The sequence below is a fragment of the Dubosiella muris genome (genome assembly GCF_004793885.1).
Classification (GTDB): domain Bacteria; phylum Bacillota_I; class Bacilli_A; order Erysipelotrichales; family Erysipelotrichaceae; genus Dubosiella; species Dubosiella muris.
In genome coordinates, this window is sequence record NZ_SRYG01000007.1 from 1 (window position 1) to 56,543 (window position 56,543).

At 51.4% G+C, this 56,543-nt stretch carries 58 protein-coding genes and 2 tRNA genes (1 of these 60 running past the window's edge); 14 read left to right on the forward strand and 46 right to left on the reverse strand.

Going from position 1 to position 56,543, the window contains the following annotated elements:
- Window positions 1-32: 32 nt before the first annotated feature.
- The 14 genes from E5336_RS04360 to E5336_RS04425 all read right to left on the reverse strand — a co-directional run bounded on the left by E5336_RS04360 (window position 33) and on the right by E5336_RS04425 (window position 13,304).
- A complete protein-coding gene (locus E5336_RS04360; protein WP_135979857.1) occupies window positions 33-986 on the reverse strand; it encodes a sugar phosphate nucleotidyltransferase in 954 nt (317 codons plus the stop codon).
- A gap of 4 nt (window positions 987-990) precedes the next feature.
- Entirely contained in the window at window positions 991-1,986 is a 996-nt protein-coding gene (locus tag E5336_RS04365; protein ID WP_168353550.1) for a pyruvate kinase, read from the reverse strand.
- Window positions 1,986-3,716: an aspartate--tRNA ligase gene (gene aspS, locus E5336_RS04370; RefSeq protein ID WP_135979859.1), complete on the reverse strand. Its 1,731-nt coding sequence runs from the start codon at window positions 3,714-3,716 to the stop codon at window positions 1,986-1,988. Before aspS ends, E5336_RS04365 begins: the two co-directional genes overlap by 1 nt.
- A 3-nt stretch (window positions 3,717-3,719) precedes the next feature.
- Window positions 3,720-5,042 carry a histidine--tRNA ligase gene (gene hisS, locus E5336_RS04375; RefSeq protein ID WP_135979860.1) on the reverse strand — a complete coding sequence of 441 codons (1,323 nt, stop codon included), beginning with the start codon at window positions 5,040-5,042 and terminating at the stop codon, window positions 3,720-3,722.
- A gap of 236 nt (window positions 5,043-5,278) precedes the next feature.
- On the reverse strand, window positions 5,279-6,007 hold the full coding sequence (locus E5336_RS04380) for a YebC/PmpR family DNA-binding transcriptional regulator (RefSeq protein WP_135979861.1): 729 nt from the start codon (window positions 6,005-6,007) through the stop codon (window positions 5,279-5,281).
- Window positions 6,008-6,056: 49 nt separating this feature from the next.
- Complete coding sequence (locus tag E5336_RS04385; RefSeq protein ID WP_135979955.1) at window positions 6,057-6,959, reverse strand: PhoH family protein; 903 nt, start codon at window positions 6,957-6,959, stop codon at window positions 6,057-6,059.
- Window positions 6,960-7,052: 93 nt separating this feature from the next.
- On the reverse strand, window positions 7,053-7,232 hold the full coding sequence (gene rpsU / locus E5336_RS04390; RefSeq protein WP_016318853.1) for a 30S ribosomal protein S21: 180 nt from the start codon (window positions 7,230-7,232) through the stop codon (window positions 7,053-7,055).
- Between the two features lie 84 nt (window positions 7,233-7,316).
- Window positions 7,317-7,823, reverse strand: coding sequence for a GNAT family N-acetyltransferase (locus E5336_RS04395; RefSeq protein ID WP_135979862.1), 507 nt, complete (start codon window positions 7,821-7,823; stop codon window positions 7,317-7,319).
- Between the two features lie 2 nt (window positions 7,824-7,825).
- The gene (locus E5336_RS04400; protein ID WP_135979863.1) at window positions 7,826-9,271 is read right to left on the reverse strand and encodes a UDP-N-acetylmuramoyl-L-alanyl-D-glutamate--2,6-diaminopimelate ligase; all 1,446 of its coding nucleotides are present in this window, start codon (window positions 9,269-9,271) and stop codon (window positions 7,826-7,828) included.
- Window positions 9,258-10,553: a tRNA (N(6)-L-threonylcarbamoyladenosine(37)-C(2))-methylthiotransferase MtaB gene (gene mtaB / locus E5336_RS04405; protein ID WP_277820779.1), complete on the reverse strand. Its 1,296-nt coding sequence runs from the start codon at window positions 10,551-10,553 to the stop codon at window positions 9,258-9,260. The genes E5336_RS04400 and mtaB overlap by 14 nt, the downstream gene beginning before the upstream one ends.
- On the reverse strand, window positions 10,550-11,281 hold the full coding sequence (locus E5336_RS04410; protein WP_135979865.1) for an RsmE family RNA methyltransferase: 732 nt from the start codon (window positions 11,279-11,281) through the stop codon (window positions 10,550-10,552). Before E5336_RS04410 ends, mtaB begins: the two co-directional genes overlap by 4 nt.
- A complete protein-coding gene (locus E5336_RS04415; protein WP_135979866.1) occupies window positions 11,278-12,012 on the reverse strand; it encodes a pseudouridine synthase in 735 nt (244 codons plus the stop codon). Before E5336_RS04415 ends, E5336_RS04410 begins: the two co-directional genes overlap by 4 nt.
- Complete coding sequence (gene scpB / locus E5336_RS04420) at window positions 12,013-12,567, reverse strand: SMC-Scp complex subunit ScpB (protein WP_135979867.1); 555 nt, start codon at window positions 12,565-12,567, stop codon at window positions 12,013-12,015.
- Window positions 12,564-13,304 (reverse strand): segregation and condensation protein A, encoded by a 741-nt coding sequence (locus tag E5336_RS04425; RefSeq protein ID WP_135979868.1) that lies wholly within the window; start codon window positions 13,302-13,304, stop codon window positions 12,564-12,566. Before E5336_RS04425 ends, scpB begins: the two co-directional genes overlap by 4 nt.
- Window positions 13,305-13,420: 116 nt before the next feature.
- On the opposite strand from E5336_RS04425, the gene E5336_RS04430 reads away from it, so the two are divergent.
- From E5336_RS04430 to E5336_RS04450, 5 genes are all read left to right on the forward strand, one after another.
- Window positions 13,421-14,140: an N-acetylmuramoyl-L-alanine amidase gene (locus E5336_RS04430; protein ID WP_135979869.1), complete on the forward strand. Its 720-nt coding sequence runs from the start codon at window positions 13,421-13,423 to the stop codon at window positions 14,138-14,140.
- Between the two features lie 96 nt (window positions 14,141-14,236).
- Window positions 14,237-14,764: an NUDIX hydrolase gene (locus E5336_RS04435; RefSeq protein ID WP_135979870.1), complete on the forward strand. Its 528-nt coding sequence runs from the start codon at window positions 14,237-14,239 to the stop codon at window positions 14,762-14,764.
- Window positions 14,765-14,766: 2 nt separating this feature from the next.
- Window positions 14,767-15,960 (forward strand): ATP-grasp domain-containing protein, encoded by a 1,194-nt coding sequence (locus E5336_RS04440; protein ID WP_135979871.1) that lies wholly within the window; start codon window positions 14,767-14,769, stop codon window positions 15,958-15,960.
- Between the two features lie 26 nt (window positions 15,961-15,986).
- Window positions 15,987-16,721, forward strand: a complete 735-nt coding sequence (locus E5336_RS04445) for an alpha/beta hydrolase (RefSeq protein ID WP_277820780.1) — start codon at window positions 15,987-15,989, stop codon at window positions 16,719-16,721.
- Window positions 16,718-17,806 carry a metallophosphoesterase gene (locus E5336_RS04450; protein ID WP_135979873.1) on the forward strand — a complete coding sequence of 363 codons (1,089 nt, stop codon included), beginning with the start codon at window positions 16,718-16,720 and terminating at the stop codon, window positions 17,804-17,806. Before E5336_RS04445 ends, E5336_RS04450 begins: the two co-directional genes overlap by 4 nt.
- On the opposite strand, the gene E5336_RS04455 is transcribed toward E5336_RS04450, so the two are convergent.
- The 7 genes from E5336_RS04455 to E5336_RS04485 all read right to left on the reverse strand — a co-directional run bounded on the left by E5336_RS04455 (window position 17,807) and on the right by E5336_RS04485 (window position 25,229).
- Complete coding sequence (locus E5336_RS04455; protein ID WP_135979874.1) at window positions 17,807-18,847, reverse strand: threonine aldolase family protein; 1,041 nt, start codon at window positions 18,845-18,847, stop codon at window positions 17,807-17,809.
- A 121-nt stretch (window positions 18,848-18,968) separates the two neighbouring features.
- The gene (locus tag E5336_RS04460) at window positions 18,969-20,519 is read right to left on the reverse strand and encodes an acyl CoA:acetate/3-ketoacid CoA transferase (protein ID WP_135979875.1); all 1,551 of its coding nucleotides are present in this window, start codon (window positions 20,517-20,519) and stop codon (window positions 18,969-18,971) included.
- A 22-nt stretch (window positions 20,520-20,541) separates the two neighbouring features.
- A complete protein-coding gene (locus tag E5336_RS04465; protein WP_135979876.1) occupies window positions 20,542-21,321 on the reverse strand; it encodes an enoyl-CoA hydratase-related protein in 780 nt (259 codons plus the stop codon).
- 50 nt (window positions 21,322-21,371) lie between these two features.
- Entirely contained in the window at window positions 21,372-22,211 is an 840-nt protein-coding gene (locus tag E5336_RS04470; RefSeq protein WP_135979877.1) for a 3-hydroxyacyl-CoA dehydrogenase family protein, read from the reverse strand.
- A 13-nt stretch (window positions 22,212-22,224) separates the two neighbouring features.
- Entirely contained in the window at window positions 22,225-23,253 is a 1,029-nt protein-coding gene (locus E5336_RS04475) for an electron transfer flavoprotein subunit alpha/FixB family protein (RefSeq protein ID WP_135979878.1), read from the reverse strand.
- An 18-nt stretch (window positions 23,254-23,271) separates the two neighbouring features.
- Entirely contained in the window at window positions 23,272-24,069 is a 798-nt protein-coding gene (locus E5336_RS04480; RefSeq protein ID WP_135979879.1) for an electron transfer flavoprotein subunit beta/FixA family protein, read from the reverse strand.
- Window positions 24,070-24,089: 20 nt separating this feature from the next.
- Entirely contained in the window at window positions 24,090-25,229 is a 1,140-nt protein-coding gene (locus E5336_RS04485; protein ID WP_135979880.1) for an acyl-CoA dehydrogenase, read from the reverse strand.
- A gap of 182 nt (window positions 25,230-25,411) precedes the next feature.
- Between E5336_RS04485 and E5336_RS04490 the strand changes: the two genes are divergently transcribed.
- Window positions 25,412-26,536, forward strand: a complete 1,125-nt coding sequence (locus E5336_RS04490; protein WP_135979881.1) for an amidohydrolase — start codon at window positions 25,412-25,414, stop codon at window positions 26,534-26,536.
- A gap of 103 nt (window positions 26,537-26,639) precedes the next feature.
- Window positions 26,640-27,848, forward strand: a complete 1,209-nt coding sequence (locus E5336_RS04495; RefSeq protein WP_135979882.1) for an acetyl-CoA C-acetyltransferase — start codon at window positions 26,640-26,642, stop codon at window positions 27,846-27,848.
- A 70-nt stretch (window positions 27,849-27,918) separates the two neighbouring features.
- Here E5336_RS04495 and E5336_RS04500 read toward each other — a convergent pair whose 3' ends face one another.
- From E5336_RS04500 to gmk, 9 genes are all read right to left on the reverse strand, one after another.
- Entirely contained in the window at window positions 27,919-28,476 is a 558-nt protein-coding gene (locus E5336_RS04500; protein WP_135979883.1) for an ATP/GTP-binding protein, read from the reverse strand.
- Entirely contained in the window at window positions 28,473-29,423 is a 951-nt protein-coding gene (locus E5336_RS04505) for a zinc-dependent peptidase (protein WP_135979884.1), read from the reverse strand. The genes E5336_RS04500 and E5336_RS04505 overlap by 4 nt, the downstream gene beginning before the upstream one ends.
- Window positions 29,424-29,481: 58 nt before the next feature.
- The gene (rbfA, locus tag E5336_RS04510) at window positions 29,482-29,850 is read right to left on the reverse strand and encodes a 30S ribosome-binding factor RbfA (protein WP_135979885.1); all 369 of its coding nucleotides are present in this window, start codon (window positions 29,848-29,850) and stop codon (window positions 29,482-29,484) included.
- A complete protein-coding gene (gene infB / locus E5336_RS04515) occupies window positions 29,850-31,709 on the reverse strand; it encodes a translation initiation factor IF-2 (protein WP_277820787.1) in 1,860 nt (619 codons plus the stop codon). The genes rbfA and infB overlap by 1 nt, the downstream gene beginning before the upstream one ends.
- Window positions 31,710-31,717: 8 nt before the next feature.
- Window positions 31,718-32,011, reverse strand: a complete 294-nt coding sequence (locus E5336_RS04520; protein ID WP_135979887.1) for a L7Ae/L30e/S12e/Gadd45 family ribosomal protein — start codon at window positions 32,009-32,011, stop codon at window positions 31,718-31,720.
- Window positions 32,004-32,261 carry an RNase P modulator RnpM gene (gene rnpM, locus E5336_RS04525; RefSeq protein WP_135979888.1) on the reverse strand — a complete coding sequence of 86 codons (258 nt, stop codon included), beginning with the start codon at window positions 32,259-32,261 and terminating at the stop codon, window positions 32,004-32,006. The genes E5336_RS04520 and rnpM overlap by 8 nt, the downstream gene beginning before the upstream one ends.
- 12 nt (window positions 32,262-32,273) lie before the next feature.
- Window positions 32,274-33,929, reverse strand: coding sequence for a transcription termination factor NusA (gene nusA, locus E5336_RS04530; RefSeq protein WP_277820782.1), 1,656 nt, complete (start codon window positions 33,927-33,929; stop codon window positions 32,274-32,276).
- A gap of 13 nt (window positions 33,930-33,942) precedes the next feature.
- A complete protein-coding gene (locus tag E5336_RS04535) occupies window positions 33,943-34,401 on the reverse strand; it encodes a ribosome maturation factor RimP (protein WP_135979889.1) in 459 nt (152 codons plus the stop codon).
- Between the two features lie 107 nt (window positions 34,402-34,508).
- The gene (gene gmk, locus E5336_RS04540; protein WP_135979890.1) at window positions 34,509-35,087 is read right to left on the reverse strand and encodes a guanylate kinase; all 579 of its coding nucleotides are present in this window, start codon (window positions 35,085-35,087) and stop codon (window positions 34,509-34,511) included.
- 205 nt (window positions 35,088-35,292) lie between these two features.
- Here gmk and E5336_RS04545 point away from each other — a divergent pair.
- Window positions 35,293-35,366, forward strand: a tRNA-Trp gene (locus tag E5336_RS04545).
- Between the two features lie 89 nt (window positions 35,367-35,455).
- Here the strand turns inward: E5336_RS04545 and E5336_RS04550 are convergent.
- The 8 genes from E5336_RS04550 to E5336_RS04585 form a co-directional block, all read right to left on the reverse strand.
- A complete protein-coding gene (locus tag E5336_RS04550) occupies window positions 35,456-36,085 on the reverse strand; it encodes a TVP38/TMEM64 family protein (RefSeq protein WP_277820783.1) in 630 nt (209 codons plus the stop codon).
- A gap of 84 nt (window positions 36,086-36,169) precedes the next feature.
- Window positions 36,170-36,565: a large-conductance mechanosensitive channel protein MscL gene (gene mscL / locus E5336_RS04555; RefSeq protein ID WP_135979891.1), complete on the reverse strand. Its 396-nt coding sequence runs from the start codon at window positions 36,563-36,565 to the stop codon at window positions 36,170-36,172.
- 17 nt (window positions 36,566-36,582) lie between these two features.
- On the reverse strand, window positions 36,583-37,602 hold the full coding sequence (gene galE / locus E5336_RS04560) for a UDP-glucose 4-epimerase GalE (protein WP_135979892.1): 1,020 nt from the start codon (window positions 37,600-37,602) through the stop codon (window positions 36,583-36,585).
- A gap of 2 nt (window positions 37,603-37,604) precedes the next feature.
- Window positions 37,605-38,072, reverse strand: a complete 468-nt coding sequence (locus E5336_RS04565; protein WP_135979893.1) for a CpXC domain-containing protein — start codon at window positions 38,070-38,072, stop codon at window positions 37,605-37,607.
- Window positions 38,069-39,859: an aminopeptidase P family protein gene (locus tag E5336_RS04570; RefSeq protein ID WP_135979894.1), complete on the reverse strand. Its 1,791-nt coding sequence runs from the start codon at window positions 39,857-39,859 to the stop codon at window positions 38,069-38,071. Before E5336_RS04570 ends, E5336_RS04565 begins: the two co-directional genes overlap by 4 nt.
- Window positions 39,860-39,929: 70 nt before the next feature.
- The gene (locus tag E5336_RS04575) at window positions 39,930-40,634 is read right to left on the reverse strand and encodes a hypothetical protein (protein WP_135979895.1); all 705 of its coding nucleotides are present in this window, start codon (window positions 40,632-40,634) and stop codon (window positions 39,930-39,932) included.
- 10 nt (window positions 40,635-40,644) lie between these two features.
- A complete protein-coding gene (locus E5336_RS04580) occupies window positions 40,645-41,274 on the reverse strand; it encodes a hypothetical protein (RefSeq protein ID WP_135979896.1) in 630 nt (209 codons plus the stop codon).
- 76 nt (window positions 41,275-41,350) lie between these two features.
- Window positions 41,351-41,426, reverse strand: a tRNA-Gln gene (locus tag E5336_RS04585).
- 117 nt (window positions 41,427-41,543) lie between these two features.
- Between E5336_RS04585 and gltX the strand changes: the two genes are divergently transcribed.
- Together gltX and E5336_RS04595 are read left to right on the forward strand one after the other, a co-directional pair.
- A complete protein-coding gene (gene gltX / locus E5336_RS04590; RefSeq protein WP_135979897.1) occupies window positions 41,544-43,013 on the forward strand; it encodes a glutamate--tRNA ligase in 1,470 nt (489 codons plus the stop codon).
- Window positions 43,014-43,051: 38 nt separating this feature from the next.
- Window positions 43,052-43,849: a mechanosensitive ion channel family protein gene (locus tag E5336_RS04595; RefSeq protein WP_277820784.1), complete on the forward strand. Its 798-nt coding sequence runs from the start codon at window positions 43,052-43,054 to the stop codon at window positions 43,847-43,849.
- Here E5336_RS04595 and E5336_RS04600 read toward each other — a convergent pair.
- The 3 genes from E5336_RS04600 to E5336_RS04610 all read right to left on the reverse strand — a co-directional run bounded on the left by E5336_RS04600 (window position 43,818) and on the right by E5336_RS04610 (window position 47,628).
- Window positions 43,818-44,657 carry an HAD family hydrolase gene (locus E5336_RS04600; protein WP_135979899.1) on the reverse strand — a complete coding sequence of 280 codons (840 nt, stop codon included), beginning with the start codon at window positions 44,655-44,657 and terminating at the stop codon, window positions 43,818-43,820. The two genes, E5336_RS04595 and E5336_RS04600, sit on opposite strands and share 32 nt — an antisense overlap.
- Window positions 44,658-44,753: 96 nt before the next feature.
- A complete protein-coding gene (locus E5336_RS04605) occupies window positions 44,754-46,196 on the reverse strand; it encodes a sialate O-acetylesterase (protein ID WP_135979900.1) in 1,443 nt (480 codons plus the stop codon).
- Window positions 46,197-46,212: 16 nt separating this feature from the next.
- Window positions 46,213-47,628, reverse strand: a complete 1,416-nt coding sequence (locus E5336_RS04610) for a glycoside hydrolase family 1 protein (protein ID WP_135979901.1) — start codon at window positions 47,626-47,628, stop codon at window positions 46,213-46,215.
- Between the two features lie 144 nt (window positions 47,629-47,772).
- On the opposite strand from E5336_RS04610, the gene E5336_RS04615 reads away from it, so the two are divergent.
- Genes E5336_RS04615 through E5336_RS04625 form a run of 3 tightly spaced genes read left to right on the forward strand, consistent with a single transcriptional unit; the run spans window position 47,773 to window position 49,443 of the window.
- Complete coding sequence (locus E5336_RS04615) at window positions 47,773-48,486, forward strand: GntR family transcriptional regulator (RefSeq protein WP_135979902.1); 714 nt, start codon at window positions 47,773-47,775, stop codon at window positions 48,484-48,486.
- A 60-nt stretch (window positions 48,487-48,546) separates the two neighbouring features.
- Entirely contained in the window at window positions 48,547-49,170 is a 624-nt protein-coding gene (gene lepB / locus E5336_RS04620; RefSeq protein WP_277820785.1) for a signal peptidase I, read from the forward strand.
- A gap of 3 nt (window positions 49,171-49,173) precedes the next feature.
- Window positions 49,174-49,443 (forward strand): GIY-YIG nuclease family protein, encoded by a 270-nt coding sequence (locus E5336_RS04625; protein WP_135979903.1) that lies wholly within the window; start codon window positions 49,174-49,176, stop codon window positions 49,441-49,443.
- Between the two features lie 31 nt (window positions 49,444-49,474).
- On the opposite strand, the gene E5336_RS04630 is transcribed toward E5336_RS04625, so the two are convergent.
- The 4 genes from E5336_RS04630 to E5336_RS04645 form a co-directional block, all read right to left on the reverse strand.
- Window positions 49,475-51,043 (reverse strand): NAD(P)H-dependent oxidoreductase, encoded by a 1,569-nt coding sequence (locus tag E5336_RS04630; protein ID WP_135979904.1) that lies wholly within the window; start codon window positions 51,041-51,043, stop codon window positions 49,475-49,477.
- Window positions 51,044-51,143: 100 nt separating this feature from the next.
- Window positions 51,144-51,419 (reverse strand): hypothetical protein, encoded by a 276-nt coding sequence (locus tag E5336_RS04635; RefSeq protein ID WP_135979905.1) that lies wholly within the window; start codon window positions 51,417-51,419, stop codon window positions 51,144-51,146.
- Between the two features lie 87 nt (window positions 51,420-51,506).
- A complete protein-coding gene (locus E5336_RS04640) occupies window positions 51,507-53,390 on the reverse strand; it encodes an ABC-F family ATP-binding cassette domain-containing protein (RefSeq protein ID WP_135979906.1) in 1,884 nt (627 codons plus the stop codon).
- Entirely contained in the window at window positions 53,362-54,726 is a 1,365-nt protein-coding gene (locus tag E5336_RS04645) for an N-acetylmuramoyl-L-alanine amidase (RefSeq protein WP_135979907.1), read from the reverse strand. Before E5336_RS04645 ends, E5336_RS04640 begins: the two co-directional genes overlap by 29 nt.
- A 138-nt stretch (window positions 54,727-54,864) precedes the next feature.
- On the opposite strand from E5336_RS04645, the gene E5336_RS04650 reads away from it, so the two are divergent.
- Entirely contained in the window at window positions 54,865-55,986 is a 1,122-nt protein-coding gene (locus E5336_RS04650) for a polysaccharide deacetylase family protein (RefSeq protein WP_135979908.1), read from the forward strand.
- A 32-nt stretch (window positions 55,987-56,018) separates the two neighbouring features.
- Here the strand turns inward: E5336_RS04650 and E5336_RS04655 are convergent, their stop codons facing one another.
- Window positions 56,019-56,543, reverse strand: partial view of a glycoside hydrolase family 1 protein gene (locus E5336_RS04655; protein ID WP_135979909.1) — the end only. It continues 876 nt past the right edge of the window; the window shows 525 of its 1,401 coding nt (coding positions 877-1,401); the start codon falls outside the window, past its right edge; its stop codon occupies window positions 56,019-56,021.

Below are 56,543 nucleotides of genomic sequence, written 5' to 3' on the forward strand. Positions count from 1 at the left end.
TCCTTTTTTTATTTCGGGAGCCGGATATTTTTTTACTTACCCGTTACAGCCCCTTCCTGCTCCTTGTTTAAATCCGAAAACAAGTCGTTTCGATACACGCCATCCTCGATGAGTTTTTCAAACGAGGCGACGACTTGCGGCTTGTCCTCCTTGAACGTCACGCCAAACCATTTGTCGTTGGTTTGCAGCACTTTCACGTCAAACTCCCCTTTTGGCAATTCCTGCCCGATAAAGATCGGCAGCAAAAACTCCGCGCTGTTCTCGTTGCCTTTGTTTTGCTCGAAAAAGTCGACAAATCCTTTGGAAAGCCGGTCGACAAATTCCGGTGTCAAGCCCCACATGTTCATCGAAACGAACGAATCGAGATCCAGCGGCTTGCCATCCGCCTCGGCGCCGTCCTTCGTTTTGACGATGTTCTTCGTTTCCTGGACATCAACCAGTTCCATGTTGTCGTTCACCTTGCAAATGCCGCGGGTCACGCCGCCAAAATCCGACAACGTGTTTTTTAACAAAAATCCCGCCATGCAGTAATGATCCGGATGCTTCGGATCGTAGTGCTGCAGGAAATTTTGGATCGCGACGAACGCCTCCTTGCCATAGTAGTCGTCCGCGTTGATGACGACAAACGGCTCCTGAATCAATTCGCGGCACGCCAAAACCGCTTGTCCGGTTCCCCATGGCTTTTTCCGCTCCCCAACCGGCTGGATTCCATCCGGCAGATCCGTCAGGGACTGGTACGCGTATTGGACTTCTACCCCGTGCTGCGCACACATTTTTTCGATTCGGTCGCCAATGACCTCCATAAAGTCCGGTTCGATGTCCTTTCGAATAATAAAGATGATTTTATTGAAACCGGCTTCGATCGCGTCGTGGATCGAATAATCCATGATGATTTCGCCGTTTGGTCCCACGCCTTCCAGCTGCTTGATCCCGCCGCCATAGCGCGACCCCAGACCGGCAGCCATAATGACTAACGCTGTTTTCATGTTCTCATTTCTCCTTCCTCGTATATTGTACCGTATTTTTTACGATATCGGTAAAAATTTTCATCGCCCGCTGCGCGTTTTTACTATTGGCGACTTCTCCCGTCAACATGATCGAGGAGGCGCCATCGTACACCGCGTGAAAGACATCGTTGACTTCTGCGCGTGTCGGAACCGGCCGCTCGATCATCGAGTCAAGCATTTGCGTCACGACCATATACGGTTTGCCGGCCGCCTTGCAGCGGCGCTCGATGTCGTGCTGGACGATTGGAATCCAGTCCAAGCCGACCGCGTTGGCCAAATCGCCCCGGGCGATGACGATTTCATCGCAAACCGGAAAAAGAGATTCCAGATTTTTCCATCCGCTTTCGCTTTCGATTTTGGCATACACTTTCACATTCGCCCCGAATCGGTCCAGCGTTTCCCTGACCTTGACCAAATCGCTGGCGTCCCGCACAAACGGCTGCATGACGCTATCGACGCCAAACGCCTTGATTTGCCGGATGTTTTCGAGATCCTCGGCGCAAAGCGGCGGCTGGCAAAGCTCCTTGTGCTCGATCGCGACGCTTTTGTTCGATGTCAGCTTGCCGCCCAAAATGATCTCACCATCGAAAAAGCCTTCCCCGACCCGTTTGACCTCGGCTAAAATCTTGCCGTCATCCAGCAGCACGCGGTCGCCTTTTTCAGCGGCGGACAGCACGACAGGCGGCACCGGAATGCGCTCGCCAAAACGCACAATGTCTCCACACAGCAAATGGATCCCGTTTTCGATGCGGCCGACCCGAAGCTCCGGCCCTTTCATGTCAATCAAGAGCTCGACTTTTTTTCCGGTTTTTTGCTCCGCGAGCCGCAGCGCCTCGATCCATTCACGGCTTTGTTCCAGGGAGGAATGGGAAAGATTGAGCCGGATGCCCGTCATTCCAAGACGGATCATCGCCTCGATTTGCCCGCACGTGTGAAGCGTCGGGCCAAATGTCCCGAAAACCCGCACTTCGTTTGCCATTATTCTTTTTCCGTCACGGCGATGTGGAGCTCGTCCAGCTGCTTTGGATCCACCGGCGTCGGCGCTTTGGACATCGGGCATTTCGCGGCCGCGTTTTTCGGGAAGGCGATCACGTCGCGAATCGAATCCGTTTCCGCCAAAATCATGGCGACCCGGTCAAACCCGAGCGCCAGTCCTCCATGCGGAGGCGTTCCGTACTGGAAGGCGTCCACGAAGAAACCGAACTTGTTTTGAATGTCCTCGTCGCTCAAGCCAAGAATCTTGAAAATCTTCTTTTGCAAGTCGTTGTCGTAAATCCGCATGCTGCCTCCGCCCAACTCGTATCCGTTCAGGATGATGTCGTAGGCGTTGGTCTTCACTTTGGAAGGATCCGTGTCAAGCAGCGGCAAGTCTTCTGTTTTCGGCATCGTGAACGGATGGTGCTCGCTCACGTAGCGACCTTCCTCCTCGCTCCATTCGAACATCGGGAAATCCACGACCCAAAGAAACGAGAACTCGTCGTTTTTCTTCAACCCTTTTTGCCGGGCGATTTCGCTGCGCAGTGCGCCAAGCGCCGTGCAGGCCTTTCGCCATGTGTCCGCCACGATAAAGATCGTGTCGCCGTCTTTTGCGCCCATAGTTGCAATGAGCGCCTTTTCGTCGTCGTCGCTAAAAAACTTGCGGGCCGGTCCCGACAGGACGCCATCCTGCATTTTGAAAACGACCAGTCCCTTGCCGCCGTTTTTCTTCACAAGGTCGGTTAGCTTTTTCACTTCCTTGTTGGAAGCGTGGAAGTCGTCCGCCAAAAAGCCTTTGATCGTTTCCGCCGACTGGAAGACTGGAAACTCGATTCCTTTGCATTGCTCGGTCAAGTCTTCAAACACCATGCCAAACCGGTTGTCCGGCTTGTCGGATCCGTATTTGTTCATGGCCTCGTCCCAGGTCAGCTTCAAAAACGGACGTTCGACTTCGATGCCTTTGACTTCCCGCATCGTCTTGCACAGCATTTCCTCGGTGAAATCCATGATTTCCTGCTCGCTTAAAAACGACGTTTCAATATCGACCTGGGTAAAGTCCGTCTGGCGGTCCGCCCGCAAATCCTCGTCGCGGAAGCAGCGCGCGAACTGATAGTACTTGTCGAGTCCCGCGATCATGAGCAGCTGCTTGTACAGCTGCGGCGACTGCGGCAAAGCGTAAAACGATCCGGGATGGACGCGGCTAGGCACCAAGTAGTCGCGCGCGCCTTCCGGCGTCGATTTGCCAAGCATTGGCGTTTCCACTTCCAAAAAACCGTGGTTGTCTAAATAGTCGCGCAAGGAGCGGCTGACCGCGTGGCGGGTTTTCAGCCGCTGCTGCATGATCGGACGACGAAGATCCAGATAGCGGTATTCCATCCGCGTGTCCTCAAGCGCGTCGGTTTCATCCGCGATGATGAGCGGTGTCGTCTTGGCGGTGTTGATGATATTCACCTTGTCAACGAGAACTTCGATCGCTCCGGTTGGCATGGCGGGATTGGGATCCTTTCGCTTTTCCACGACGCCTTCGACTTGAATGACGTACTCGTTTCGCACGTCTTTGACTTCCGGCGCGATTTGCTCGTCAAACACAAGCTGGCAAATGCCCGTCGTGTCCCGTAGGTCGATAAAGCAAAGCTGCCCGAAATTTCTTTTTTTGGAAACCCAGCCGACAAGCTGCACCCGCTCGCCGACGTTGGCTTCCCGCAATGTTCCATTGTATTTCGTTCTGTACATCGTTTATTCCTCCTCGTGTTCGTGATGGTGATGATGGTGTTCTTCTTCCTCTTCCACCAGCTGCCGGTCCAGGAAAGCGACCATGTCCGCCACCGGAATGTTAACTTGTTCCCGTTTTTCAAGCAGTTTGATTGTCACGCTTTGTTCTTCCATTTCCTTGCTGCCAATCAAAAAGGCGGTTTTGGCGTGCTTGCGGTCGACCGTTTTGAACTGGCCTTTGAACGAGCGCCCGATCAAGTCCATTTCGCTGCGATAGCCATACGCGCGCAGCTCCGTCAGCACTTCAAACGCGTACCCGCGCGCTTCTTTGTCCAGAACCATGACATAGGCGTCCAGACCGTTGTCTTCTTCCAAATTGATGCCTTCGGCTTCCAAAGCGATCAGCAGCCGTTCCATTCCAAGCGCCCAGCCGATGCCGCTCATGCCTTCCGGTCCGCCAAAATACGGGATCAAGCCATCGTAGCGACCGCCGGCAAGCACAGTGGACTGCGCGCCCATTTCCTTGTTCAGCGACACGATTTCAAACACGGTATGCGTATAGTAGTCCAGGCCGCGGACGAGCTTGCTGTCGATCTCGTATGGAATGTCCAGCTGTTCCAGCGCCTGGCAAACCGTGTCAAAATAACGCCGGCTTTCCTCGTTGAGATAGTCGGCCATGCGCGGCGCGTCTTTCATGCATTCCTTGTCGTGGTCGATTTTGCAGTCCAGAAGCCGGAGTGGATTTTGTTCGTAGCGACGTTTGCAGTCCGCGCAAAGATCACCGACATACGGCGCAAAGTATTCCCGCAGCGCGTTGCGGTACGCGGCCCGGCTCTCGTCGTCGCCCAAGGTGTTCAGCAGCACTTTGATGTCGTTAAGACCGAGCGCTTTCAAAATCGAATACGCCAGGACGATGACTTCGACATCCGCGTATGGATCTTTAACACCAAGCGACTCGACGCCAAACTGGTTGAAGAGCCGCAGCCGTCCTTTTTGCGGCCGCTCGTGCCGTGCCATCGGCCCCATATAGTACATTTTGATTGGCAAATCGGGATCGGCGTACATTTTGTTTTCGACAAAGCTGCGCACAACGCCCGCCGTTCCTTCCGGGCGCAGCGTCAGCGACGTGCTCGAGTTGGCGAGCTGGAACGTGTACATTTCCTTGTTGACCATGTCGCTGGAGTCGTTGTCCCGCTTGAACACGTTCGTGTGTTCAAAAAACGGGGTGCGAATTTCGTTGAATCCATACAAATAGCAGAAATGACGAAGCGTCTGCTCCAGCGCCTGCCATTTGGATGAGGAGGCGGGCAGGATATCCTGCGTGCCTCGAGGGATCTGGTAGCTCATTTTTTATTTTCCTCCTATAAAAAAAAGCGCCCGAAAACGATATAAGGACGCGGTTGCGCGGTGCCACCTTATTTCTTACGTTTTGTAAGCGCTCTAGTCTTAACGCGACGAACGATCAGGCATTTCCTCCTGATTCCTCCAAAGTGTCCCGTTTCCATTTGTGTTGAAATGTCTCAGCGTCCCATTTCTCTCTGTGAACACGCCTGGATCCGTCTCTTTTTCATTGGATCGTATTTTTAGTCATCTAAGTTGCTGACGTTGTGGTAAACGTTTTGCACGTCGTCCACGTCGTCGAGAAGAGTGACAAGACGTTTGAACAAGTCTTTGTCTTCCCCTTCGAGTTCCACGGTTTCGTTTGGAACCATTTTATCTTCAAGTACGAGGAATTTCACATCCGGAATCAGCTCTTCCACGACGGTTTTCGCGTCGTCGAGCTGGTTAGGATCCACGGTGATCGTCATGTATCCGTCTTCGATTTCGACATCGTTCAAGTCGATGTCGTGTTCGATCATGGCGTCCATCATCGCCTCCTCGTCGGCGTATTCGATGACGATGACGCCAAGATGCTCGTAGCCAAAGGAAACCGAGCCGCCCACACCGAGTTTGGCGTGGCTCTTGTTGAAGCAGGCGCGCAGGTTCGCGATCGTCCGATTGGCGTTGTCGGTCAGACAGTCGATAATGATCGTGCTTCCGCCACCGGAACCAAATCCTTCGTACCGGGCGGAGGAGAAGTTTTCATCCGCGCTCGATTTCGCCTTGTCAATCGCCCGCTTGATAACGTCCGCCGGCACGTTGTTGGCCTTGGCGCGCTCAATGGCTTTTTTCAAAGTCTGGTTCATGTCCGGATTCGGATCCCCGTTTTTGGCGGCGACCAGGATCTCTTTCGAATATCTAGAATATACTTTTGCTTTTTGATTGGCCGTTTTCTGCATCGCGGCAGCACGGACCTCAAAGTGTCTTCCCATACTATCTCACCTTTCACTAATTTTTTTCAGTATACCAGTTGAATCGACTTTATTCAACTTTCGCATAGCGCTCAATGATCTTTTGAACGAGTGGATTGCGGACGACGTCGCTGTCATGCAGGTGGACGATCTCGATTCCTTCGATTCCTTCCAAAATCTCGCACGCCTGCGTCAGGCCGGAGTCCTTTTTTCGAATCAGGTCGATTTGGGTGATATCGCCGGTCACGATCATTTTCGCGTTGCGCCCCATTCGCGTCAAAAACATTTTCATTTGCGCTTTCGTCGTGTTTTGCGCCTCATCCAGGATAACGATCGCATCGTTAAGCGTCCGTCCGCGCATAAACGCGAGCGGCGCGATTTCGATGATTTCCTTTTCCAAATACTTTTCGACGATTTCCGCGCCAAGCATTTCGTTGAGGGCGTCATACAGCGGCCGAAGATACGGATCGACTTTTTCCTTCATGTCGCCGGGCAAAAAGCCAAGCGACTCCCCGGCCTCGACGGCGGGTCTGGTCAATATGATCTTCTCCACTTTTTCTTTTTTCAGTTCCGAAACGGCATAGGCTACCGCAAGATACGTCTTTCCTGTTCCCGCCACACCGGTCGAAAAGACGATGTTGTTGTTTTCCAATGCGCTGCAAAGGATCGTCTGGCCGATCGTTTTCGGATAAATCAATTTCCCGCTCTTCGTTTTGACAACCGGTGCGTCGCGCTTGATCGAGAATGTCTTCAATTCTCCCTTTTTCGCCAAATCGCATAAATACAGCACGTCGCTTTCCGATAACCGGCCGCGATCCTGAATGCGTTCCAGGCACTTTTCGATCACGAGTTCGATTGCGGGCGCGAGCGCCTCTTCCACTTTGATTTTCTGCGCGCGGACGACGACTTCCGTATCGAAAGCCTTCTCGATAGCGCGGATATGGCAATCATGAGAGCCGATCAGCGTCTGCATGTCGTCAAAAGAATACCCGGAATAGTCCAATGTTTGATAAGACAAGAAATACCTCCATTTGTGCAACAGAAAAAAAATCTGCAGAACTGCAGATTATTTACCTCTACGAGCTTTGCGTGCAGCTTCAGATTTTAATTTTCTGCGCACGCCAGGTTTAACGTAAAATTCTCTTTTGCGGGCCTCAGCAAGGGTGCCGTTGCGAGATACTTGACGTTTAAATCTTCTTAAAGCGTCATCTAATTGTTCGTTTTCTTTAAGAACAACTTTTGGCATGAACAAAACCTCCCTTCCCGAGTTGTACATTAAGATTATATCAAGATTTTCCAAGAAAGCAAGTCCTGTTTCAAGGAAATTGATTTATTTTTTCAAGAGGCATTCGTAGCCGGTTTCTCTTAAGATCCGCTCCCCCGTATCAAGAGAGTGTACGCCCGCCACCAGATGAAAGCCGCACCGTTCATAGGCGTGCATGGCGCGTCTATTCCAGTCGACGACAAGAAGCCGCAACGCGACATACCCTTGTTTGGCGGCTTGCGCTTTCGCGCTCTGAAGCAAACGCTGGCCATCGCCTCGATTCCAGCGCGACGGATGCACACCCATACGCGCCAGCGTGCCACTCTGCTCGCCAGCGTGTTCCCAGGCAAGATCCGTCTTTTCGCTAGCCGTCAAAACATACACGCCAACGATCTCCTCCCCGGCTTCAAGCACGAAGACGCGCTGGTGGGCGATGTCCTCGTCCACCATACACATCGGATACACGTCGTCCCAAATCGCCTCGCCTGTCGTTTTCATCGCTTCGTGAATGGCGCCATAAAGAGCGCGGATGGCGTCGGAGTCGGCCGGTTTCGCCTGTCGGATGACTTCCATTTTTACTGTCCCCGGTATTTGTGGATGCACTCTCGCACCGCCATATGGTCACCCACCCATGGCGCGCGTCCGTTTTCCCGGTAAATGAACACTTCGTCGCCTTTTCCCAGCAGCAAAATCGTATCGCCGGTTTTCGCGCTTTCCACCGCCTGCCGGATGGCTTCGTACCGGTCTTCGATAAAGATGTTCGTCGTTTCCTGAATACCTTCCTTGATTTGCGCGGCGATTTCTTTTGGATCCTCGTCCCGGGGATCGTCTTCTGTCAAAATGATAAAATCGCAATACTTGTCCGCCAGCTCGCCAAACACCTTTCGCTTGGCGACATCGCGCTTGCCGGCCGACCCAAACACGGCGATCAAATTGCCGTCTTCCTTCGTGATGGAACGTCCGAATTCCATCACTTTTTGCAAGCCGTCCGGCGTGTGGGCGAAATCGACGATCACGTTGAAATCCTGCCCTTCCTTGATTTGCTCCAGACGTCCTTGCACTTGCGGGATCTGGCAGCACGCCGCGATGATTTTTTCCAGCTCGATTCCGGTTTCATGCAGCGCCGCGATGGCCGCCAGCAAATTGTAAATGTTGTACGTCGCCACCAAATTGGTCATTACCGGATACGACTTGCCCTGGTAAACCAAATCGAAATGGGAAGCCTCGTTGTTCATCTGGATATGGATTGCGCGGTAGTCCGCCTCGTTTTCAATGCCGTATGTCACGACGCGGGCGGCGCAAAGAGCGGCCAGCTCGGCGTATTTTGGATCGTCCTTGTTCAGGATGCACACGCCGTCGCTTCGGACGCGGTCTTTGAACAAAATGCTTTTGGCGTCAAAGTAGTTTTCCAGCGTCCCGTGAAAATCGAGGTGGTCGTACGTGAAGTTGGTGAAGATCGCCACGTTGAAATTGATGCCGTTGACACGCCCCTGGGAAAGACCGTGGGAGCTGACTTCCAGCGCGCACGCCTTCATTCCGGCGTTGACCATGTCCGAGAGCTTCGACTGCAAAAACAGCGCGTCGGGCGTCGTCAAATCCGGCATCAGCTTCACGTCGCCATATTCGATCGCGATCGTTCCGATGTAGCCGCATGGCTCGATCGGATCCAAAATCGAACGAATGATGTTGGCAACTGTGCTTTTTCCATTCGTGCCGGTAATGCCGTACATTGTCATCTTATCCGAAGGCTTGCCGTAAAAAATCCGGGCGCACTGGTTCATCGCCTCGTTGACATCGTGAACGCGGATATAAATAACACCGTCTTTTTTGTGCTGGATTTCTTTGGAGTGCACGACGCAAATCGCCCCGTTTTCAATGGCGGAGTCAATAAAATCGTGACCGTCAAAAGTCAGGCCAGGCAAACAGAAATACACATTGTCTTTCTTGACTTTTCGAGAATCGAAACACAGCCCGCTCACATTGACTGTCGGCGCGTTTTTAAATAGCTTACTTAATCGCATTTTCATCTTCCTTTTTTACTTTGACTTGATAATGATCGTCTTCAATCGAATCGAACGTCACATGCAGACGTCCGGACAAAGGGATCTCGCTTTCGATTCGAACCGGATGGTACTGGTTCGTGTAGCCTGTCCATTCGTCCCCCTCTTGCTGCTCAATGAGCACATCCCCTTCCTTGAAACGGGCCATATCCTTGGCACGCAGCTGTCTGGATTGCTCCAAAAGCCGCTCGACGCGTTCCTTAACCACGGCTCCATGGACGGTTCCCGGCATTTTTTCCGCCGCCGTCCCCTTTCGAATGGAGTACGGAAAAACATGCAGAAACGAAAAGCCGATTGCCGTTAAATTTTCCATTGTCTGTTCGAACTCCTCGTCGCTCTCCTGTTTGAATCCGGCGATGACATCCGTGGAAATGGAAACATCCGGAATCGAATGGCGAATCACTTCTACTCGATCTTGAAATTCCTGGATCGTGTACGGACGGTTCATTCGTTTTAAGGTCGCGTCGCATCCCGACTGAACCGGGATATGAAGATGGTGGAGAATTCGCGGCTCGCGCGCCATCAGCGCGATAAACCGGTCGCTGATTTCCGTGATCTCGATGCTGGAAAGCCGGTATGTGACCTTTTCGCTTGTATTGGCGAGAAGCGCCTCCAGCAAGTCGACGAGATCGTGTTCGCCATCGTCGTAGCGGCCGGTGTGGATCCCGGTTAGCACGATTTCCAAATGGCCTTTTTGTTCCAGTTTTTTGGCGATGGAAACAACTTCGTCCAGCGCCAGGGAGCGCTCCCTTCCGCGGGCGTAGGGAATGATGCAGTAAGAGCAAAACTGGTTGCATCCGTCCTGCACCTTCAAAAAGGCCCGGTGCTTTGTTTCGAATTGCTCGATGGGCATCGCCTCAAAATCAAAGCGCTCGCCCACCGGCTGAATGTCTTCGAACCGCTCTCTTGTTTTTATGTGGCTTTCAATCAAATCGGCCACTTTCTTTTTATCTTTAGATCCAATCAGCAAATCGGCGCCGATTTTTTCTTTTTCTTCCGGCGTGGCCACTTGCGCGTAGCAGCCAATCACGACCGCGTAGGCGTCTGGATTTTTCTTTTTGGCGCGATGAAGCATTTGTCTCGATTTGGCGGCGGCGGTGTTGGTCACCGCGCACGTGTTCACAACGATGACGTCGAAATTCTCGTCGTCCTCCGTCCATCCCTTTTCCTTGAGCGCCTTGCCGTAAAATTGCGATTCATACGCGTTGACTTTGCAGCCAAGCGTCACGATGGAAAACCTCATGATTCAACCTCCCAGTTTTGACAGTGCGTTTGGTACTCGATGCAGCTGAGCACATAGCATACCGCCGTTTCCGCCCGCAAAATATCGTTGCCTAGCGAACAGCTCGCGAACCCTTGTTCGTTGAGCCGCTCGATTTCCGCCGGCGTGAATCCGCCTTCCGGTCCGACGCAAAACGTGACCGAGCTTGGATTTTTTTGCAGGAAATTGGCCAGATGGCGGCTTGGCTCGTCTTCTTTTTCATAGGCGACCAAATTGCATCGGCTTTTGTATTCCGCCAGGTTGTCGATCGTCGTCACCGGAAGCAGCTCCACTTTGTCGCTTCGATTGCACTGGCGGCAGGCGGCCATCAAAATCGAGTTCCAGCGTTCCATTTTTTTCAGCGCCTTTTTATCGTCGAGCTGGATGATGGAATAACGGGAAACGAACGGGACGATTCGGCTGACGCCCAGCTCGCACGCTTTTTGCAGCATCCATTCAAAACGGTCGGATTTGATGAGCGCCGCGCACAAAGTCACGTCGACAAGCCTTGGTTCCGTTTCTTCCTTTCCGAAAACGTACAAATACGGTTTTTTCGCCGGATGGGCCAGGAACACCTCGTCATCGCAAATGACGCGGATCGTTTCGTTTTCCCTCGTTCGCAAAACGTCGAAAATATGATGAGCTTGTTTTTCATCGAGGCAAAATTCGTTGTTTAGCGCGCATTTCGCATCGGTAAAGACTTGCTTCATTTTTTGTCGTCTCCCTCGTTATCGCTCATCGCCGTCAACTGTTTGATTTCATACGGTTTGAGCCGCCGGTATTCTCCCGGACGCAGTCCTTCGTCGCTGATCGTTCCGAATCTGGACCGGTGAAGCCGCCGGACCTGGTGGCCGAGGGCTTCCATCATATTTTTGACTTGATGGTTTTTTCCTTCGTGGATCGTCAGTTCCACGATCATCCGGTCGCGCGTGTAATCCTTTTGTTTAATGGACACTTTGGCTGGCGCGTATTTTTCCGTTTTTGTCTTTAATCCGGATTTCAGGCGGAAAATATCCTCGCCGCTGAGCATCCCTTGCAAGTTGACAATGTATGTTTTTGGCAAATGGTATTTGGGATGGATCATGCGGTTCGTGAATTTTCCGTCGTTCGTGACAAGCAGCACGCCGCTCGTGTCGTAGTCCAGCCGTCCAACCGGATAAATCCGGATGCCTTTTGGCAAATAGTCAAGCACGGTTTGCCGGTCTTTTTCATCCCGAACGGAACAAATCGTCCCTTTCGGTTTGTTGATGACGTAATACACCTTTTCCTCTTTTGTCAGCGGACGGCCATTGACGACCACCTCGTCGCCGCCGCTCACTTTGACGCCAAGCGTTTTGACGATGACGCCATTGACTTTCACCTTTCCCGCTTGAATGAGCTCCTCGGCTTTTCGGCGCGAGCAAATCCCCGCTTGCGCGATTACTTTTTGAAGACGTTCCATTTATTGTTCCTCCTTGTTTTGAACAAACAATTCCTCCTGCACTTCCTTGGTTTCGAGTTCGGGGAGTTCGGCGAGCGTTTCGAGTTCGAACGCGTCCAAAAATTCCCCGGTCACTTGATAGAGCAGCGGTTTGCCGACCACATCGAGCCGGTCTTTGGCCTCGATCAAGCCGCGCAGCTGCAATTTTTTGAGCATCACGTCGCAGCTTACTCCGCGGATCTCCTCGATCTCGACGCGGGTGATCGGCTGGCGATACGCGATAATCGCCAATGTTTCCATCGCCGCTTGCGACAACGTCGCTTTTTTGAATTGCTCAAACAGCTTTTCCCCGTAGGGGTACACAAATTCTTTTGTGACAAATTTATATCGGGAGGCGTACTCCACGAGCTCGATTCCTTTGGCGTCGTGGCTGTATTCCTCTTTGATGGTTTCCAGCAGCGCCAGCAGTTCTGTCCGGCTTACTTCCTGGAGCAGCGACTGGAGCTGAAGCAAAGACAAGCCTTCTTCTCCGGCCATGAAGATCAAACCTTCCACAATGGCTTTGCGGCTGTTCATGCGATGGCTCCTTTCTGCACATAAATCGTATCATCCTCGCCCAGATGAAACGTCAACTTTCGATCGTGGATCATGTCCAGGATCCCTAAAAAAGTTACGATAACCATATGAAGGCTGACGCAGTCCTGGCAAAGCTCCTGAAACGAGAACACGCGACTTGAATCAAAGCGGCGCATCTGCGCTTCGATTTGCTCGACGCGCTCCTCGACGGAAATTTCCTTGATGCTGACTTTGGTTTCGTAGGGCTCCAGCAAGGCGAGCCGGTGCAAGACGCGCTCAAACGCCTTGGACAGCTCGTATACGCTTTGATTGCGCAAGACGCCGTCTTCCTTCGGCTTGGCCCAGGCGTCGATCAGCGACGAGGCCGGTCTGGCGAAATGGCGCTGGCGGTCTTCGTAGCGGGCTTTGAGCTGTCCGCTGACGTCTTTGTATTTCTGGTATTCGATCAAGCGGGAAACGAGTTTTTCCCGCTGGTCTTCCTCGTATTCTTCTTCGATCGCCACTTCGCTGCGCGGCAAAAGCTTTCGGCTTTTGTATTCGATCAAACTGGCCAGCTCGCTTAAATACTCGCTCGCGATTTCAAGCTGGAGCTGTTTCATTTGCGCGATATACGCGATGTATTGCGTCGCCAGCGTGTTCATGTCCAGATCCATCAAATCAAGCTTATTCGTTTTGATCAAATGAAGCATGAGATCGAGTGGTCCTTCGAACTGGTCGATCGAGATTTGAAATTCCATTATATCACCTTCATGGATTATACCAAATTTGTCGCCCGCATACAAAGTTTGTTCGTCCACTCCATAGCCAAATGGAATGGTTCGTGTTAATATGGACAAGATAAGGAGGATATACTGTGAAACGTGCACTGTTGTTTTTGTGTGTGGGTTTGTTTATCGCGCTGGTCCTCCAGCCTAATATCGCCAATTCTTCCAACGAAAAAGACATCCGGGTTCCCCAGATCGGGGAAAGCGCCCCGGTGACGAACGAGGATATTACGCAATCGTCTTCCCAATCGAAGATTCGCATCGGCATCGACGCCAGCCATGGCGGCGCCGATCTGGGCTATGTCGGAAACAATGAAATTCCGGAAAAGGAAATCAATCTCGAACTGGCGCTTCGAGTCGGCCGGAAGCTTCAGGCCGCGGGATATGAAGTCGTGTACACGCGACAAGATGACAACGTGGACGCCAGCGGCGAGGATCTCGTGAACGCGCAGCGTCTAAGCGACATGCAGGCGCAGGACGTCGATTTCCTGCTCAGCTTCCAATCCGGAAACACGACGGATCCTCTGATGAAGGGATTCACCATCTTCACAAGACCGGATGAGCAAAACGTGGCTTTGGCCAATGAAATCGGCCAGGAGCTCGTGGCGATCAACTTTTCAAATTACGAAGGAATCGACACAGATCACTATTCCAATTTTTCGATTCTTTCCAACCGAAACATTCCGACGATTTTGATTGAGCTTGGCTATTTATCCAATCCGGAAGACTACACCCGCCTGACGGATCCGGATTACCAGGAAAAAATCGGCCAGGCGATTACCAACGCGTTTTTAAATGAAATCCAGTAACGATCCGGCCGGCGCGCCGGATTTTTTTCATGAACGTCAATTTTTTTCTTTCTCCAAATAGCGAGTGTGATATAATGCACGCAAAGGAATGATTTTATGAAGGAAAAAAACTTGTATAAAGGCATGATTTTCGACCTGGTTGAAAAAGAGGTCGAAATCCATGGAAAACCTTATCGACGGGAAATCATCCGCCATCCTGGCGGGGTCGGCGTCTTGTGTGTGAAAGACGAGCGCGTGCTGCTCGTTCGTCAATACCGCCACGCGATTGAAAAAGAAACGCTTGAAATTCCGGCCGGCAAGCTGGAATACGGCGAGGATCCGATGACGTGCGGAATGCGGGAACTCAACGAGGAAGCGCGCCTGGAGGCGGATTCTCTGGAGTTGATCGAAACGATCGTGTCCACACCGGGTTTTTGCGACGAGAGGATCTATATTTATAAGGCGTGCAATCCGCGAAAAGCGGTTCATGAACTCGCCCAGGACGAAGACGAGGACCTGGATTCCTTTTGGCTTCCGCTTGACGAAGCGTATGAAAAAGTACGGAATCGCGAAATCGAAGACGCAAAGACGGTGGTCGCGATCCAATATGCAGTAATAGAAAAAGAGAGAGAAAGAGGAAACTGATCGTGAATTTTATTTTTATCAGCCCGAACTATCCGGAAAACTACTGGATGTTCTGCCGTGGACTGAAAAAATACGGTGCCAAAGTGCTGGCGATTGTCGACGCGCCGTATGACAGTTTACGTCCGGAACTTAAACAAAATGTGGATGAATGCTATGTGGTGCAAAGCTTCCACAACTATGACGAAATGCTGAAAGCCGTCGCCTATTTTACATTTAAATATGGCAAAATCGACTGGATCGAATCCAACAACGAAGCGTGGCTGGCACTAGACGCCCGTCTGCGCGACGACTTTAATGTGCGCAGCGGTTTCTCGCTGGAAAAAATCAACGAGTTCCAGTCCAAAGCCGCGATGAAGAAATACTATGAAAAAGCCGGCGTCCCTGTGGCCCGCTATTGTCTACCCCGCTCTTTGGAAGAAGCGAAGGCGTTCGCCGAACAAATCGGCTTCCCTCTTGTGCTCAAGCCGGATCATGGCGTGGGCGCGAGCTTTACCTACAGTTTGTATTCCATGGAAGACTTGGAAAAATACTACGAGAACACGAAGGATTTGTGCATGATCCTGGAAGAGTACGTAAAAGGCGATGTCATCACGTTGGATGGGATTTGCGACGCCCAAGGAAAGATCCGCTTTTTGGGAAGCATGGAATATGTGGGCAACTGCATGGAATCGGTTTTGAACCAGGACTCGATTGGCTGCTTCTACACGTTCAACATCAGCGAGGAATATCGACAAATCGCTCAAAACGTGATTGACGCGTTTGAATTGAAAAACCGTTTTTTCCATGGCGAGTATTTCCGTTTGACCGAGGACATCGAAGGCCTTGGAAAGAAAGGAACGCTCATCGGCCTGGAAGTGAACTTCCGTCCGCCTGGAGGATTCGCGCCGGATTTGATGAACTATTCCAACGATATCGACGTTTACGAGTTGTGGGCGGAAGTCCTGTTGCGTCAGAGCGCTTCCTACTCGAAACTTCGAAAATTCTCCGCTGGATTCGCGGGACGGCGCGACTGCATTCCGTATCGCTACAACACGCAGGAAATTGAAACCATGTTCAACGACGAGCATTTAGGAACGGAGCTTTTGCCGCCTGCGTACGCAGCCACGATGGGCAACGTGACAATTAAGGCCCGCTTCACGTCCAACGAGCGACGGGAGGAGTTTTTTAAAACCGCATTGGAAAGACTAGGTGATTAAGTTTGATCTTAAAGTTCGACGTATATATGCGTTCACTGGATGTGTATCGGAAGATCCACATGTATCTCCCGGATGACTATCTGGTCCAAAACAAAAAATATCCAGTTTTATATATGTTTGACGGACACAACCTTTTCTACGATGAAGACGCGACGTTTGGCCGCTCCTGGCGATTGGCGGAAGCGATTGAACGATTTGGCAAAGAACTGATTGTGGTAGGTCAGGAATGTTCGCATGAAGGCAATGAGCGCCTGGATGAATATTCCCCCTACCCTTTTTATGATTGTGCTTTTGGCGCGTTTCATGGCAAAGGAAACTTGACGATGGAATTTTTTGTGAACGATTTGAAGCCGTATATCGACGCCCATTTTCCGACGTCGCCAAAACGCGAGCATACGTGGATTGGCGGGTCGAGTTGCGGCGGGTTGATGGCGCTGTATGCCGTTTTCAAATATTCGCACATTTACTCCAAGGGGCTTGTGCTTTCTCCCTATTTGGTGCCGACATGCAATTTGCTTATGGCGGATATCGCGTCCACCTACATACGGCCTGGAACGGCTGTGTACATGTCCTGGGGCGCCCAGGAGGGAAACGACATGCATGAGTTTGTGATGGAAACGAAATGCTGTACCGATATCGCCAATTTGCTTCTGAAAAAAGGCACCCGGCTTCAGTTCAACGTCAAGCCGCTTGGACGGCACTGCGAGGAAGACTGGGATAAGGAAAGCGAGACATTTTTGCGCTTTCTGGAGTCGGCATGAACCGGCAAGTCGTCGTGAAGCGCCTTCCGGCGTTGAAGCAAGGCCGGGAAATCGTGATCAGCGACATTCACGCCAATTTGGATTTATACCGTCGGCTTCTTCGGCAAATTGATTACCGGCCGGGTGTCGACCGGCTCATTCTTCTAGGCGATCTCATTGAAAAAGGAACCCAGAATTTGGAAATGGTTCGGTATGTGATGAAGCAAACGCAAAACGAAGACGTGTGGTGCGTCATGGGAAATTGCGATTTCATCGCGAAAAATGTCTTATACAGTTACCGGCTCGACTTTTTAAAGCACGTTTTGCGGTTTCGCGAGCATTCGCTCATTCACGAGATGGCAAAACAAATCAGGATTTCCATGGAAGAGATGCCGATGGATGAATTTTGTCAGCAGTTAAGGCTCCATTTTTTACCTGAGCTTTCGTTTTTGAACGACTTGCCGCACGTTTTGGAAAGCGATTCGCGCATTTACGCCCACGCCGCCATCCGAAGCGAGGATAATTACGGCGACGATTTCAAGGAGGTTATGGCGATGCCGATGTTTTTGAAGCGAAAGATCCGTTTTCAAAAAACCGTTGTGGTCGGTCATATGCCCGTGACGGAATACTGCTCTAAAATCGCCTGCTTTGATCCATTGTACGACGCAGAAAGAAACGTCTGGAGTATCGACGGGGGCAATGTCGTCAAACATGCCGGACAGCTGAACGCGTTGATTTTTGATGGTTCGGCCGCAAGTACGGCGCGTGCGGATACGTTGGAAGAAAGAACTGTGGTCCGCGATGTCGCGCCTTCGACACAAATTCCGTTTTTTATCAACTGGAACAATGGCGAGGTGGACATTTTAAAGGAAGCCGCGAAGCAGTGCTTTGTCCATTCCCCGTATTTGAATCGCTCGTTTTGGATCGACCGCGCCTTTTTGCAGTGCGAACAAGCGCGTGTGAAGGGAACGGATTACACAAACTATGAAATGCCGTTAAGGAAAGACGACCGCGTAAAAATCGTTTTTTCCTACGATGAAAAAATGCAAATTAAAAAAGATGGCGTTTTAGGATGGACGGATAAAAAAAATATAGAGCCGAAATAGTTAATCTGGCTCTTTTTCTTTCGCTTCCTCCAAATAAACGCCCAGATATTCGACTTCTTCCGGGGTGGTGTGAAAGCTGGTGACGAATCGAATGACGATATCGTCGTTCCAATAGTCCCAAATTTCAAAATCGACGCGGGCTCTCAAATATTCCAGCTCCGCTGGCGTCACCACGAGAAAAACCAGGTTGGTATCGCTCTTCATAAAAAGCGGATAGCCAAGCTCCATCGCGTGACTTTGAAGCTGTTGCGCGAGTTTGTTTTCATGCGCGGCCACTTTGTAGAAAGCGTCTTTTTGGAACAATCCGATAAACTGAAGTCCCAGCAGCCAGCCTTTGGCCAGCATCGCGCCGTTTTGTTTCATGACAAAACGGAAGTACGGCTTCAGCAGCGGATTGGAAATACAAACCGCCTCACCAAACAGCGCGCCGTTTTTCGTGCCGCCAATCGAGAAAATATCGCACCACTTCGCGATGTCGTTGAGCGTGTAATCCACGCCGGACATGAGCGCCGATCCGATTCGGGCCCCGTCCATCATCAAATACAAATCCAGTTCGTCGCATACGGCCCGGATTTCCTCCAGCTCTTTGCGCGTGTACACCGTTCCAAGTTCTGTCGCGTTGGAAATGTAGACGGCCTTGGGATACACCATATGCTCGTATTGAAGCATGTGCCCATTGTATGTTTTTCGAATCATTGCCGCATTGAGCTTTCCGGCGGAGTTTGGAACAATCACGACTTTGTGTCCTGTCGCTTCGATCGCGCCGGTTTCATGCGTGGCGATGTGCCCGGTATCGGGGGAAATCACCGCTTCGAATGACCGTAAAATATGCTTTAAAATCGTTTGATTGGTTAATGTACCGCTCATCACAAAATGGACGTCCACTTCCGTGTCCGGCATCTTGGATTGGATCAAGGCGGAAGCCTGTTCGCAATAATCGTCTTGTCCGTACCCGTTGCAGCTCACTTGATTGGCTTGCTCGAGCAGCGCAAGAATTTCAGGAATACATCCTTGTCCGTAGTCATTTCTAAAAAACAACATTCTCTCACCTCTTCCGATCCTTATTATACCTGAATTGCCTCGAAAAACAAAAAAATCGGTCGAAAAGCTTTTTAGAAACAAAGAAAAAAGACCATGCGCAATGCACAATGGTCTTTTGATTTTACTGGCTTAATCCCATGAGTTCGTCTTTGAACAACCGCTCGTCCATCCGCTTCAAATCTTTTGCGATGGCTGGCTTGAATTCCATTTGATCCAAGACATCTTTTTGCAAGTCGATGCCCGGCGCGATCTCCGTCAAAGTAAACACCCCGTCGCGAAGCTCGAAAACAGCGCGTTCGGTAATGTATAACACTTTTTGACCGGCTTTGGTCGCGAATTCCGACGAGAAGGTAATTTGCTCGACCGCCTCTTTAAACTTTTTGATTTGGCCTTCCTGGACGATTTCCAGTTTTCCGTCGCCGATTTTTTCTTTCAGCCCTTTCGCGGTAAACGTTCCGCAGAACACGACAACCGGCGTCGACTGCGTAATGTTAATAAAGCCGCCGCATCCGGCAATCCGAGGTCCAAACCGGGACACGTTGATATTTCCCGATTGATCGCATTCCGCCAATCCGAGGAACGCCTGGTTTAATCCGCCACCGTCATAGAAGTCGAACATCGAAGGCGAGTCGATCGTGCAATCCGGATTCGTGCTTGCGCCAAATCCGACGCCCGATGCGGGAACCCCGCCGATGTTTCCGGCCTCAACTGTCATTTTCAGCCCTTGCAGCCCTTCTTCGTTTCCGACGTTGGCCACGCCTTCCGGCATACCGATTCCAAGATTGATAATGGCGTTTGGCGTCAGTTCCATAGCCGCTCTTCGGCATACGACTTTACGCGCATTCAGAGGCATCGGCTCCAGCGCGTTCAACGGCTTCTTGATTTGTCCGGAGTATTCCGGTTTGTATGGGTCCAAATACGTCTGCCATGAGTTGGCCGGCGTGCCCTTGACAATATAATCCACAAGAATACCCGGCACTTTGACGTCTTTTGGATTCAGCGTTCCGTTTTGTACAACATCTTCCACTTGGGCAATAACGATTCCGCCTGTGTTTTTTACCGCTTCCGCCATCGCGAGCGCTTCAAGGAATGCCGCTTCTTTTTCCATCGACAAGTTGCCGTTTTCATCGGCGTACGTGCCACGGATAATGCCGACATGGATCTTTTTAAACGGTTTGTAACGCAAGTACTCTTCCCCGTCGATTTCCATGACTTCCACGAGATCCTCTTTCGTGATTTCGTTCATCTTTCCACCTTGCAGGCGTGGATCGACAAACGTGTTCAGCCCGATCTTTGTAATGACGCCAGGACGCTTGGCGGCGATTTCCCGAAGCAGCTGCGCCAGCGTTCCGATTGGAAGGTTGTACGCCTGGACTTTGTTTTCCGTAACGAGTTTTTGAATGGCTGGAATCAAATTCCAGTGTCCGCCGACAACGCTACGAAGCAATCCTTCGTGAGCCAGATGGTTCATCCCGAGTTTGTCGGTTCCGTCGCCTACATTGGTTGGGAAAAACAAGTCGATGTCTTTTGGATGCCCCTCTTTGAGAAACCGGTCTTCCACCGCGTAAACAACTTCCTGCGGGAAACACATTCCGATAAACCCGCTAATGACGACGCGGTCCCCGTCTTTGATTAGACCGGCCGCTTCTTCCGGTGTAATGACTTTTGCCATGTTACTCCTCCATCTTCTTTCGCTATTTATTTTTAAATTCTTTTTCTTTTACTTTGTTTAAGAAGCAATCCATTCCGTACGTCTGATCCTCGCTGGCAAAGCATGCCGAGAAATCTTCGACTTCCTCTTTGATTCCGCCATCAATATCCACTTGCAGGCCATCATTGATTGCTTTTTTCGCTTTTTCAACAGCGATTGGCGCGTTTTTCGCGATTCCGTTCGCCATTTTCTGTGCGGCGGCCATCAATTCTTCCGGCGCCACAACCGCGTTGACCAAACCGATTTGATAGGCGCGGTCCGCTTTGATGTTGCGGGCGCCAAAAATCATTTCTTTGGCGATTCCAACCGGAACCAGCCGAGCCAGACGCTGTGTTCCGCCAAATCCCGGTGTGATACCCAAGCCAACTTCCGGCTGTCCAAAAACCGCGTTCGCGCTCGCAAGACGAATGTCGCAAGCCATGGCCAATTCGCATCCGCCGCCCAGGGCGAATCCGTTAACTGCGGCGATAACCGGACAATGCAAAGTTTCGATTTCACGGAAGATCTTGTTTCCAAACGCGCCGTACTCGGCCGCTTCCTCAACCGTTTTGTCTTTCATTTCCGCGATGTCCGCGCCGGCGACAAACGATTTATCACCCGCGCCCGTGATGATGACGCAATACGTATCCGGATCGTTTTTCACGGTGTTAACCGCTTCTTCCAAATCTTTCAACACTTCCGTAGAAAGCGCATTCAACGCTTTCGGACGATTGATTGTGATCGTCGACACATGATTGTTTTTTTCTAAGAGTACGTTTTCCATAATTTTTTTATCCTTTCAAAAAAGGCGAATTGGATTCGCCTTTCATATCATTAGTTATACTTGTAGAAACCTTCTCCGGTTTTGCGTCCGAGTTTTCCGGCGCGAACCATTTTCTTCAGGAGCGTCGAAGGGCGATATTTTGGATCTCCGGTTTCTGTGTACAATACATCCATGATCGCAAGCACGATATCCAAACCAATCAGGTCACCTAAGGCAAGAGGTCCCATTGGATGGTTCGCACCAAGTTTCATTGCTGTATCAATATCTTCCGTGGAAGCGATTCCTTCCTGCAGGATGAATGTCGCTTCGTTGATCATCGGGATCAAAATACGGTTTACGACAAAACCAGGGCCTTCGTTGACTTCAACTGGCGTTTTGCCGATTTCTTTAGAAATCGCGATGACTTCGTCTTTGACTTCGTCCGGTGTATTGGCACCCGAAATAACCTCGACGAGTTTCATCCGGTCTGCAGGGTTGAAGAAATGCATGCCGATTACCGGATGCTGAATGCCGTTGGCGATTTCAGTAATCGAAAGCGAAGACGTGTTCGAACCGAAAATCGCGCCGTCTTTCACGATTTCGTCCAGTTTTTTGAACAAGTCCTTCTTCACTGGCATTTGTTCCAAAATGGCTTCAACGATCAAATCGCAGTCCGCCAGATCCTCGTATTCGCCGGCTTTCAGGTTCGCTTTCGCCGCGTCGGCGTCTTCTTGCGAAATTTTGCCTTTCGCCACCAGTTTGTCTTTTCCTGCGCAGATTTTGGCAACGCCATTTTCCGCCCATTCTTTTTTCACATCAACAACTGTTACATCATTTCCGGCGCTCGCAAAGGCGTTGGCAATGCCCTGGCCCATCGTTCCTGCGCCTACAACTCCAACTTTTCTAGTCATTTTTTATATCTCCTTAAGCAGCTTTTGCTTTCTTGATTTCTTCCACAAGCAAAGGAAGAACTTCGTTTACGTTTCCAACAAATCCCATATTCGCGATTTTGAAAATTTCCGCTTCCGGATCGCGGTTGATCGCGATGATCATATCGGCTTTTTCCATACCGGCCACGTGCTGAACGGCACCCGAAATACCACAAGCGATATAAAGCGCCGGACGAACCGTTTTACCTGTCTGGCCAACCTGCACATCTTTATCCATAAATCCGTCTTCGACAACCGCACGAGTGGCGCAAACTTCGCCGCCCAATTCCTTCGCGCATTCTTTCAGCACATCGAGGCAGCCTTCGGCGCCACGACCGGCACCAACGAGGATGTTCGCTTTCGTGATGTCGATTCCAGCCAGTGGTTTCGCAACGGTTTCTTTGATTTCAACAAGCGGAGTCGTCGATTCCCATGCAGGCTTGAATTCAACGATTTCGCCTTCGCGGCTTTCATCCACTGGAGCCATATCGAACACTTTCGGACGAATCGTCGCCATCTGCGGACGCGTATCCGGACAAACGATCGTACCAAACAAGTTTCCGCCAAATGTAGGACGCGTCACGAGCAGCAGCGCCTCACCATCGGCTACCTTGTCCTGGTCAATGTCGATTTTCGTCGCGTCGGCAGTCAAACCGGCATCAATGCGCGCGGCAACCCGTGGTGCCAAATCGCGGCCAAGAACCGTTGCGCCGGTCAGGAAGGAATCCGGTTTGAATTCTTTGATGATTTGCGTCAAAGCGTCTGTGTAAAACTGCGTCGAGTAGTCTTTCAGCAGCGGATCGTCCACGACGATCACTTTGTCCGCTCCATGGGCGATTACGTCTTTCGCTTTGTCTTTGATGTCGCTGCCAAGCAGGACGCCGACAACTTTGAAATCCATTCCAGGAATCGTCGCCACCAGTTTGCGGGCTTCGGAAATCAGTTCGTATCCAACTTCTGCCGGAACCCCGTCTTTTTGTTCTACGAATACGTAGATATCTTTATAATCAGGAAATTTTGCCATGATTGTTCGTTCTCCCTTCTACTTCGTGATTAATTGCTTTTCTTTCAAAGTTTTAGCAATTAATTCCGCCGTTTCCTGGGCAGGCATGTTGAAAGTTTCAGTCGCCGCGGAAACGTCTTTTGTGAATGTACGATGTACCTTTGTCGGCGAACCGGCCAAACCGATCTCGCTTTGTGGAAGAACATCCATCAAATCGTCATACGTCATGATTTCAACCGGATTGTTGAACGAATCCACGATATCGAAGCAGTTCATATAGCGAGGCTTGTTCATACCCGACAGCGTCGTCAATACGGCAGGCAGCTTCACTTCAAGGATTTGCTCCTCGTCTTCCAGCGCTTTTTTTACAACCGCATGATCCGGTGCCAGTTCGATGATCTCGTCCACATACGTGACCTGCGGAATTCCAAGACGCTCCGCCGTCTGCGGACCAACCTGCGCCGTGTCTCCGTCGATTGCCTGACGGCCGGCGATGATCAAGTCGTAGCCGATTTTATTCAAAGCGGCTGCCAGCGTACGGCTCGTCGCGCACGTATCCGCGCCACCCAACCGGCGGTCTGTCAGCAAATACGCATGATCCGCCCCGCGGGCGATCGTTTCCTGAAGCATGGCTTTCGCTTGCGGAGGACCCATGGAAATCACGGAAATTTCGATGGTGTCGTCTTTGTCCTTCAAAGCGAGCGCCGCTTCCAAACCGGCTAAATCATCAGGGTTGATGATACTAGGAACGCCGTCTCTGACGAGAGTTCCGGTATTTTTATCAACAGTGATTTCTGTTGAGTCAGGTACTTGTTTTACAAGAACAGCTATTTTCATATCTTTCATGATCCTTTCTATTATTTAAGCATTGCTCCGGAGATAACCATCCGCTGTACTTCGGAAGTTCCTTCGTAGATTTCGGTGATTTTCGCATCGCGGAACATTCTTTCAACTGGAAGATCACGAGTATAACCGTAACCACCCATCAACTGGATCGCTTTCGTAGTGACGTCCATGGCTGTTTCTGCGGCAAACAGTTTCGCTTCAGCGGCTAAAACGGAATATGGCTCTCCGTTTTCTTTCGCCATCGCAGCTTTGTATACGAGCAGGCGGGCTGCGTCAACGGCCGTCTGCATGTTCGCAAGCTGGAACTGCGTGTTTTGGAATTTGGCGATTGGCCGGCCAAACTGCTTCCGTTGTTTTACATAAGGGATCACTTCGTCGATCGCGCCTTGCGCAATACCCAGCGCCTGCGCCGCGATACCGATACGGCCGCCATCCAGCGTCTGCATGGCGATTTTGAATCCCTGTCCTTCTTTTCCAAGGAGGTTTCCTTTCGGAACCCGCACGTTGTTGAAAATCAACTCGCTCGTCGCGGAGCCGCGGATTCCCAGTTTCTTTTCATGAAGACCGATCGTGAAGCCCGGCGTATCCTTTTCGATGATAAAAGCGGAAATACCGCGCGTTCCTTTGGACTTGTCGGTCATGGCGAAGATGACATAGATGTCGGCCTCGCCGGCATTGGTGATGAAGATCTTCGTTCCGTTGATCACGTACTCGTCGCCATCCAGAACAGCCGTTGTCTGCTGTCCGGCCGCGTCGGTACCAGCGTTAGGCTCCGTCAAACCGAAGGCGCCCAGTTTCTCGCCGCTCGCCAGCGGTTTCAGGAACTTTTCCTTTTGTTCCGGCGTACCGAACTGCGCGATCGGCCAAGATCCTAGCGAGGTGTGCGCGGACAATACGACACCCGTCGTCGCGCATTTTTTGCTGAGTTCTTCGACAGCTAAGATATAACTTAAATAATCAGCCCCGGCTCCGCCGTATTCGCGCGGATAAGGGATCCCTAACATTTTGCTTTGACGCATGACTTCGACGCTTTCCTTTGGAAAACGCTCGTTTTCATCAACGTCTGCAGCATTTTCTTTCACTTCGTTTTCTGCAACTTCTCTGAACAACTTCTGCATCATTTTCTGTTGTTCCGTTAAATTGAAATCCATAAATGAAGTTCTCCTTTCCCATAATAATTGAACTTTTTAATGTGGATTGCATGAAATGATCAACGTTTTCATACGAATCTATTTTACAAACCAAACGATATGAAGTCAATACTATTTGTTAAATAATTAACAAGTGATACAATAGAATTTGTGTGAAGGAATATGTGAAAGGAGAGTTTGATATGCTATTTAAAAACGCACATGTGTTCCCTGTAGAAACGGACCCCTTTGTCGGCGATGTCCGCGTCACGGGAAAAAAGATTGCCGGGATAGGCGTCGACTTGCAGCCCGAACAAGGCGAGGAAGTCGTGGACTGTACCGGTTTTCGTTTGTATCCGGGCATGGTGGAAGCCCATTGCCATTTGGGTATGGAGGAAAGCAGCATTCGAAGCGAAGGCGACGACGTCAACGAGATGTCCGATCCCCTCACCCCGCAAGTCCGGGGCATCGACGGCTGCTATCCGCGGGATGAAAGTGTCGCGAACGCCCGAAAAGCCGGCGTCACCTGCGTGGCCGCCGGACCGGGAAGCGCCAATGTCGTGGGCGGAACGTTTGTTTGCTACAAAACGTTTGGCGACTGCATCGACGACATGGCCATCGTGGAAAACGTCGCCATGAAAGCCGCTTTTGGTGAAAATCCAAAGCGTGTTTACCAGGACTCGAAAATCAAGACAAGAATGAACATCGCCGCCCTGCTGCGCAATTTGCTGTTTAAAACACGAGAGTACATGGAAAAGAAAGCGGCGGGAAACGATGTGCCATTCAACATCCAGTACGAAGCGATGATTCCCGTTTTAGAAAAGAAAATGCCGCTCAAATGCCACGCCCATCGCAGCGACGACATCTTGACGGTTATTCGAATCGCGAAGGAATTCGACTTGGATGTCACGCTTGACCACGTCACCGACGGAGCCGTCATCGTCGATCAAATCAAAAAAAGCGGATACCCTTGCATCGTCGGACCATCGCTCACCCACAAATCCAAGTACGAGCTCCAGTCCAAATCGTTCAAGACGCCAAAAGTCATCCACGACGCGGGAATTCTTTTCTCTATTACGACCGACTCGCCGGTCGTTCCGCAAGAATACTTGCCATTGTGCGCGGCTTTGGCGCACAAGGAAGGCTTGCCGGAAGCGGCGTGCATCGAGGCGATCACGTTGTCGCCGGCTAAAATTTTGAAAATCGACGACCGGGTCGGAAGCATCCGGATTGGCAAAGACGCGGACCTGATTTTATGCAGCGCATCCTTGCTTGATCCCCAAAACGAGATCAAAGCCGTTTTCATCGACGGTCAAAAGGTGGCGTGACAACATTCGTTAATTATTTCACAAACTGTTGACACCCACAAAAAGATGACCTAATATATCTGTAGAAATCTCAAATGAATGAGTAGAAAGTGAGTTATTAGAAATGAATAAAGCTTATATTGTCGCTGCGAAACGTAGCGCGATCGGAACCTTTCTTGGTAGTTTGACGACGGTTCCAGCGGCTGAACTCGGAGCTACGGTTCTGAAAGAAGCCATCAAGGAAGCGGGGATCCAGCCTTCCGATATCAACGAAGTTATTATCGGAAACGTCATCTCGGCGGGGTTGGGACAAAACATCGCCCGTCATATCTCATTGGACGCGGGAATCCCTGAATCCGTTCCAGCGCACGCGATCAACATGGTTTGCGGTTCCGGTCTTGAAGCCGTAATCGAAGCGACGATCCGTATTCATGCCGGCTGGGGAGACATCTTTGTTGCCGGTGGTGTGGAAAACATGTCTGCCGCCCCTTACCTGCTCAATGGCAAAAACCGTACCGGAACGAAAATGGGCAACCAGACCGTTGTCGACGCGATGACATACGACGCGCTGACCGACGCGATGAACAATGTCCACATGGGTGTGACAGCCGAAAACATTGCGAAGAAATACGACATTACCCGCGAAATGCAAGACGAGTTCGCGCTGGCTTCCCAGGAAAAAGCCTTGAAAGCGATCGCGGATGGCAAGTTCAAAGACGAGATCGTTCCAATCGAAATCAAAACGAGAAAAGGCGTTACGGTTTTCGATACCGACGAGCATCCACGTGCGACAAGCATGGAAAAACTCGCGAAGCTGCGCCCGGCATTCATTAAGGATGGAACGGTTACCGCAGGAAACGCTTCGGGAATCAACGATGGCGCGTCGATGGTCATCGTTGCCAGTGAAGAGGCTGTTAAGAAATACAACCTGAAACCAATCGCTGAAATCATTGGCTGCGGTCAGGGCGGCGTCGATCCACTCGTAATGGGTCTTGGTCCTACGCCGGCGATCCTCAACGCATTGAAAGACGCGGATATGAAACTGCAAGACATCAACTTGATCGAGTTGAACGAGGCGTTCGCATCGCAGTCGCTCGGTGTTGTTCACGAACTGATTGAAAACACAGGTATCGACCGCGAAGCGCTGCTGGAAATCACGAACGTCAATGGTGGCGCGATCGCATTAGGCCATCCGGTTGGCGCATCCGGAAACCGGATCCTCGTTTCCCTGCTGCATGAAATGATCAAGCGCAAAGCGGAATATGGTTTGGCTTCTCTTTGCATCGGCGGCGGAATGGGTGTCGCTGTCATTGTTAAAAACTGCGAAGACTAATATTCAAAATAAAAAGAGCTGCAACGAATCCATGATTTTTAGAAATCACTTGAGCGTCACAGCTCTTTTTTTATATGCGGATGATCGCTTCCTCCATCCGGTTGATTTTTTGTTCAAAGTCGTCCATCGCCTCGATTCGAACAAAACCGGGATGGCGGCACCAGGATTCCACGAAACGTTGATCCATCGCGCTCGCTTCTTCCTCGTTCTCCAGCCGATGGGCATTCGTTTCCTTTCGATAGACGCCATGCCCCGCGACCGTTTGTAAAACGAGCACGCCATCATAGCGCCCAAGAAGGCTTTCGCAGCTCTCCCCCTCCTCGTGGAGCAGTCTTTCAAACAACGTCGCCGGCAAATACGCCTTGTGATCCATCAATCCCCGATCCAGCAGCAGCAAATCCGCCGTTTCGGCTTCGGCGTCCTCCCTTCGACGCTGCCGCTCAAAAATCTCCTTTTGAAACGCGTACACGCCATGGCTGGATGGCGAAATTCCTTCCTCCAGCACTTCGGTCGCGATTTCCTGAAACAGCGCGACCCGCATCCCGCGCTGTTCCAGTCGTTGTTTCAAGATGGGCAAGGCGGTTGTTTTTCCAGCGCAAGGACCACCCGTCAACACGATTTTCTTCATTGTGTTCCCTCCCCGTAAAGATTTTGAAAATATTGAAACGTTTGCGGCGCTTTCTCCAGCAATTCGTCCGGGTACAAAAGGTAGTATTTGGACGCTTCCGCAAAAAACTCCGCCACGCTCGTGGAGGCGTAGTCGTTCAAGCTTCTTCCTTCGGCCGCGTATAAAGATTGAAACGCCGGACTGTCGCTCAAAAACACTTCGTTGTACGCCCACTGGTAGTCAAATATATGCGACAGCTCGTGGGCGAGCGCGTGAATGTAGTAGTCTTGCGGCTGCAACACCCGGTCGGGCATCGACAAGTCGATGTACGGCCCAGTTAGGTCGCTTCGCAAAATCCGGACGGCCATATCCGCGCTGTTGGCGTATCCAATCATGTTTTCATGGTTTTTCGCCGGTTCCTCTTGAAAGAAAAACGTGTCTTCCATCAGGATGATCGACGTGCATCGCTCCAGCAAAAACGATGGCAGCGCCCGAACAACCGTATCCGCGAACCGGTCCGCCTCTTCCTGGCTTACCGGCTCGGTCTGGACGAAACGAATCGTCGGCAAGCCGCTGTATTCAAAAACTTGCGCGTCCAGCGTATCGACCTGGGCTTGCGCTTCCATCATCGCGGTTTGACGCACTTGCTGCCGCAACTCGTCCTCGGCGATGGCCGTCCAGCGCGGAAGGACGCGTTGTCCAATCCCAATCAGCAAAAAGCCGAAAACGAGCAAGCGCACCAGCCGGTGCCGCTCCAGCATCACCGACAGCGCCGCGAAAACGGCCGCGAACAAAGACCAGGCGCCAATCATTTCCGGACTTAAAAACCGCAGCAGAAGAGGCGCGAGATGAATTTGATCAAGAACAGGATCTATTTGTCTGATTCCGTACGCCAGCGCAAACAATCCGGTCGCGACAAGCAGCGCCGTTCCCGCCCCCGTTCCAAGAGCTTTTAAGAAACGCTTCATTGTTTTTCTCCTTTTTTCCATTATACCTGAAAACACCTGCGCCACAAAAAAAAGAAGATTACGATTCTTCTGTCTTCGTATCTTCTTTTTCATTGATTTGCTTAATGATGTTGTCGATTTTACGTCCGCGTTCCAGCGATTTGTCCTGAACAAAAATCAAATCCGGCACTTTTCGCATTTTGACGTTTTTCGCCAATGTCGATCGAATAAATCCTTTGGATTGATTCAAGATCTTCATTCCCGCCTCGTTGCGATCCTGCTGTCCTAAAAACGAGACAAATACTTTCGCCTGCGACATGTCGCGGGTGCATTGAACATCCGTTACCGTCACAAATCCAAGTTTCGGGTTTTTCAACTCGAACTGAAGGATGCGGGAAATCTCCTTCATAAGAATCGCGTCCATGCGATCCTGTTTTACTGTTGCCATTATTCAACCACTTCCTGATCTTCGAATGCTTCGATGATATCGTCCACTTTGATATCGTTGAAGTTCTCTATCGTCATACCACATTCGTAGCCGCTCGTCACTTCTTTTACATCGTTCTCGAAACGACGCAGCGAGCCAAGCTTGCCGGTATAAATCACGATTCCATCCCGAATCAGCCGCACAGAGCAATCGCGGCGAACCGCGCCATCGGTGACCATACAGCCGGCAATCGTGCCGACTTTGGAAACTTTGTAGGTTTGCCGTACCTCGGCCTGTCCAATGACGACTTCCTCGTAAACCGGCGCGAGCATACCCTTCATCGCCGATTCAAGTTCCTCGAGTGCTTTATAAATAATATTGTGCAGACGAATCTCCACGCCTTCCTCTTCGGCTTTCTTTCGAATCGCCGCGGTTGGACGGATGTTGAAACCGTAAATAATCGCGTTGGATGCGCTAGCCAGCATGATATCCGATTCGGTAATCGTACCGACAGTCGAGCGGATGACATTGACCCGGACGGTATCCACATCGAGCTTCTCCATGCTTGCCTTGAGCGCTTCGGCAGATCCCTGCACATCTGCTTTGATCAAAATATTGATATCCTGCACATCGCCTTCGTTGATTTGGCGGGCCAGATCTTCCAGCGACATGGCGGAAGTCTGGTTCCGTTCTTTTTCAATTTGTTTTTCAAGGCGATGTCCGGCGATCTCGCTCGCTTTCTTGTACGAGGCGTACGTCATGAACACGTCGCCGGCGCGCGGCACTTCGTTCAAACCGATAATTTCGACTGGTGTCGATGGTCCGGCCTGTTTGATTTCCATGCCTTTGTCGTTGGTCATTTTACGCACCCGGCCAAAGCTCGTTCCTACCACGACGCTGTCGCCGGAATGAAGCGTTCCTTGCTGCACAAGCAACGTCGCGACCGGTCCGCGGCCTTTGTCGAGTTTCGCCTCGACGACGGTTCCCGACGCGTTCGTATCCGGATTGGCCTTCAGCTCCTGCATGTCGGCGACTAAAATCAACGTTTCGAGCAAGTCGTGGACGCCTTCGCCGCTTCGTGCTGAAATTTGGGTAAAGATCGTATCGCCGCCCCATTCTTCCGGCATGACGCCAAGATCCGACAATTCGGCCATGACTTTGTCCGGATTGGCGCCCGGCTTGTCGATTTTATTGACGGCGACAACGATTGGAACGCCAGCCGCCCGGGCGTGGTCGATGGATTCTTTCGTTTGCGGCATGACGCCGTCGTCCGCCGCGACAATCAAAATAACGATGTCGGTGATTTGCGCGCCACGCGCCCGCATCGCGGTAAAGGCCTCGTGGCCCGGCGTGTCAAGGAAGGTGACTTTGCGGCCGCCAACGGAAACCTGGTACGCACCGATGTGCTGGGTAATGCCGCCAAACTCGCCGCTTGTGACATGCGTTTTTCGAATCGTGTCAAGAAGCGTCGTCTTTCCATGGTCGACGTGTCCCATGATCGTAACGACCGGCGGGCGCGGCTTCAAGTCTTTCTCGTCGAATTCAAGACTTCCGATTTGTTCCTCGATATCGTCTTCTTCGATCACGACTTCCTTATGCGGCGTCACGTTGAATTCCATACAAATCAATTCGATTTCTTCATCCGAAAGGACCGTATTGATCGTGGACATATTCCCCATCATGAATAAAAATTTGATGATTTCGGAACTGTTTCGTTTCATGAGTTCCGCGAGTTGTCCAACGCTTAACGCCGAACTGTACGTGATGTCCTTGACATGCTCCTGTTGTCTGCGTGGTGCGTTGTTGCGGGAACGGTTGTTGTTGCGATTGTTGCTGTTCCCTTTTTTGGCTGGTTTTCTTCTTTGTTGTGGTTTGGCCATTTGATCACTCATCCTTTCATATCTTTCACGATCCCTTTGGCGAAATTGTCGTCCAAAATCGCCAGGGACATCATTGGTTTTTGCGAGATCTGCTCGAATTGCTCTGCGTCGATTTCAAAGATCGGCACTTGGTAATACGCGCATTTGTCTTTTAATTTTTTTTGGCGGTTGCCTCCGCAGGCGCTCGAAAACAAAACGAGCTTGGCCTGTCGCGACTGAATCGCCCGCAGCAGCTGGTCGCCAATGGCGCACTGTCTGGCGCGCATCGCCATTTGAATTTTCGATATCAGCTGACTAGGCACGAAGCATCGCCTCTAATTCGTCATAGATTTCCTGCGGGATCGGGGCTTCCAGGGCGCGTTCCAGCGCTTTGGAGCGCTTCGCTTTTTCCAGCGTTTCCATCGACTTCTGGATATAGGCGCCATGCCCGTTTCGTTTTCCCTTCAAGTCGATCTCGATCGTATCCTCCGGCGTGCGGACAATCCGGACAAGTTCCTTTTTTGGAAAACGCTCGTTGGTGACGACGCATTTGCGCATCGGAATTTTCTTCATCGGCATCCCTCCTTAATCATCGTAGTATTCGTCGTATTGCTCGTAGTCGACATCATCGTCCCAGATGTTGTCTTCCATTTCGTCCTCTTCGATTTCAGCAAGCTCCTCGTCGGAATAAATTGGCTTCATCGCGTCAAAATCCGGCTTCTTTTTCGCCACAGGCGCCTTCTCCTCTTTTTCCTCGATCAGCTCTCCCAGCGTCTTTTCCTTCTTCGGCGTCTGGATTTCCTCTTTTTTCGAAGCGTCCGCCAGTTTCTCGAATTTTGACGTGTATTCCTTTACGGCGTGCTCCTGGTTGGCTTTGCGCATCTCTTTGGCTAAACGGGCCGCTTCTTCCATTTCATCCACGACTTTTTCGCCTTCCTGCGCCGCCTGCAAATTTTCCTCTTCGGTCGCGTACAACGATTCGATCATTGGCTCGCTGTCGTCCTCGTCCTCGCCAAAGTCAAAATCGGCGATGTTGACATCTTCGATTTCTTCCTGGTTTTCTTTCAAAGCTTTGATTTTTTCCTGCTGCTTGTAGGCGCGTTCCGCGGCTTTCTTCGCTTCGTATTCCTCTTGCATTTGCGCCGCGATCGCCATGTAGTCAATGCCGAGCTCTTCCATTTCGCTTTGCGATTTGATGTCAATTTTATGGTTGGACAGCTTGACAGCCAGACGCGCGTTTTTGCCGCGCTTTCCAATCGCCAGCGACAGCTGATTATCCGGAACAACGACGATCAATCCATCTTTTACTTTGTCGTTTGGAATGACCGCGATTCCCTCGCTAGGCGAAAGCGCGTTGGCGATCAGGGTGGCGATGTTGTCCGACCATTCGAAGATGTCGATCTTTTCGCCGTTCAATTCGTTGATGATCGCCTGCACCCGCGCCCCGCGCGGACCGATGCAGGCGCCAATCGGGTCGATGTTTTCATTATGGGACAGCACGGCGATTTTGCAGCGTTCGCCCGGATCACGCGCGATGGCCTTGATTTCGATGATTCCGTTGTAAATTTCCGGCACTTCTTTTTCAAACAGACGACGGACGAAAACCGGCGTGGCGCGGGACACCGCGACTTGCGCCCCCTTGGTTTCTTTGTTGACTTCGGTGATGACCACATTCAGACGCTGTCCTTCCGTGTATTGTTCCGTCGGGATCTGGTCCCCTTTTTTCATGATGGCGTACGTCTTTCCGATATCGACAATAATGAATTTGTTTTCGACCGTTTCCACGACGCCGGAAACCATTTCGTTGACTTTATCGCAATACTCTTCATAAACCTGTTGTTTTTCGGCTTCGCGGATTTTTTGTTTCATGACGTTTTTCGCCAGCAAAACCGCGGCGCGGTCGAATTGCGTAAAGTCGACTTCCTCGTCGATGGTATCGCCGATTTGCGCCCGCGGGTCGATCGCTTTGGCTTCCTCGAGCGAAATTTCCAGTTCGTCGTCCGTGATGTCGTCATCGTTCATGACTTCCCGCACTTGATAAATGTGCACGATGCCGTTGACGATCTCCACTTTGACTTGCACGTCGCGCAGCTCGGTTTGTTTTGAGTGCGCCTTCATTTGTTTTTGATACGCTTTCGTCAGTGCTTCCTTCAATGCGTCTTCCACGATCGCCGGATCGAGCTGATGGTTGCTTTCGATCCCTTGCAAGGCGTTCGCCAGACTCTCTACCTTCAATTTCATTTTCTTTCTTCTCCTATAACTTAACGGCTGTCATGATCAGCGAAATGTTTTCCATGTCGATTTCCGCTTTTTTCGGACGGCCTTTCACTTTATATGCGACAACGATGTGGTCGGGACTCACTTCGATCAAATCGCCAAAGACTTGGTCGATGCCTTTTTTCGGGTCCTTGAGTTTGACGTACACATACGAATGCAGGGCCCCTTCGATTTGCTCATAAGTTTTCAGCTCCCGTTCGGCTCCCGGCGAGCAAACCTCAAGCATATACTCTTTGTCGTTCCAGTCCTTTTCGTCGAGCATGGCGGAAATGGCGTCCGAACACAACGTGCAAACATCCAAATCAACGGTTCCGCCGGGCTTTTCGACAGAAACACGCAGGATGGCTGTGGGTTCGTCGGGCAGCCATTCCAATTCATACAGACGGCATCCATATTGTTCGAGGGCTTCCTCGATCCACTGTCTTAAATTGTCCATTTACTCTCCTCTTTTCAAAATTGAAGGAGTGGTTTTACCCACTCCTCGTTTCCTATCACTAGAAATGTACCACAAATCCCTTGCTGTTGCAAGTTCGGTACCGGCACTCATTTGTTTTCTTCCAGTTCAATATGGCGCAGGATGATCGTTTCGATCAGCTCTGCCGCGAGTTTCGGATCGTCGTTGCAAACGATGTATTTGTAGTTGGGAACCATTTTCATTTCGTTGGCCGCTTTCGCCAAACGCTCCTGAATGACTTCCTCCGGTTCGGACTTGCGCCCCCGGATCCGCTTTTCCAGTTCCTCCATCGAAGGTGGAATAATGAAGATCGAAATCGCATCCGGACATTTCTCCTGGACTTGCTTGGCGCCTTGGACCTCGATTTCCAGCAAAACGTTCTTTCCTTCGTCGCGCAGCCGCTCCACTTCACTCAAAGGCGTCCCGTAAAAATTGCCGACAAATTCCGCGTATTCCAGCAACTCGCCTTTTTTGATCGCTTCCTGAAACTTTTCCCGGGTTGTGAAGAAATAATCCTTTCCATCCACTTCCTTGTTTCTTGGCTTTCTTGTCGTCATCGACGTTGAATACGCCAGATTTAAACGCGCATTGCTTTCAAAATACTGCCGTATCGTTCCTTTCCCGACCCCGCTGGGACCACTCAAAATGATCAATAACCCACGTGACATGCATTTCTCTCCTTTTTGTAACATTTTAAGCCTTCCAAATTTATTCGTCAAATAGAGAATGTCCCATCCTTTTCGAATGGACGCAAAACCACCACAAGTCCAAGTCACGCTCTTCTTTCCATTTCGTCACAATCAAAAAAAATCGAATTTTTTTCATTTCCGTATTGAATTCCTTTTTCTTTGATGCTATTATTAGTAGGCACTTAGGGGTATAGTTCAATGGTAGAACAACGGTCTCCAAAACCGTTGATGTGGGTTCAACTCCTGCTACCCCTGCCATTAAAAAAACAACAGCTGAATCGTGAAAGATTCGGCTTTTTTTTCGACTTGTAAAAAGCGGACATCGGTCCGCTTCTTTTGTTTGTTTTCTAAATGAGTGCCATGCCTTTGACTAAAATATAGCTATACAAAAATGACGAAACCGGCTTTCCCAGCAAAATGATGATGAGAAACGTCTTGAACTTCATTTTCGTCAAGCCGGCAATCATGCACAACAAATCGTCCGGGGCGATGGGCAGAAAAATCAAGATCGCAAAAAGCTTCTTAAAATTTTTCGAATCGTGCAGCTTTGTGTAGTATTTGTTGAACAGCGCGGGATCGACCAGCTTTGCCAGCAGACGGACGCCGTACTTTCGAACGAGCCAAAACGCCGCGCAAGAGCCGATGATCACGCCAATATAGGAATACAAAAAACCGACAACGGTTCCAAAGCACAGCATCCCTAGCGATCCCGACACGCCGCCCGGCAAAATCGGCACGATGACCTCGATTGCCTGGAAGATGATAAACACAAGCGGACCGAACGGTCCCGCCTTGGCAATCAGCCGCTGCAAACGCTGCGGATCTTTGAAATAATTGTGCTGAAAGAAAAAAAGCACGATGGCCGCCAGCAAAATCGTGCCAAACACAAGCACGACAGTTTTCCATTTCGTGTTCGTTTGTTTGAGTGACACACCGGCCGAAGAGGCCGGCGTTCCCTGTTCCATTTTTTTATCCATGTCCCCTATTATATCCAAAATGCCGGGCAAGTCGCCTTCAACACCCAAAAAAAAAGCAAACCCGGGTTCGGTTTGCTTTCAAATTTACTTCGATTGGGAATTCTCTTTCAACAGATCGCGGATTTCCTGCAATAAAACGATGTCTTCCGAAGGACCTTCTTCGACTTCTTCCACTTTTTCCTCTTTTTTCTGAAAAATCGCGAATGCCTTCACAAAGAAGAACATGCACGCCGAAATGATTAAAAAGTCGATCACGCTTTGGATGAAAGCGCCATATCCAATTTGGGCTTCTCCAATTTCAAACATAAGTCCTTTAAAATTAATGCCTCCCAGCAGAATTCCTACAAACGGCATTAAAATGTCATTGGTCAGCGATTTGACGATTGTGCCAAACGCGCCTCCCATCACAACGCCGACCGCCATGGATACGACGTTGCCTTTCGCGATGAATTCCTTAAATTCGTTCATCGTTTTTTTCATATTGCTCTCCTCCTCGATTACTTGGAAAGATATCCGTCCGGATTCATCGTCTGCCATTTCCAGCTTGACGCGCACATCTCGTCGAGATCATACTGCGCCTGCCAGCCCAGCTCGTCTTTCGCCAAGTCGCATTGCGCGTAGCACATGGCGATATCGCCAGCCCGGCGAGGTTTGATGGCGTACGGAATCTCGTGGCCGCACGCTTTCTCGAACGCGTGAATGACATCCAGCACGCTGTAGCCTCTTCCCGTACCGAGATTGTATACTTTCAAGCCGGCGTTCTTTTTGATTTGTTCCAGCGCTTTGACATGTCCGTTCGCGAGATCGACGACATGGATATAGTCGCGGACGCCGGTTCCATCCGGTGTATCGTAGTCATTGCCAAAGACACCTACTTCCTTGAGCTTTCCAATCGCCACTTGCGCCACGTACGGAAGCAGATTGTTCGGAATGCCTTTTGGATCCTCGCCAATCAATCCGGAAGCGTGCGCGCCAATCGGATTGAAGTAGCGCAACAGCATCACGTTCCAGGACGGATCCGCCGTGTACACGTCCATCAGCATTTGCTCGATCATCCATTTCGACCAGCCGTATGGATTGGTGCACGTTCCTTTCGGACACGCTTCCGTGATCGGCATTTCCGCCGGACTTCCGTAAACCGTTGCCGATGAGGAAAAAATGATGTTTTTGACGTTCGCCTTCTTCATTTCCTCCAAAAGCACCAAAGTTCCGGCGATGTTCGTCGTGTAGTACTCCAAAGGCTTTTCCACCGATTCCCCAACCGCTTTCAAGCCGGCGAAATGAATGACGGCGTCGACATTTTCCTTTTCTAAAATAGCACGAATCGCTTCGCGATCCAAAATATCTGCCTTATAAAACGTTACCGGCCGCTTCGCGATTTGCTCCACACGCCGCAAAGCCTCCTCGCTGGAATTGGATAAATTGTCCACCACGACCACATCGTATCCCGCCTCCAGCAAGTCGACACACGTATGGGAACCAATATAGCCGGCTCCTCCTGTCACTAAAATTTTCATATTTATTTCTCCTTTGTCTTGCAATGAATCGCTTTCAAATCCGAATCTACGAAAAAATAATACATCGACTTGTTCGAATCAAAGCTTTCAAACACAACACTTTTATTATATTTTTGTTTTAATAAACGTTCAAGCCGAAAAACGACGCGCCAGTCGGCTTGCGATTCCAAAATTCGAAACAGCTTTGTGAACTGCTCCCCCGTCGCGCACGAGTACACCCGCTCCGGACTCTCTTTCTCGGGCTTGTCCCAGGCCAGGGTGATTGCGTACGAGCCCGGCTTGCGATAGTAAAAGGGATACGCCAACGCGTACAAACGACCGCAGCGCGAGCAAACATGCGAAAAATACGTCCCGTTTTGAATTCTTTCCTCCTGCCCCGGATCCATGCCCGCAATCAAAACAGTTTCTTTCAATATCTCAAACGGATGATCGCAATAAGGGCAAGTCATCGAAAACAATCGTTTGTTCACTTGGAAATCGGCTTTGTCGCCTCTTGCAGCCAGGCCGCCTCTTCTTCATTCAGGCGCGGCGAGATCTTGTCGTACACTTGCCGGTGATACGCGTTGAGCCAGGCAATCTCGTCATCCATCATAAGAGAAGGGTCGATGCCGTCCCGGTCAAATGGAACAAACGTCAGGTTTTCAAATTCCATGAATTGACCATATTTGTTTTTAGCTCCTTTGCGCACGACCATCTCGTTTTCATGGCGAATGCCAAACTTGCCTTCCTCGTACACGCCTGGCTCGTTCGACTGGATCATGCCTTCTTCCAGCACGGCCGAGTCGTTGCGCTCCGGCACGATTCGCCAGCGGAATCCATTGGGCGCTTCGTGCACGCTCAACAAATGACCGACGCCATGCCCCGTTCCGCATTGGTAGTCCATGTCCTCGTTCCAGAGCGGTCCGCGGGCAAGAATATCCAGATTCAATCCGCTGCATCCATAAAGGAAATGCGCCATTTCCAGACGAATATGCGAACGCAGCGCTTTGGTGAACCACGCTTTTTCCTCCCCGGTAAGCGGACCAAGCACGTAGGTGCGCGTAATATCGGTCGTCCCTTCCAAATAGTGGCCGCCACTATCCACGAGCAGCATCCCTTTGGGTTCCAGAGCGGAAAAGGATTGAGGCGTCGCCGCGTAATGCATCATAGCGGCGTTGGGTCCATACGCGCAAATCGTGTTGAAGCTATCCTCCAAATATCCTTCCTGCTCCTTGCGCCGCGCCTGCAAATAAGCGGCCGCGCTGAGCTCGTCCATCGGCTGCTTTTGGATCCCGTTTTTAAGCCAGTACATAAACTTCGTGCACGCCGCGCCATCTTTTAAATGCGCCTCGCGCGTGTTTTCAAGCTCGACTTTGTTTTTGACGGCTTTCATTTTCACGATCGGGCTGAATTGCTCGAACCGCTCTCCCTGAATGCCGGACACCAGCGTCGCGTTGATTGTCGAAGGGTCGATCCACGTCGTCCCTTGCAGCGTTTTCACCTCGTCGTAAATCGCGTCGTAATCACAAACCCGCACACCATGGCGGGCGAACAGCGCCTTTGACTCGTCATCCAGACGCGTCGCGTCGATGTAAAGAACCGCGCCGTCTTGAAAGACGATCGAATACGCCAGCGCCACAGGAAAACTTGGAATGTCGCTGGCGCGCAAATTGTAAAGCCACGCGATCTCGTCGATCTTTGTCAGCACGATTTGATCCGCGCCTTCCTCGCGCAGCCGCTCGCGAACACGCGCCAGCTTTTGATCCATTTCCGCGCCGGTATGCTCGACTCCATAATGAAAGGTCTTGGAATGCGGCAAAGCCGGCCGGTCCGGCCAAACCGGGCTGATCAAATCCAGATTGCTTTCAACGCGCAATCCGCTGGCGCGAAAGATCCGGTCGTATCGACGGGCCTCGCCAACGTTGACCGTCCGGCCGTCAAACGCCACGCATTCCTCTGGTTTTAAAATCGAGCAAATGTATGCCGGAATGGTTGGCACGCCTTCCATGCCCATTTTCATGAGTTCGATTCCGGTGTTTTCCAGCTGGGACGCCGCCTGAATAAAATAACGGCCGTCTGTCCACAGCGCGGCCGAGTCCAGGCCGACGACAAGCGTTCCCGCGCTGCCGGTAAATCCCGACAAGTATTTCCGGGCGCCGAAATAGTCGCAGACATATTCCGTGTCGTGAAAATCGGAGGTTGGCACGATGAGGGCCGACACCTTGTTTTTGCGCATTTCCTCGCGCAGCGCCCGCAGGCGTTCTTGAATCGTTTCCATCTATTTATATCCTTCTTTCCTTTGTATCCGAGCCTGACGCTCGACTGTGTCCAAACACAGTGGATGGCTTTTACACGGCTTTTGCGTCAACGCAGTAAATCATGTTGATAAAATCGAAGCCGTAATACGACAAAGTCACGAGCAGGGCGTACAACAGCAGCAGCTTGATTGTGAACGTGACGACGTTGGCGGCGCGGATCATGCGTTCCGTGCGCATATACTTGAAGTTGTTCCACAAAAACATCAGCGGAATGAACATCAAAAGCCCTTCCAGTAGCACGTAAAAGATCGACGGATTCGTCAAAAAATACATGTACGACTGGATGCTTCCGCTCTCCAAATCGTGCGTGAACCGCGCGACGCCCGAAAGGAACATGCTGTTGTTGAACACGCCCACCGCGCCGGCCAAGCCAATCGCTCCCACCAAGTACAATCCGGTGTTGACTATGATCGCGCTCGTCTTCCCTTTCCAGTCCCGCGGATATTTGGATGTGATGATCGCGGAGCGCGACAGGGCGCAAATCATCGTGAACATGATCCACACCGCGAAGATCTGCCGGTAATACGGCACGAGCCAATACACGCAGCAAAACACAAAACTAATCAGCAAAAAGAAATTGCCAAGATCGTCGATGAGCGCGTTCCAGCGCTTTTTTTTCCGAATCCCGAATTTCTTAAACGTAAAGATGGATGTCGCTTTTCGCAAGTCTTTGATCGGCACCAGCGACAAAAGCACCGCGATCCCGACAATCACCATCCAGGTCAACCAATCCATTCCAGCACCTCTATTTCTCTTTATGGCGCTGCGCGTTCCACTCAAAGTAAAACGGCGCACCGCACACCACGACCGCTCCCAGAAGCGGATACTCCACGATTCCCGCGTTCGAAAACCGGTTCGCCACGTAAATGAGTCCCAAATATAAAAGGAACAATCCGATAAAACCGACCCAAAACGAAACGGTGTCGCGTCGGGAATGCAGGGACAAAAAAGCAAGAACCAGCTTCAGCACGAAATAGACGAACACCACTTTCAGCACGGTTCCCCACGTCAGCGGCAGCGTCCCGATCATCGGCTGATGCGCAAGAAAGCGCGCCCCCACATACGGCCACACTTGTTCCACCATCACCCAGTACACAAACAAAAAAGAAAACAAATCACCAAGTTCCGCCTTCCAAAACGAAGCGGTTTTGACGTTTTTGCCAACGATGGCGCGCACCTCGCCGCGAATCGCCTCCGCGTTCAAATCCTCGTCGTTTTGCAGCAAGGCGTGATAGCGCGTCAGCAGCTCCCGCTGCTGCCGGGACGAACAGTTGTAGATTTTCGTCTGGGCCACGATCCAGTTCCACAGCGCCTCGTTTTTTCCCGGCACATTCAAGTTTTCGGCCGGTTCGCGAAAATAACTATATATATTCATAATTCCTATTGTACCTGTATGCGAAAAATCTGTCTATCGCAAAAAAAAGACATCCGAGGATGTCTTGATTTCAAATTGGCTGGGGTACTTGGATTCGAACCAAGGAAATGCCAGATTCAGAGTCTGGTGCCTTACCGCTTGGCTATACCCCAATCAGCCTCTAAATAATACAACGCCCTTTTCCAAAATGCAACCTTTTTTTGAAAATTCATTTCTTGAAACCCATCCTTATTCGTTATATCATTAGAAAAGCGAAAGGATGATTAATCATGAAAAAAACACGGACCCGTTTCGCGCCAAGCCCAACGGGATATATGCATATCGGAAATTTGCGAACCGCCCTGTTCGAATATTTGATCGCGAAACACGATGGCGGCGACTTCCTGCTACGAATCGAGGACACCGATCAGGAGCGGCAAGTCGAAGGCGCCGAGGAAATGATTTACAAAACATTGAAAGAATGCGGCTTGAACTGGGACGAAGGACCGGATATCGGCGGCGACTTTGGCCCTTACGTGCAAAGCGAACGTCTGCCGATGTACAAAGGCTACGCCGAAGAGCTCATCAAGCTGGGCGGCGCCCATTACTGCTTCTGCTCCGAGGAGGAAATCCAGGCCCAGCGCGAGGAAGCGGAAAGCCTTGGCCTCTCGTTTAAATTCGAAGACCCTTGCAAGCATTTGTCCGCCGAGGAAATCCAGGCCAAACTGGACGCCGGCGAGCCTTACGTCATCCGCCAGACGATCAAAAACGTCGGTGAAACGTCGTTCGAAGACGAAGTATACGGCCACATCGAATTTGACGGCGACCTTCTTGACGAGCAGATTCTCATCAAATCGGATGGATTCCCGACGTACAATTTTGCCAACATCATCGACGACCACCAGATGCAGATCTCGCACGTGGTTCGCGGCAACGAGTACTTGTCGTCGACGCCGAAATACAATTTGATTTACGACGCCTATGGCTGGGAAAGACCGCGCTATGTCCATGTGCCACCGGTGATGAAAGACGAGCATCACAAGCTTTCCAAGCGCAACGGCGACGCCAGCTTCCAGGATCTTGTCGCCAAAGGCTACTTGCCGGAAGCCATCATCAACTATCTGGCGCTGCTTGGCTGGTCGCCGGAAACCGAACAAGAAATTTACTCGCTCGACGAGCTGATCGACCAGTTCAAAATTTCCCGGATCTCGAAATCGCCCGCGATCTTCGATATCGACAAGCTGACCTGGATGAATGGCATGTATTTGCGCGCGATGGACGAAGACACGTATTTTGAAACCGTCCGTCCGTATTTGGAAAAAGCCATCCATGGCGACTACGATTTGCGGGAAATCGCCAAGATCATCCAGCCGCGCATCGACCATCTCGATCAAATCGCGGATTCCGTCGATTTCTTTGACGAGCTCGTTGAATACGATTTGGAAATGTACAAGCACAAAAAAATGAAAACGACGAAAGAAATCGCCCTCAAGTCGCTTTACGCGGTCAAAGACGCGCTGATTGCCCAGGAAGACTGGTCCAGCGAGCAATCCATCCACGAAACGCTGCTGGCCTTGCCAAAACAGCTGGAAATGAAAAACGGCCAGGTGCTCTGGCCTGTCCGCACCGCTTTGACAGGAAAACAATTCACTCCGGGCGGCGCGATTGAAATCGCGTATATTCTCGGTCAGGACGAGGCGCTTCGCCGCATTCAAATCGGCATCGACCGTCTTGAACTCGATTTAGATCAACCGGCTTAAACCGGTTTTTCTTTTTAGAAAGGAGCTCTTTTATGGATATGAGCGCACTCCCCTCTTTACTCATCAAGCTTGCCTATTCCGGGCTGATCGTCTTTCTCTCGTTTTTGATTGGGCCGAAAATCAAACGCATCATTGAAAAATGCGCTAAAAACCCGACCGAGATGGGCGCCATGACCTTCATCGGCTCCCTTTGCTCCATCGGGACGAAAACACTTGGCATCATCGTCGCCCTCGGTCAAATGGGCGTCGATACAACCGTGATCGTCGGCGCGTTTTCCGCATTGGGCCTTGGCATTTCCCTGGCCCTCAAAAACAACATGGCCAACGTCGCGGGCGGCTTGCAAATTATTTTGACCAAGCCATTCGCGGTCGGCAACTACATCTCGATTGGAACCAACGAAGGCACGGTGACGAAAATCGAAACGATGTTCACGACGCTGGTCACCTACGCGGGACAAGAAGTCATCATTCCCAACGCCCAATGCGTTTCCGAGATCATTGTCAACTACTCCCGCGAGCCTTACCGTCGCATGGCGATCGCTTTGCCCGTCCCGCTGGACACCGATGTCGAGGCGTTTCAAGCGAGTCTGAACACGTTGATGAAAGACGATCCGCGCGTGCTCAAGGATCCGGCGCCGCATTGCGCCCTCACTTCGTTTTCCGCCAGCGGCCAGGGCATCGTCGTGACCGCCTACGCCTACACGCTTCCCGAGTTGTACTGGGACGTCTTGTACGACCTCAATTTGGCTTTTCAGAAAAAAAGACTCGCCCAGGGCGTTTCCCAGCCTTACGAGTCCATTCAAATCATAGCAGATCCAGCCAGGCAAACGCTTTAAGGATCCCGTCTTCTTCCAGGTCGGCTGTCACCCAGTCGGCCTTTTCCTTCACCGCCGGTCTGGCGTTGCCCATCGCGATCGCGACACCGGCGCGCTCAAACATGCAAAAGTCGTTTTCTCCATCGCCAATGGCCGCCGTGTCCGAAGCCAAAACGCCAAAGTAGCGGTTGACGAGGTCCATGCCGGTCGCCTTCGAAATGCCCCGGCAGCCGATTTCCCCGCTTTCAGGTCCCAGTGGGGCGAAGGTCGCCCGGATCAAGTCGAATTCATCGCGAAGATCCGCTTCGATTTCCCGATACGGCTTCTTCGTTTCCAAAAAGCTGATTTTTGAAATCGGCTTGGCGAAAATCTCCTTCGGATCCAGCTCTTCCACGCTGTTGTAAAACAACGTCATTCCATGCGTCCGGGCCTGTTTTTCATCCAGTCCCGCGCACACCTGCTCGCAGCGCGCCTTCATCGCCCGCTTGGTCATGGCGTCGCCAAACACACCAAGGCGGCTTTCGTAGACGGCCGGAATGGCGTGTTCGTTTAAATACGCGGCCAGCCGATGGATTTGCGCCTGGGAAAAATGCCCATCAAACAGCAGCTTGTCCTTGACAAGAACCGTTCCGCCCGCACCGGCGATGATCGCGTCGTAATCAATTTTTTTCAAATCGCCATAAATCTCGACGAGCTGCCTTCCGGTGCATAAAACGATTTTATGTCCGTTGGCTTGCGCCTGCTCAATGGCGCGAAACGCGGAAGCGGGAACGTAGCCCTCATGGTGGAACAGCGTCCCGTCCGCGTCCAAATAAATGATTTTTTCCATCCTTCTCTCCTCCAAAATCCCTTTTTCGTCTCCGCTTTTATTTTACCTTATTTCCAAAGAAAAACGCGAAAGAGTAAAAATTCTTTCGCGTGCTCTTTATTCGATTTCGATTTGAAACGGAAACATCGGCAGCCCCAACGCGTTCCATGTGAGGCATTCCGGGTCGTTTTGCCAGGCGTAGGAAATCGTATGCGCCTTCCCCGCCACGCGTGCGATCCCTTCGCGAATCGGCGCCTCGATCGTTTGATCGTCGACGCAAAGCCGGATGGATCCCTGGTCGATGTTTTCAAAAACAAGCTCGACGTTTTCCTCGCCATGCCGCCATAGGCGCAGCTTCGGATACAAGGCCCGGAGCGCGGGATCGTAAAAAACGCGGCTGACAAGCTGCCCGAGCCGGGTGCCCACGACTTGCTTGTTCGTTGGATGGATATTGTACGAGTCGCCTTGGTCGAGCGTGCAAATCAAATCGACGTTCGGCTTGGCCAAAGCCTGCATCGCCTGCGCCTGCCGCAAGATCGGCCAGGTTTCGACGTACGTTTCCTCTTTATATCCTGGAAGCTGGACGAGAAAGAACGGCACATTGGCCCCTAGCGTGTGGCGCCATTCGTCAATGAGCGTGCCGAGCAAATGCTCGTACTGCCACGCCGATTTCGCGTCTTCCTCGCCCTGATACCACCAAACCGCCTTGAAGGGCCGGTTCAGCACCTGCCGCAGCATCGTGTCGCGCAATCCGCCCGGACGGCCAAAGTCCTTTTTTCCTTTCGGTCCCGGCCATGGCGTGTGGCCAAGCTCGTGCTTCAGCTGGGAAAGAGAGCGCTCAGGATAGGCGCGCTGGTAGTCGGCGACCGCCCGCTGGTACGTTTCCAGCTCGTTTTGGTACGCCGCCCGACAGGCGTCCTCCTCGGCTTCGCTTTGCGTTTCCAGCCCGTCCCAATACGGTTCGTAAAACGCCTGCCGCAGCTCCGGATCTTCCATAAGCGTTTGCTTGCGAATCCAGCAGCTCGCGCTCGTCCCGCCTTTGTAGCAGCCAATCACGCCAAGAGGCACATCCGTGTGGGTCGCGATTTCCAGCAGGGCGTACAAGGCGACCGCGGAAACGTCCTGAACGTTTTGGGCGTTTAATACGCGCCAGGCCAGCGGCTCGTCCCGGCCGTCGCCTTCGTATTCGACCTGGGGCACGCCCATCCAGCGAAAATCCTTGCCGTCCGCCGCTTTTCTCGCTTGCTCGTAATGGTCCTCGCTGCCCAGCGCGAATTCCATATTGGATTGGCCGGCGGCCAAATACAAGTCGCCAATCGCCACGTCGTCGATTTGAATCGTCGTATCCGCGCCAAAAAGCGTGAGTGTCAGCTGGCGGCCCGCTTCCATCGGCGGCAGCGAAAGCGTCCAGCTTCCCGTTGCGTCGACCAACGTTTTCCCGACCTGGTTTGCCAGCTGCACCGTGACGGATTCGCCCGGTTCGCCTGTTCCCCATACAAGGATGGGGTGTTGTCGCTGCAAAAGCATGTGATCGCAAAAACCGTCCGCGATTTTCAGCATACGTCTTCCTTCTTTCCTATTCTTGCACGAGGTCGAGGTCGTATTCGAATCCGTGGTTGTCGGCCACGTCCTTGAGCCAGCGTCCGGATTTTTTGATCGTGCGGCTTTGGTCGTTCAAATCCACCGCGATGAATCCGTACCGGTTTTTGTAGGCGTTGTTCCAGCTCCAGCAGTCGAACGCCGTCCAGGCCTGATAGCCAAAGCAGTTGCTTCCTTCCTGCATCGCTTTGTTCAGCCACGCCAGATGCTCTTCGTAAAAGTCGATGCGGTAATCGTCTTCAATGTGGCCGTTTTCATCGCGGTACTTTTCCTCTCCTTCAACGCCCATGCCGTTTTCAGAGATGAACCACTTGATGTTTCCATAGTCGTTTTGGACGTTTTTCGCGATGTCGTAAATGGCTTTCGGGAAAATTTCCCAGCCGCGGTACGGGTTCATTCGCTTGCCCGGCATGTCGTATTCGGAAAAATACCAATCCGGCATCCAGTTGCCTTCCCGTTTTGTTTCCGGCGCTTTGACGCGTTTTGGATGATAGTAGTTGACACCTAGAAAATCGACGGTGTTTCGTTTGATCGTATCGAGTTCCTTTTCATCGGTTTGCCACAGCACGTTGTCTTTTTTCAAAAGATCGACGAGCGCCGGTGGGAACGTTCCATAAACTGCCGGATCCAAAAAAGCCTTGTTAAAGAAATCGTCCGCGAACCGGGCGGCTTCCAGATCTTCTTTCGATTCGCTGCGTGGATATGCCGGAGTCAAATTCAAGATGATGCCGATTTCACCATCCAGTTTCATGGAGCGGTACGTTTCGATCGCCTTGGCGGAAGCCAGATTGATATTGAATATGATTTGAACAGCTTCCTTTCCTTTTCCAATCAATTTTGGATAGTGGAACCCGTACAAATATCCCGCTTCGGGAATGACCATTGGCTCGTTGAACGTGGTCCAGTAGCGCACGTCGTCGCCAAAGCATTCGAACGCCGTCTTGGCGAACTTGGCAAACAAGTCGACCACGTGCTTGCTTTCCCATCCGCCGTATTTTTCAAGCAATTCGATTGGCATGTCGAAGTGGTGCAAGTTCATCACCAGGGTAATGCCGTTTTTCTTCGCCTCGGCGATCACGTCTTTATAAAACTGCACGCCTTCCGGATCTGGCTCGCCGGTTTCCAAATCTTTGATCAGGCGCGTCCACTGGATGCTCGTGCGAAACGAGTTCATGCCGACTTGCTTCATGAGCGCGAAATCCTCTTTGTATTTATGGTAAAAATCGCTGGCAACATCTGGACCAACCCCGTTAAAGAAATCGTTTCTTTGCACGCGATACCAGTAATCCATCACGTTTTCGTGCCGTTTGTTGAACCATCCTTCGCTTTGCGGACCGGACGTGGCGGCACCCCACCAGAAATCGTCCGGAAATTGTACTTTTTGCTTCTTCATTTCATCGTCCTCTTTTCGTTTAAATTGTAAATGGTTTTCAAATAAATGTCTAGACATATTTTTTGATTTTTTCTATTAGTCTAGACATTTCCTATGGAACCCATATAGAATATACTTAAATTATAATCCAAGGAGGAAAAAACGATGAGCCCAAAATACAAAATGATTTACGACGAGCTGAAAGACGCGATTTTAGATGGTGAATACGGGCCGGGCGCCAAGCTGCCGGACGAGATCACGCTTTGTCAAATTTACGCCTGCTCGCGGATGACCGTGAAAAAAGCGCTGGATATTTTAGTTGAGGAAGGCATGATTTATCGAAAGCAGGGCCAGGGCAGTTTCGTGCTCAACAAGGCGCTCGCCTCCGATCCGTACCAGATGGAGGAGTTTCCGATTGGCGGATTCGACCGTACCCGCCACGAGGAAGTCCAGTCGAAAATCCTGGAGTTCAAGCTCAGCTTCGCTTCCAAGGACGTGGCGCACGCCTTGCATATCAAGGAAAACGAGCCGGTTTACGATATTTTGCGGTTGCGCCTTTACGACGACGAGCCGTACGTGCTCGAGCATACGTTCATGCCTGTCAGCCTGATTCCGGGAATTACCGAGGATGTGCTCAACAAGTCGATTTATTCGTATATCGAACACGATCTCAACATGCACATCGCCAGCGCCCAGCAAACGAGCCGGGCCGACATTTCCAGCGCGCTCGATCACGAAGTGCTTGGCTTGAAGGAAAACGAGCCGGTGCTCGAAGTGGAGCAGATTGCCTATTTGGACAACGGGATCCCGTTTGAGTACTCATTTTCCCGCCATCGTTACGATAAATTTAAATTCACCTCTTTTTCTTTGCGTCGTTAAGCGGTCGGATTTGTATTTCCGGCGATATTTGTTAAAATAAAACCATTGGAGATCAAATCAATGAGCAAAAAGAAAAAAAATATAAAAAAAAGACGAACCAATTTTCGTTACAACGAAAACGATGAACGCACGATTGGCGAAGACATTTTATCGTTTGTCAGCACCTTTCTTGTCGTTTCCATCCTCATCATTCTTGTATCCGCCTTTTTATTCAAGCCGGCGCTGATTCAAGGACGAAGCATGTACCCGAATTTTCAAAACGGCGACCGCGGCGTTTCCAACGTGATTGGCGTCAGCGTGGAAGGCATCCAGCGCGGCGATATCGTGCTGGCTAAAACGACCACCGAAAAAGGCGAGCCGACGACGGTCATCAAGCGGGTCATCGGTTTGCCGGGCGAAACGGTCGAATGCAAGGAAGAGCAAGTGTATATTGACGGAAAGCCGCTGGACGAAAGCGAGTATTTGGACAACGACTACGCCAAAGAGTGGAAAGAGACGAATGGCTATTTCAACTACAACTTCGATCCGGTCACCCTTCAGGAAGACGAGTATTTCCTCATGGGCGACAACCGGCCCATCTCGATGGATTCGCGCGATACCGGCCCTTACAAGAAATCTTCGATTTTGGCGAAAGACTTCCTTGTCGTCTATCCGTTCGAGCACTTTGGCTATTACGAAAAATAGCCGATGCACTACGTCTACATCGTTCGCTGCGCCGACGGCACGCTGTATACGGGCTGGACGACCGATCTTGCCAGACGGGTGCGAGCCCACAACGCGCAAAAAGGCGCGAAATACACCCGGCCCCGGACGCCGGTCATGCTTGTTTACTTTGAAACGTGGGAAGAAAAAGGGATGGCGCTGCGCAGAGAATACGCGATCAAGCAGCTTCCTCGTTCCAAAAAACTCGAACTTATAAAAAACGGCCCCGTTTTTCCTGTTTCCCGTGTCGAATAGACAAGGAACGGATTAAAACGAAGCCGTTTTTTTATTCTCTTTTCCCCCTGGCCACAAACGTCGGGTACCACTTTTGAAACCACAACGTGAACACGCCCAGCAAAGCCGGCGCGATCCACGCCACCATTGGCGGTAAAGCCGGCACGAGAAAGAAAAGCAAATACAAAAAGCCCCAGCTAACCGTCAAAATGCGGTTTGTTTTCATAAAAATCGGATTGTTCCAGGCATCCGGTCCCCCGTATTCGTTCATTGAATACCACGCGGACAGCGGCACTTTCTGGCATGCGCTGACCAGCCAGCACAAGCCAAATCCCAAATACGACAACCGGATGACGAGTGGAAACGACACGCCCGCGACAAGCGATCCGGCCAGTCCGGCGCAGACGATCCAGCCTAGCCGGTCATACTTCGTCAAATTCAGCTGGGGGCTTAGCAAAAACAAAAGAGCGAGTCCCGCGCTTATCAAGCCAAAACCGATCCGCGAAGCGACGGGCGCGCCAATCCAAAGCGCCATCCACGGAACGAGAAAATACAGCATGTTCGTTTGCGGGCCCTTTGGCGCGTGCGCGGCACCGGTTCCAAAAAAATCGTCCCAGCGCAAAAGCAAGTCGAAATCGCCATCGACGGTGTACAGATGCTGCATGAGCGCCTCGTCCCCGCGAATCTCTTCTCTGGCGATGGATTGCCAAACGGCAAAAGGCGTCGTGATGCGGGTCGTGTATGGCAGAAAATCTTCTTTTTTCACCTGGGCGTCCGTCTTGGTCAAGACGATTTGATAGCGCTCGTTTCGGTCGGTGTATTCGAATTCGACGACGCGGTCTTTATCGTAATGGTCGCGATTGTACAACCCGGCCATTTGTCTGGTGAATTGATACGCCTCGGATTGGATGTGTCCGCTTTCCGGTTCGACGCCCCAGCTCGCGTCGGCCAGACGTTCGAACACCGGACGCGGCAAAATCGCCTCCTCCAGCTGGCGGCGGACGGCTTCCGAAATGGATCCGCCGGCAAATTCGCGCCCCGCCTGCCGGACGATGTCCAAATAGCGGGCGCATTCCTTTTTCAGCTCCGGTACGCGAAAGAGCTCCCCTTCCCCGGTGAAAATCGTCGTGTAGCCGTTTTTTCCATAGAGGCGGTCCAGCTGGCTCGTGACGGTTTCATAATTGCCCTGGGCGGTATAAAAGCCGCAAGTCGAAATGAAGATCCATCGCTTTTTCGATAAATCGTAACGGTCGGGATGGCCACCGTATTCGTTTTGCGCATCCATGAATGGAAGCCGAAACGGAAGCTGGCGGTCAAAAACGAGCTTAAGCCGGGAAGGAAGCGAATAGTAGTACAACGGAAAACTGTATACGATCCAGTCCGCCTCTAAAATGCCTTTTAAGATTTTGGTCATGTCGTCGTGGATCACGCATTGGCCCGGCGTTTTGTTCCAGCACGCGAAGCAGCCGCGGCAATCACGCAAATCCATCGCGTAAATGTCGTAGGTTTGGATTTCCAGCTCTTGTTTTTCCCGGGCGCCTTGCAAAAAAGCGTTCGCCAGCTGGATCGAATTGCTGGCGGGCCCTTTGGGCGAGCCATTCAACAATAAAACTTTCATCATCGTTCCTCTTTCTTTTCCTCTTTTATTTTAGCGCACGATTCCCGCAGAAGAAACTTTTCGCAAAAAAAAACCGCTTTTTGCGGTTTTCTGCCTGCCTCTTTTAGGCGTTTTTCTTGTCGACGGCTTCGGTTTGCTTCAAGAACGCTTCCACGTCCTCGGCATCCTGATAGGCGTGCTCCAGCTGATCGTAAATTGTCGTCAGCGCGTTGAGCTCCGTCGTGATGTCCGATCCTTCCGGCTGCAGTTTTTCTTCCAGAGAGTCAGCAACGAGTTCCAAAACGCTTTGCGATTTTACGATATGATCTTTGATTTCCGCCATTTTCTCGGCTGGGATTTCCATCATTTCCTGTTGTGCTGTTAATTCGGTTTTTTCCATTGTGATACACCTCATTTCCATGTATCTCTATTGTACTCAATGTTTTTCTTTTCCTATAACAATTTGCACAAGTTTATCCAAGCCGGCTCAAGACGCCTCGCCTTCCAGCTTCTCCATCTTTTCTTCCCACTCTTTCGTGTAGGCCGCGATCTCGTTGTGCTTTTCGTCGATTTGCGCGTCCAGCTCCTCCATCTTTCGATAGTCCTGATAGTATTCGGGCTCGAACCGCAGCTCGCGCAGCGCCTCCAAATCAACTTCCGCCTCCTCCAGCAGCTTTTCCAGCTTGGCGACCCGGTTTTTGAGCGCCTTGCTTTCGTTGAAAGAAAGCTTCTCCTGCTTGATTGGCGCCGGAGCCGCAACGGCTTCCCTGGCCGCTTCGACAAGCGTGTGCTGCGCTTTCTTTTCAAGATATTCCTCGTAGCCGACGTTGTACACTTTGCTTGTGGCGCCCATTTCCATAATGCGGTTGGCCATCTTTTTTAAAAACATTCGATCGTGGCTGACGAATAAAATCGTTCCGTCGTACGCTTCCAGCGCTTTTTCAAGCGCCTCCTTGGCGGGAATGTCGAGGTGGTTGGTTGGCTCGTCGAGCAGTAGGACGTTGTCGTGGGCCAGCATCAGGCAAGCCAGGGCGAGCCGGACTTTTTCGCCGCCGGATAAATTGTACACTTCTTTGAACACCTCGTCCTGGGTGAACAAAAAGCTGGCCAGCGTGTTGCGCAGCTGCGTCTGGTCGGTTTGCGGATACGCGTCCCACAACGTGTCCAGCACGGTTTGGCTGGAGGTGATTTGCGCGCTGTCCTGGTCGAAGTAGCCTAAGTCGATTTGATGGCCGAAATGAAAGCTGCCGCCCAGAGCCGGAAGTTTTTCGACGAGCGTCTTGATGAAGGTCGACTTTCCGATTCCGTTCGGACCGACAATGCCTAGACGATCGCCTTTCATGACGAGCAAATCGACTTCGCAAAGCGGATCGGTGTAGCCGATTTGCAGGTGGTCGACTTCCAAAACGCGTTTTCCGCCTTTGCGTCCGCTGGTGAAGCGGGCTTTGATCGCGCTTTGATCCGTTTTGACATCCTCGATTTTTTCCATCCGGTCCAAATACTTGATTTTGGATTGGGCGAAAGCCGCCTTGTTTTTTTTGTAGCGAAATTTTTCGATAAGAGCCGAAATGCGGGCGATTTCCTCCTGCTGGCGGACGAAGGCGTCATGGTTTCGCTCAATGTACTCCTCTTTCGCTTTGACATAGTGCGAATACGATCCGGGAAAGCGCATCGTTTTGCCAAACTCGATTTCGACGATCTCGTCCACCACGTGATCCAAAAACATCCGGTCGTGGCTGACGAGAATGACGGCGCCGGGATAGTGGCGCACATAGCCTTCCAGCCACTCGATCGACTCGATGTCAAGATGGTTCGTTGGCTCGTCCAGCAGTAAAACGTCCGGCTTGGTGAGCAGCAGCTTGACAAGCCCGATCCGGGTCCGTTGTCCGCTGGAAAACTCGCGAAGCTTTTTATGCAGATCGGCTTCTTCGAACTGAAAATGAAAAAACACGTTTTTTAGCTCGTATTCGTAATCGTATCCGCCAAGCGCTTCAAACCGGTTTTGCAGTTTCTCGTATTTTTCCAGCTGGGCGCTGGACGCGTCGTGCTCGAGCACAAGCGCCTGGCTTTCCAGACGGGCCTGCAAGGTGGTCAGCTCGTCGAAAACGGTGAGCAGCTCTTCGTACACGGTTCGCTCCTCGTCTTCAAACGTGATTTGGGACAAGTAGCCAATGCGCGTTCCGCTGGCGATCACGACCGAGCCTTGATCGGGCTCTTCCAAATGGCAGATCATTTTCAAAAGCGTCGTTTTTCCGCATCCATTGCGTCCAACGAGCGCGATTTTCTCGTTTCCTTTGACGGTGAGCGAAGCGTCGGACAACACGTCCTGGGCTCCAAAAGATTTATATAGATGACTCGCTTGCAGCTTCATCCGAATCAACCTCCTTTAATTGAAAATACGAGGCAAGACCTTGCGCGAGCGACTTGGCGATCTTGTCCTGGTTGGCCTGGTAGTAGTCCACGCTATCGCTGCTGGCGATGTTGGCGTATTCGAACATCAAGCCGTACATGCCGTCGTGGCTGGCGTACGTTCCGTTGCCGACCTGGTTGTATTGTCCGGCGTACGTCGCCTTCCCTCCGCTTTCGCGGATGGCGGGATTGATCGTAAACGGCGTGACGTTGTACTCGTTGTCCACGATGTTCGTGTCAAAGATGACGCCATTGGCCAGCAAGTCGGTTGTCGTGTATGGATAGTCGAGCTCGATGCCGTTTTGCGTCATGATGTAGGCCATCTCGTTGGCGAGCGAGGCGTTGGTCAGCGGCGAAACGATAAAGAACGGCCGGTTGACACTCTCTTCATCGCACATCGACAAATTCAGGAACACCTTCGCTTGATGCTCATAGCCTTGCCCGACGCGTCCGTTCTCGCCGTAGTAGCTTGGCGTGGAGTCCGGATTCCGGCTGATGAGCACTTTGAGGCCATAGCGCTCCAACTCGGTTTTGACTTTCTGGGCCAGCTCGTAAGATGCCTGCGCCTCGCTGATTTGGCCGCTGGCGAACCCCGGCTCCAGTTCCTGGGTCAGCTCGTTGAAGACGTTGCCGCTCGGGTCGATGACCACGTCGACGATCTCGCTTTGCGGAATCGTGTCTTTCACGACTAAAAACGCGTAGTTGTTAGCAAGCTCCACATTGAATTTGCGGAAAATGTCTTTATCCGCTTCCAAGGTGATGTTTTTGACTTTTCCGCCGCGGCGCATCGTGACAAGCGGCTTGGATGTGAACGCTTTGTCAAAATAAACCCGCTTTTTGATGTACTGGTCGTAAATGAACACCTCATAGGCGCCTTCGTCGAGCTGCCCAAGCGGGATCGCGCCATCCGCGCTGCCGGAAAACGTAAAATTGTATTCTTTTCCTGTTTCAATGTTGCGCAACACGAGCGCTTTGCCCATGAACGGATCGAGGTTTTCCTGCTCGGCGTCGTACGGGTTGCCGAACATCGAAAGCGTTTCTCCGTAAAACAAGTAGTCTTGCGCTTTGTATTCGTTGTCAAACTGGCGCTCGACTTCGCCCCGGATCGTGCTGGTGTCGATAGTTTCAATGTAGTCCTGCGTGATTTTGTCCAGCTCGTTTGGCTTGTTGCAATAAACGAAACCCAAAATAAGCAAGGCGGCGACGGCCAGGACGATGCCTACCCAGTGCCGCGGTGTCAGCGATTCAATTTTTTTCTTTATCTTCGACCCTTTCGGGATTTTTTTTACTTTTTTCATGCTTCAATTCATCGTCCTCGCGGACGAATTTCCCCTTGGCTTTAAGTATAACAGTTAATTTTTCTTTTGCGAATGGAACATGCAGAAATAAGAAAGAGAATCCTTTTATTTTTATTTTCTTTTCGTTAAGATAAAGGTATGGCAAAAATCAATCGAAAAAAACAAATTCGCAATTTGGCCTTTTTGGGGCTGGCGCTTGCATGCGTCGCGGCGGCTGGCTTTGGCTTGTCGCGCCTTGGAAGGACAAAGGACGAACCCAAACAAAAACAAGACAAAAAAGAAGAAAGAGCGTATGAGCCGCTCACCGCCGCGCAATACGCCAAGGCGAACGTCAACGAGCTCGGCAACGTGCCGATCATGATGTACCACGGCATTCAAAACATGAGCAACGCGGACACCGCCTATACAGGCGGCAACATCGACGTGGACGGCTACCAGCGGACGGCCGAGGCGTTTCGCAACGATTTGCGGTTTTACTACGACCAGGGCTACCGCATGATTCGTTTGAGCGACTACGTGGATGGCAATGTCGATGTCGAACCGGGAAAGAGCCCGCTCATTTTAACGTTTGACGACGGCCTCGACAACAACATCCTCGTGACCGGTCTGGACAAGGACGGCAACATCGAGATCGACCCCAACAGCGCCGTCGGCATTTTGGAGGCGTTCAAAAAGGAGCATCCGGACATGAACGTGACGGCGACGTTTTTCGTGAACCAGGGGTTGTTTTCGCAACCGGAATACAACGAGAAGATCTTGAAATGGCTCGTGGAGCATGGCTACGACGTGGGCAACCACACGATGAACCATCCCGATTTTTTAACGATCGACCAGGCGCAAACCGAGCAGGAAGTCGGCGGCGTTTACGAAAAGCTGGAGGAAATCATTCCGGGAAAATACGTGCCAATCGTGGCGCTGCCGTTTGGCTCGCCTTACGATTTGGAGCATCCGAACATGGCTTCCATTTTCCAGGGAACGTTCAACGGCAAGCCGTATACGACCAAGAGCACGCTGCAAGTGGCGTGGGAGGCGGACGCTTCCCCGTATTCGAACGCGTTCAACCCGACGTTTTTAAAACGCATCCGCGCTTACGACAACAACGGCGAGAACTTCGACATTCAAATGAATTTCGACCGGCTGAACACGTCGCGCTACATTTCGGACGGCGATCCGGACACGATCGTCTATCCGGAATCCGAGCAAGCCAGTCTGGGGGAAACGTATGGAAAGAAGCCGATTCCCTACACGCCGGCTGAATAATCAAAAGACCATCGCGCGATGGTCCTTTTCTTTTACATGCGGGATCCGTTAGTTGCAATGACGTTTTGATACCACGCGAAGCTGTCTTTTTTGACGCGTTGCAGCGTTTTGAGATCTTTCTCCTGGCGGTCGATGTACACGAAGCCGTACCGCTTTTGATAGCCCTGGTGCGTGCTGACCAGATCCATGAACGCCCATGGACAATACCCGATCAAATCGACGCCGTCGCTGAACGCGAGGCGGGCCTGTTCGAAGTGGCGACGCAAGTAGTCGACGCGGTAGGCGTCGTGCACGGTGCCGTCGTCTTCGAGCGCATCCCTTGCGCCGATGCCGTTTTCGGTAATGAGGATGGGCAAATGGTAGCGGTCGTACACGCGGCGCAGCGTCGTGCGCAAACCGACGCTGTCGATTTGCCAGCCAAACTCGGTCGTTTCGAGCAAGTCGTTCGTCTCGGCCCGGTACACCCCTTCCTCGCCGACCATTGTCTGCTGGTCGCCGTTGCGCGGCGCCCGGTCATGCCCGTCGTTTTTGGCGGCGGACACGGTCGCGGTGGCGTA

Bases quoted from the DNA above. Each gene is read 5' to 3' on its own strand.
- E5336_RS04360 (WP_135979857.1), bottom strand. From the start codon at position 986: ATGAAAACAGCGTTAGTCATTATGGCTGCCGGTCTGGGGTCGCGCTAT.
- E5336_RS04365 (WP_168353550.1), bottom strand. From the start codon at position 1,986: ATGGCAAACGAAGTGCGGGTTTTCGGGACATTTGGCCCGACGCTTCAC.
- aspS (WP_135979859.1), bottom strand. From the start codon at position 3,716: ATGTACAGAACGAAATACAATGGAACATTGCGGGAAGCCAACGTCGGC.
- hisS (WP_135979860.1), bottom strand. From the start codon at position 5,042: ATGAGCTACCAGATCCCTCGAGGCACGCAGGATATCCTGCCCGCCTCC.
- E5336_RS04380 (WP_135979861.1), bottom strand. From the start codon at position 6,007: ATGGGAAGACACTTTGAGGTCCGTGCTGCCGCGATGCAGAAAACGGCC.
- E5336_RS04385 (WP_135979955.1), bottom strand. From the start codon at position 6,959: ATGCAGACGCTGATCGGCTCTCATGATTGCCATATCCGCGCTATCGAG.
- rpsU (WP_016318853.1), bottom strand. From the start codon at position 7,232: ATGCCAAAAGTTGTTCTTAAAGAAAACGAACAATTAGATGACGCTTTA.
- E5336_RS04395 (WP_135979862.1), bottom strand. From the start codon at position 7,823: ATGGAAGTCATCCGACAGGCGAAACCGGCCGACTCCGACGCCATCCGC.
- E5336_RS04400 (WP_135979863.1), bottom strand. From the start codon at position 9,271: ATGCGATTAAGTAAGCTATTTAAAAACGCGCCGACAGTCAATGTGAGC.
- mtaB (WP_277820779.1), bottom strand. From the start codon at position 10,553: ATGAGGTTTTCCATCGTGACGCTTGGCTGCAAAGTCAACGCGTATGAA.
- E5336_RS04410 (WP_135979865.1), bottom strand. From the start codon at position 11,281: ATGAAGCAAGTCTTTACCGATGCGAAATGCGCGCTAAACAACGAATTT.
- E5336_RS04415 (WP_135979866.1), bottom strand. From the start codon at position 12,012: ATGGAACGTCTTCAAAAAGTAATCGCGCAAGCGGGGATTTGCTCGCGC.
- scpB (WP_135979867.1), bottom strand. From the start codon at position 12,567: ATGAACAGCCGCAAAGCCATTGTGGAAGGTTTGATCTTCATGGCCGGA.
- E5336_RS04425 (WP_135979868.1), bottom strand. From the start codon at position 13,304: ATGGAATTTCAAATCTCGATCGACCAGTTCGAAGGACCACTCGATCTC.
- E5336_RS04435 (WP_135979870.1), top strand. From the start codon at position 14,237: ATGAAGGAAAAAAACTTGTATAAAGGCATGATTTTCGACCTGGTTGAA.
- E5336_RS04445 (WP_277820780.1), top strand. From the start codon at position 15,987: ATGCGTTCACTGGATGTGTATCGGAAGATCCACATGTATCTCCCGGAT.
- E5336_RS04450 (WP_135979873.1), top strand. From the start codon at position 16,718: ATGAACCGGCAAGTCGTCGTGAAGCGCCTTCCGGCGTTGAAGCAAGGC.
- E5336_RS04455 (WP_135979874.1), bottom strand. From the start codon at position 18,847: ATGTTGTTTTTTAGAAATGACTACGGACAAGGATGTATTCCTGAAATT.
- E5336_RS04460 (WP_135979875.1), bottom strand. From the start codon at position 20,519: ATGGCAAAAGTCATTACACCGGAAGAAGCGGCCGGTCTAATCAAAGAC.
- E5336_RS04465 (WP_135979876.1), bottom strand. From the start codon at position 21,321: ATGGAAAACGTACTCTTAGAAAAAAACAATCATGTGTCGACGATCACA.
- E5336_RS04470 (WP_135979877.1), bottom strand. From the start codon at position 22,211: ATGACTAGAAAAGTTGGAGTTGTAGGCGCAGGAACGATGGGCCAGGGC.
- E5336_RS04475 (WP_135979878.1), bottom strand. From the start codon at position 23,253: ATGGCAAAATTTCCTGATTATAAAGATATCTACGTATTCGTAGAACAA.
- E5336_RS04480 (WP_135979879.1), bottom strand. From the start codon at position 24,069: ATGAAAATAGCTGTTCTTGTAAAACAAGTACCTGACTCAACAGAAATC.
- E5336_RS04485 (WP_135979880.1), bottom strand. From the start codon at position 25,229: ATGGATTTCAATTTAACGGAACAACAGAAAATGATGCAGAAGTTGTTC.
- E5336_RS04490 (WP_135979881.1), top strand. From the start codon at position 25,412: ATGCTATTTAAAAACGCACATGTGTTCCCTGTAGAAACGGACCCCTTT.
- E5336_RS04495 (WP_135979882.1), top strand. From the start codon at position 26,640: ATGAATAAAGCTTATATTGTCGCTGCGAAACGTAGCGCGATCGGAACC.
- E5336_RS04500 (WP_135979883.1), bottom strand. From the start codon at position 28,476: ATGAAGAAAATCGTGTTGACGGGTGGTCCTTGCGCTGGAAAAACAACC.
- E5336_RS04505 (WP_135979884.1), bottom strand. From the start codon at position 29,423: ATGAAGCGTTTCTTAAAAGCTCTTGGAACGGGGGCGGGAACGGCGCTG.
- rbfA (WP_135979885.1), bottom strand. From the start codon at position 29,850: ATGGCAACAGTAAAACAGGATCGCATGGACGCGATTCTTATGAAGGAG.
- infB (WP_277820787.1), bottom strand. From the start codon at position 31,709: ATGGCCAAACCACAACAAAGAAGAAAACCAGCCAAAAAAGGGAACAGC.
- rnpM (WP_135979888.1), bottom strand. From the start codon at position 32,261: ATGAAGAAAATTCCGATGCGCAAATGCGTCGTCACCAACGAGCGTTTT.
- nusA (WP_277820782.1), bottom strand. From the start codon at position 33,929: ATGAAATTGAAGGTAGAGAGTCTGGCGAACGCCTTGCAAGGGATCGAA.
- E5336_RS04535 (WP_135979889.1), bottom strand. From the start codon at position 34,401: ATGGACAATTTAAGACAGTGGATCGAGGAAGCCCTCGAACAATATGGA.
- gmk (WP_135979890.1), bottom strand. From the start codon at position 35,087: ATGTCACGTGGGTTATTGATCATTTTGAGTGGTCCCAGCGGGGTCGGG.
- E5336_RS04550 (WP_277820783.1), bottom strand. From the start codon at position 36,085: ATGGATAAAAAAATGGAACAGGGAACGCCGGCCTCTTCGGCCGGTGTG.
- mscL (WP_135979891.1), bottom strand. From the start codon at position 36,565: ATGAAAAAAACGATGAACGAATTTAAGGAATTCATCGCGAAAGGCAAC.
- galE (WP_135979892.1), bottom strand. From the start codon at position 37,602: ATGAAAATTTTAGTGACAGGAGGAGCCGGCTATATTGGTTCCCATACG.
- E5336_RS04570 (WP_135979894.1), bottom strand. From the start codon at position 39,859: ATGGAAACGATTCAAGAACGCCTGCGGGCGCTGCGCGAGGAAATGCGC.
- E5336_RS04575 (WP_135979895.1), bottom strand. From the start codon at position 40,634: ATGGATTGGTTGACCTGGATGGTGATTGTCGGGATCGCGGTGCTTTTG.
- E5336_RS04580 (WP_135979896.1), bottom strand. From the start codon at position 41,274: ATGAATATATATAGTTATTTTCGCGAACCGGCCGAAAACTTGAATGTG.
- gltX (WP_135979897.1), top strand. From the start codon at position 41,544: ATGAAAAAAACACGGACCCGTTTCGCGCCAAGCCCAACGGGATATATG.
- E5336_RS04595 (WP_277820784.1), top strand. From the start codon at position 43,052: ATGAGCGCACTCCCCTCTTTACTCATCAAGCTTGCCTATTCCGGGCTG.
- E5336_RS04600 (WP_135979899.1), bottom strand. From the start codon at position 44,657: ATGGAAAAAATCATTTATTTGGACGCGGACGGGACGCTGTTCCACCAT.
- E5336_RS04605 (WP_135979900.1), bottom strand. From the start codon at position 46,196: ATGCTGAAAATCGCGGACGGTTTTTGCGATCACATGCTTTTGCAGCGA.
- E5336_RS04610 (WP_135979901.1), bottom strand. From the start codon at position 47,628: ATGAAGAAGCAAAAAGTACAATTTCCGGACGATTTCTGGTGGGGTGCC.
- E5336_RS04615 (WP_135979902.1), top strand. From the start codon at position 47,773: ATGAGCCCAAAATACAAAATGATTTACGACGAGCTGAAAGACGCGATT.
- lepB (WP_277820785.1), top strand. From the start codon at position 48,547: ATGAGCAAAAAGAAAAAAAATATAAAAAAAAGACGAACCAATTTTCGT.
- E5336_RS04625 (WP_135979903.1), top strand. From the start codon at position 49,174: ATGCACTACGTCTACATCGTTCGCTGCGCCGACGGCACGCTGTATACG.
- E5336_RS04630 (WP_135979904.1), bottom strand. From the start codon at position 51,043: ATGATGAAAGTTTTATTGTTGAATGGCTCGCCCAAAGGGCCCGCCAGC.
- E5336_RS04635 (WP_135979905.1), bottom strand. From the start codon at position 51,419: ATGGAAAAAACCGAATTAACAGCACAACAGGAAATGATGGAAATCCCA.
- E5336_RS04640 (WP_135979906.1), bottom strand. From the start codon at position 53,390: ATGAAGCTGCAAGCGAGTCATCTATATAAATCTTTTGGAGCCCAGGAC.
- E5336_RS04645 (WP_135979907.1), bottom strand. From the start codon at position 54,726: ATGAAAAAAGTAAAAAAAATCCCGAAAGGGTCGAAGATAAAGAAAAAA.
- E5336_RS04650 (WP_135979908.1), top strand. From the start codon at position 54,865: ATGGCAAAAATCAATCGAAAAAAACAAATTCGCAATTTGGCCTTTTTG.